Source organism: Candidatus Melainabacteria bacterium, assembly GCA_003963305.1.
Classification (GTDB): Bacteria; Cyanobacteriota; Vampirovibrionia; order Obscuribacterales; family Obscuribacteraceae; genus PALSA-1081.
The window spans coordinates 1-57,671 of the sequence record RXJR01000017.1; the positions used below are offsets into that span (position 1 = coordinate 1).

Below are 57,671 nucleotides of genomic sequence, written 5' to 3' on the forward strand. Positions count from 1 at the left end.
AGGCTGTGTCTGTGGTTGTTGCATCTGGGATGCATCCATAGGCTGTGTCTGTGGTTGTTGCATCTGGGATGCATCCATAGGCTGTGTCTGCGGCTGCTGCATCTGGGACGCATCCATAGGTTGGGTCTGCGGTTGCTGCATCTGGGATGCATCCATAGATTGCTGAGTCTGTGCGCCTGGTCCTTGTGGCAACACTTCGGACATGGTGGTGAGAAAATTCTGGTTGTTGAGCAAATCTGGATTCTGGGTCGAGGCTTGCATCAATCCAAGAATTCCCTCAGCGGGATTTGATTGAGCCACTGACAGCGCCTGGTTGGCGATGGCATTTGCATCGGTCGCTCCAGCCGCACTCATCGGCGTCTGCACAGCGGTGGTATCGCTCATAGTGCCGTAGGCGGGAGAATCGCTCGGCGGCGAGAATTGACTTGAATCTCCTCCGTTGTTTGTCGTTGCTGCGGGTTGATTTTCTACAATCTGCAATTGTTGCAAGAACGCCTGGCTCTGTACCGACTGCGGATTTTGCTGGGCTGCATCGAGCAAAGTCATGATGCCGCCGTATTGGTCACCCTGTTGGAGTTTCGCAAGCCCTTGCGATGCCAGATCTGAGCCGCCTCCAGGAATACTGGAGTCAGCCGCTCGCCCTGGAGCACCGGGATAGGAGGCTGCGAAAAGATTGTCGTTAACGTTTGGATTTTGGACTCCAGCTTGACCCATTGTGGGGTCGCCGGTCTGCGAGATCTCAGTGCTGGAGTAAGGGCTTGGCATTTGATTATTCCTCAAGGCGCAAAGAATCGGACGCACAGGATCTTGCAACGCTCTGGCGACGTCGTTTGTTTGTAGACTTCACTATCCGAGCGGGAGAGCGCTTCGGAGTTCGTCGGTATGGATTGGGCGGTCGAGGAAGATGTTAGTCCCGTGGTCTCACGTAAACAATACGGGAATTACGTAGTCTAACCTTAAATTGGCGACCAGCTCGCTCACTGCAGAGTCTTCTGCTCTGGACTCGTGAAACTGAGTGGGCCTGGTCATGTACTACCAGCATGGGTCTCAAACGCAAATTATCTTCAACTCAATGCCCTGATTGTCATTTCAGTTCAGGAAGGGGATAAAATCACAGCGTCAGCAACATACATAGGAAGAAGGTCATGGGCAATCCTGCCTTGAAGGTCCTGGTAGTCCGTACAGTTCATGAATACCGTTCGTGGCGAGATAAAGTCGGGGCGGCGACGGTCGGCTTTGTTCCAACGATGGGCGCTCTCCATGAAGGGCATATGGCGTTGGTGGAGGCGGCCAGGAAAACCTGCGACCATGTTGTTGTGTCGATTTTCGTCAATCCATTGCAGTTTGGTCCCAATGAAGATTACGGCAAATACCCGCGCGTATTTGAACAGGACCTGAAGCTCTGCGAGAAGTTTGGTGTCTCAGCCGTGTTTCATCCCAGCGTGGATGTGATGTATCCAAACGGTCAGATCGGAATCACGACCGTTCAGCCACCAGCTCAATTGATTGCGGGTCTTTGTGGCGCTTTTCGCCCGGGGCATTTTGTCGGAGTGGCTACGGTGGTCAATAATTTGTTGAACATCGTTCGTCCTGACTGTGCTTTTTTTGGTGAGAAGGACTATCAGCAATTGCAAGTCATCAAACATATGGTCGCCGATTTGAATATGCAAGTGCAGATTGTCGGTGTTCCGATTGTCCGCGAAAATGATGGACTGGCCTTGAGTTCGCGAAATGTGTATCTTTCGCAAGAGCAGCGCGAACTGGCTCCTCAAATTTATAGCGCTTTGACTGCTACCAAAAATTTGATTCGAAATGGCTCGACCGTTGAAGATGCTGTATCGCATGGCAAAGCAATTTTAACTGCCCTGAACGGCGTCGCGGTGCAGTATTTTGAGTGTTGTGATCCGCAGACGCTGCAACCGGTCACTGATCCGGCGGCACCATGCATAGTGCTTGTAGCCGCCAAATATGGTGACGTAAGATTGATCGACAACCTCGTCATTAACCCCTGACGGGCTAGATTTCGATTCGAGGGCGATTGCGCATCGTCGTCGGTGGTGTCGAGGTGGCAGTAATTATCGGCACAGCGACGACTGCTTTGACGAGCTTGCGTCAAGAAGAATTGTCGACGTCGACTGCGCTCTGTGACGTGCGTCGTCGTCGACAACGAGTGTTCAAAAGATCAGATTCGTTTTCAATTCACGCCCGATTCGGGCTAATCTGGAGTTGCTTTCTGTCTGCATAAGGTCTCTGATTGTTGGAGCGCCGACAGCGGCTTCGTGCAAGAATGAGCTGGCGAAATTGCCGCTTTCAATGCGTTTCAGCGCGTTTTCGAGATTTGATTCGGTACGACTATCAATTAACTCAGGTCCGGTAATTGCAGAGCCGTATTGTGCAGTGGTAGAAATTGCGCGACGCATCCCGTCAATGCCCTGGTCGAAGAGCAAATCGGCGATTAGCTTTACTTCTTTCAGGCACGATATGTAGGCTAGTTCCGGCTGATAACCAGCCTGTACAAGTGTGTTGAAGCTGGCTTTGATCAGCGCCGGTAAACCGCCGCAGAGCACTGCTTGTTCGCAAAAAAGGTCGGTTACCGTTTCTTCTGCGAAAGTTGTTTTGATGGCTCCGGCGCGAGTACATCCGATCGCTCGGGCAAATGCCAGACAGCGCGGCCAAGCCTGTCCGGACGCATCCTGGTGAACTGCGACAAGTGCGGGCAAACCCTTACCGGCTTCGAAGAGCGACCTCAACTGTCGCCCTGGTCCAGTAGGAGCCACGAGCAGTACATCAACATTTTCCGGCAAGTCTATAGTCTTGTGGTGCACAGAAAAGCCGTGCGCGAAAACGAAGACTTTATCAGCACTCAGGTGAGGTTTGATACTTCTGTTATATACGGCTGGAACATGCTCGTCTGGTAACAACAAGACGAGAACGTCACACTCTGCTGTTGCCGACTCGATATCGATTGGGTCAAATCCGTCTGCGCTCGCCCTGGAAAATGCATCGCCGTTTTTCCTTGCGCCTACCCGAACGTTTAACCCGCTATCTCGTAGATTGAGCGCCTGTGCGCGTCCCTGGTTTCCGTAACCAATGACGGCAAAGGACATTTTTTTCAACGTGTCAAGCTCAATATCTGTGTCGTAATAAATTTTGGCCATTAAATGCTCCATTTGGATATGGTTTGAGAAGGCTGGCGTCAAGTTTTTTGATATAGATTTCGAATTATATGTCTAATGCAACAATTATGTTGAACCCTGTTTAGTTCTGTGGATCTGCATGACAGCTTCGTTTCACGCGATCGAAATAAAAACATTAAAGCATTTGGAATTACCTTCATTACAAATCAGGTTAAACCTGATCGATTGGTATTGTGTTCGGATCGCATCATGTCTATTCTGATGGGGTGTTGTTCAGGTGTGGGTAACCGAAGGATATCTAGGAACTTTTGCCTGATGTGGTGCTGCCATATGCGGTGCCTTTTAATTCCGGGGGACTAACATGGTGGTTTCGGCCCAGTCTCAATCTACGACTTATTCTGCATTTCAGTCTATCGCTCAACTAAATTTTCAAACTGGACAATTGTGCATCATCGGTGATGGCGCTATCAGTCTTGCCGCTGGATGTATATTGTCCGGTGGAACGCAGGAGCTGCGAATTTGGGCTCCTAAACAAAAATCGGGACAGAACAAGCAGTTGCCAACTGAGTTCGAGGTCAGAGCCCGAGGCGCTCATTCAGTCGGAATACGCCAGAAGACATCGTTTTCGGTAACCAGTGATGATTGCAAGACCGCCATGGGAAGTGCGGAGGCTATCGTGATTGCCTCTCCTGCCACTGAATATGGTGTATTGGCGAAGACGCTGGCACCCTTCTTGAAGATTGGACAGACGATATACCTCGTCAATGCCCCCGTTGCAGGCGGGCTGGAATTTTCCAATCGAATCAAAGCAATAAATGAAGACTTGCAATTGAACGTCATTGAGCTCGGTGGGTTGTTCGATCAGGCAAGAATCGTAGACAACGTCCTGCTTATTACGGGTCAACGCGACAAAATCAGTATGTGTGGAAATTCCCGCAATGAGACCCGTCGTGGACTGGAAATCGCTAACAATCTTTCTCGCGAATTGGTTCCATGTTCGAATGTTTTCGAGCGCGGGTTTAGCGAAGTTGAGCGGTTGATCAGACCGGCTTTGTTGCTGTTTGCCGTGCTAGGTGCCCGCGGCAGAGAGCTGGACTGTATTTCTAACAGCATTAATCCGGCTCTTACTTCTGTGGTGGCGTCCATGGAGACTGAGCTGCAGACGCTGGCGAGAGCCTTTAAATGCATCGTTCACAATTTCTTCGATACGCTTAATGACTTCAGTGGCGCAGAAGACGCTGATTGCCTCGACCAGGCGCTCATCAGTGTCGCTCGCAGTTTGCTTGTGCAGAGTTTGTCTCCGCAAACAAGCAGTGACTCAATCCCTGTGGACGTTGCCATTGACATCCTCAAGCGGGATGTATGCGAGACGCTCGTGCTGATCTCCGAACTTGGGCGCTTGTCAAGAACTCCTGTGCCTGTGATAAATAGCGTCATTCAGCTAGCTTCGACAGTTTCAAAAACCGATTTGGAAAAGCAGGGTCGCTCCTTGAGCGACCTCGGGTTGCTTGGTTTCGACTTCCATGAAATCGGTGAACTGATTAACGCCTGATCACGTTTTTGCCTGAAACTACGGCTGGTTCACAGTTTTGCGTGGGTGTCGATTGCGCTAGCTAGCGGTACTTTCTTTCTTACACGTCCTGATGGCTGATGATACCTTGTTTTTGGCATGTCAAGCGGCGCTATTTTGGGTCTGGACACCGTAAGTGGTGCCAAATCCGGTTGTCATGATAATTGCATATTTAACCACCTTGTCATTAGTCTTAAGTGTTTTCTTTAGTTCGCTTATCCAGGCTTTTTTACTTTTCTCTTTTAGTTCGCCCTGACTGCTAACAGCAATTTTCCGTAAGTCCTCACAGATTCTTGTGGTGACACGTAGCTTAGTACGTTTTTCCGACTATCGATCGTGCTGTCACGGTCGCAAACACCCAGTGACTGCATGTGGTGGGACTTCCTGAGAGGGACGACCACATGTTGGACGCAGGCTACCCCGAAAGCAACTGCCCATGTTCAAGTTTCCGCACTTGGATGTTACGGCGCAGCTTGGCATTACGCCCATCTGCCTGGTTTCCGACTCGGAAATCTGGACCCACCTCGTAACTCCAACAGTGAAAGGTCTGCTTGGCCCCATCGTTTCGCAGGCCGCGCCAGAGGTTCTTGAGACTGTTCAAGGTAAATTCTCTGGCGACGAAGTTTCAAATCTCAACGACCACCGACTCTACGGTGGTAAAACCGGGTTCGTGCGTCACCCGTACATCTACAGCATGTACAAGACGCTCAACGGTGCTTTCATCGTCAAGCGCGACGGCGTCAAGTTCGAGGCGTTCTGCTGGTACGGCGATATCGACCGCTCCCCTGAGCTCATACTCAAGGCGGCGTTGCGCGATCGTCGGTACGATGGAACTCCACGTGCCAATGACACTGCTCTCGTCGACTTCCCATACGACGACCCGAAGCACAATGCTCCTCTGCACTCTGAGCTGAAGTCTGTCGAGTTGTCCATCTACGGTTTCATGCCGGGGTCTCGCATCGTCGACGCCACGGGTGAGCCGGAGTTCGACCGCTTCTTCGCCAGCCCCTTCAGCTTCGCGGACAGACCAGAGCTTTTTCTGAAGTACTTCAACCGAGCTTGGAACACGAAACGGGCACCCGGCCAACACGCTGCACCCATCAGGGATGTGGCGAGTCATGCCCTGCCCGGCTTCGAGCGCATCGCCCGAGCCCATGGATACGACGTGATCGAGATGGCGGCCAGCCACTACCACGTCGCGAAATGGGCGCAATCTGGTGGCTACGTGTTCTCGAGCTCGGAACAGGCGCGTGAGTTTGCGTCAATGACCGAGGGGCTGGCAGCCATTCGCGCTGCTGGTCATCCGCTCACGCGTTCACAGCAATCGTGGGCCTGCGTCGCCCAGAACCTGCCCGCTGAGCACATCCCCGCTGCGCTCAACATGCATGGACCACTCTGGATGCAGGACAACCTCGGTCAGAAGTGTCTCTGGGTGCATAAGCCCCTGAGCGAAGCTGCTCATCGACTGCTGTCTGCCCGCATTTAATACGACGTTCGGTCTAAGCGCAACGAAACAATGCGCGTCGGCATTGCCGATACCGATTCGGGTTCAGCCGGTTGACACCAATAGCGGTGCTAACCGGCTGTGCCTATCCGCCGAATTTGAGGACAACCCTTATGAGGAAATTCACCTTTCAACGGCTCGACGTGCTCGAGTCTCTCGGCATCACGCCGCTTACTTTAGTCACAGATGAGCAAATCTGGACTGAACTTTTCACCCCGATGACGAGGGCTCTGCTCGGCGACATTCTGGACTTCACCCGAGGTATCAGAGAGACCGTCGAAGGAGACTTTCCGGGTGACCAGGTCTCGAACTTGAACAACCACCTGCTGTATGGCGGGCAGAGCGGATTCGTCCGCTTTCCCTACCACTCGACGGTGTATCGAACCACCAACGGTGCCTTCGTCGTCAAACGCGATGGTGTCAAGGTCAAGGCCTTCGGCTGGTTTGGCGATTACAAGAACGGCAACGCCGAGCTGATCTTCATGTGCGCCTTGCGTGATCGTCGCTTCGACGGCACGAAACGCGCCAACGACACGGCTCTGCTCGATTTCGAGTTCGACGACCCCACGTACAACAGCCGCCTTGCCATCGATGGAAAGCCCATCGACGCCTCGGCTTGCGAACTCTCCGCTTACTGCTTCATGCCTGGTTCTCGCATCGTCGATGCGACTGGCGACGCCGAATTTGACCAGTTCGTCGAGAAGCCGTTCACCTTCCTGGATCGACCGGAGCTGTTCTTGAAACTGTTCTGGCGCGCCTGGAACACCAAGCGCTCGCCCGGGCAGAATGCGGTGCCGATTCCGGACGTCAGCAAGCTTCTGCTGCCGGCATTTGCTCGCATCGCCAGGAAGCTCGGTTATGACTTCATTCAGAACGCGCCCAGTCACTACCACGTGGCGTTGTGGACGCGGAAGTACGGCTATGACTATGTCGACCCTGCACAGGCGAAGGTCATGGCTGAACTGGCTGCCGGCATCAAGCGCCTCAAAGCAAATGGTGTCAAGCTGACTCGTTCGCAGGAGTCGTGGGTATGTGTCTTGCAAAGTCTTCGCGAGGACCTCATTCCCGAGGAACTCAAAATGCATGGTCCGAAGTGGCCGCAAGACAACATCACTCAGGAAAACCTGTGGATGTACCAGCCTCTGCACGATGGTGCGAAGCAGCTGTTTCCGAAGAAGTAATTCGGCTCAAGCACTTCCATGAGCTGGAGTGAAGGCAAGGTGACGGGCTCTGCCCCGATCCTTGTTTTCATTCATTTTGTTACTAGAGCATATAGCAGGCATTGCATGTGGTGGCTTGGTCGGGAGTGAATTTTGTCGCCTCAAGCAAAGAATTGCGACGTGTATCTTTCCTGATTAAGCGCCGTCATTGTTTGTCCGATGTATTTGCCCGGAATGTCCAGGTGCCGCACATTGGTCGATGCGAACACGATAGAGCGTTGCGCCATGGCTGCACCGTGTCTTCCCACTTGATCGCCACCGCTGTAGTCGGCTACATAGTTGTTTGTCGGCAACCCTCTGGACCTCAGCAGTGACGCGACGAAATTAGCCTGTGCGCGGCTGTTTGATGCAGTTGAGCTGTTGGAGAAGTTATAGAATTGTTTTCGTCCTGCGCTCAGATCGGCTATGTTGTTTTGCAACCATTGATCGAAGCCATGCCTGTCATATAGCGAGTCGAGAAGAGTAATGCTGCGTACTTTGTTGGACAAAGCAGGGTTTCGGTAGATTTCTTTTTCGGTTGGTGAATACCCTGCCGAGTGGGCAATTATGTCTACTCTATCGATGTTTGAAAGGGATGCGCCCTGTAGAGCAGGAGTCTTTTGCAGCGTTTCCTGGACCATAGCGGCAAATTTGTTTTGTTGCCCGAGAGTGCCGGAATTGCCGCTCCTAGACCCCGGATTGGTCTGCCATTCCGGTAACATGAGCACTGTATTTGGTTCCGCGTGTGACATCATCTCTCGGATTTGGTTTTTACTCAAGGCACTGGTGACTGTGCTGCCAAATCCATGGTTGTAAACCGCAAGATGAATCGGTTTCGACGGATCGAAATCGCTTCTGACGTACACCAGCGCATCCGCGCCTGCATGATTGCCGACTCTGTTATCCAGTCGCAGTTCTTTGAAGGTGCCATCGGTGACGGTCTGAGAGCCGCGGTCTGGTCGTCCGATACGACTATCGAATCTTTCGGTGCCGGGTCGATCGAGTGGACCCAGGCTCTGGTCATAAGACCTCGGCTGTTGATAGCGTTGATCCTGGCTCTGGTCATAAGACCTCGGCTGTTGATAGCGTTGATCCTGGCTCTGGTCATAAGACCTCGGCTGTTGATAGCGTTGATCCTGGCTCTGGTCATAAGGTCCTGGCTGTCGATAGCGTGGATCCTGGTAACGAATGGACTCCTGAGTGGGACCACTGTAAGCAACGTCCTGAGTTGCACCTCTGTAAGGAGCCAAATCCTTGTTCTGTCCACGGTAAGGACTTATTTCCTGGTTCGGTCCATATGAAGCTTGATCGGATGCTTGTCCCTGGTTCCAATTTCCGGAATCTCTATAAATCGGCGGTGGAACATAAGGCACCGCATCCGGTCGATAAGTGGGGTCTGGGTATTGCCTTGGCGCAGGTGACGTGAAGTTGTCGCCCGACGGGCTAATGCCATTTTGATTTAATTGCGGCGCTCTTCTAGGCGGATAAGGGTCTCCGAATTGGAGCTGATCGCCTCCTGGTGCAGTTGCGCGCTGCTGAGTACGAAGATGCGCGGCCTCTGTCGTGTGTCTCTCCTGCCCGGAGCCGACCCGATGTTGGGGTGTCGGGGGGTAATGGACCGGCGGTACTTCCAGGCTGTGGCTTTGCGAGTCGGGGTGCTTACCACGCCCGGACACCTGGTGTTCGTTCTTTCGCTCGCTGTGCTCCTTTTGTTCCTTATGCTCTTTCGAATCTTTATGTTCTCTATGGTCCTTTTCGTCCTTGTGGCCTTTTTGACCCTTTTTGTGCTCAAGATGCACCTGATTATGGTCATCGACGCGCAGATGAAGGTTCGGTAGATAACCGTCTTTATGCAGTTTTTGCTCGACTTTGTGCACATCATGACCGAATTTGTCGTGATGAACGACGCCCTGATGCGAGTCTAGCTTCTGAAGCTTATGCAGTTCGTCGTGAATGACAGAGCGAGTTCGTTCGCCATGATGGAGGCGAGCCTCGATCTCGTGAGCGATGCGCGTGGCATTATCGTCGTGTCGTCGGTCTGCAGTCAATGTAGTAATCCTTGTGACATCATCTTATGGAGACAAAGTTACCAGTATGTTACGGGGCTACGCGCTCGGGCGCAGGTTGCCCAGCGGCGTTTCGGTATCCAGTACGTCGAAGTCATGAAACTTTCTCTTTTCGTGGGGTTTGTCAGTCCTTATGGCTGTTTCTTTGCGGATGCTGCCGTCCGTGTGTTGCGTAAAGAAGCCCTTACCTGTATCGACTGTGTAGCTGCCATCAGCATTGTGTTTGGCGATGATCCGCCCTGATGGGTCTTCGACGTTACCGTTCAGCTTGCCTACATTTGGTGGCAGTATGTGCACGGCCATGTTGTTTTTGAAGGTGATTCGCATGCAGTTGCCGATATCAACTGGTTTTCCGCCGTCAGTTGTAGAGATAATGACGCCGTTTCCGTAGTCGACAGTCGTCGTTTGGGCGCCATCTTTTTCGACTGAATGTTTTCGGACAACTCCCGCATCCTGCAGATCACGATTGCTGGCAACTTTTCCGGTGCGTTCTTGGCTCGATGAATCGGCGATTTCCACTGCCGGCAAAATGCCACGCTTCAAGAGCAGGCTATCGCACAAGTCGGGCTGCGTTTGCGGAAAACCTTTGATGTCGGCAAACAGATCAAGAAATTTGTGGTGGCTTGAATGGTGCGCATCTGCTGATTTCATTTCTTCGACGTGATGATGTTTGCTCATTTTTCAATAACTCCACGTTAATGCTGCCCTCTTGAGAGGGGCTCTAGTTGTGCTGTATGCCATGATTTGGTGTGGGTATTTATCTGCCCGATGCTTAGACTTTAGAGAGATGCTGTATCAAAGTTGTTTACGCGGTCTCAGTTGATGCGAACATCTTGGCCCTGTGGGGTGAATGCCCAGGCGACGCCGTTTGATGCATGAAATTCGAGCACGCCCTGATTTACTTTGAAATCACCTTCCCAGACCGTCTTGCTGTCTCTATTGATCCAGGACACTTTTCCGTCTTTCATCTGTCGCTCCCAGTGTCCGAGTCTTCCATCGATCTGGTCGAGTTGCCCCGCACTGTCGTAGTGGAACTTTCTGGCATGACCGTCACCAGCAGGTGCTTCAGTTAGTCGACCATCTTTGTCGAATGAGAATTTGCCTGATGCATCTTTGTAGCTATAGGAGCCGTCATTATTGACTTTTAGATCAGTTACTTCTCTGGAGCCTTTGACTCCCTCTGTGGTGACAGTCCATTTGTCACCGAATTTCATGAAAAAATGACCGTGGTCATCTGAGACCGTGAAGACATCACCTTTCTCATCGAGCTGGCGGCGCATGTGTCCGTGGTTGACGTATACGGCCTTGCTGACTCGTTCGTCCTTCGGTTGTTCATTTAACTGCGCCAGCAGATGGTCGGTGCTGGGAAGTCCACAAATATCCCTGGCGTTTACCGTGTTGGCGCGGAAGACGTCCAGTGATTCTCGGCATGACATGTAATTTTGTAGTAAGTCGGGAGTGCGTGTTGATTGCATTTTGCCATCGTTAATTTCTATCCGACTGCTATTCATTTCACCCATGGATAAATCCTCCGAACGCCGCTTGTGTCTTGATGAAGCGAACCTTACACCTGTTCTGTATACAAGTTGTTTATGTCTCTGTCGGCTCTTGACTGGAAAATATGGAACGGGCTGAAAGCGAGACTAGGTGCCCTCTAGCGCTGCTGTCAGCCGTCCATTTCTGGCGAAACCAATTAAATTTGTGGGTTGGCAAGTCTCGTCAGTCGAGTGCATAACCGATGCAGCAAATCTAACCGGCTTTTGTATCAAAGTTGTTTATGCACTTTCTCGTGGAATCGTGAACCAGAAGGTGCTGCCGCCGCCGTCTGTGGGTCTGACACCGATGGCGCCACCATGCTGCTCGATGATGGCTCGGCAAATCGGCAGGCCCAGTCCCGTGCCTTTCACTTTTGTCTTTTGACCGCTGGCAGGTACCTGTTCGTATTTCTCAAAAACCTTTTTTTCGTATCCTTCAGGAATGCCTGCACCATGGTCGATGACCTGAACCTCTGTGAATTCAGGACTCTGTGCCACCTTGATTTCGACTGCGGTGCCTTTCGGTGAGAACTTGATTGCGTTTGACAGGAGATTTACTAATACCTGGATTAGTCTGTCCGAGTCTGCAAGAACCTTGACGGCTGATATCTCTGTGGCTTTCAAAGTAACTTCGTGATCTTCAGCAAAGCCACGCACCGCCTCGATTGAATTCTCTACCACATCGGTAATTTTTACGTCCGCGTAGGTTATGCTCAGCTTGCCTGCTTCTAGCTTTTCCATATCGAGCAGATCGTTGATTAACATGATCAATCGAGAAGCGCTTGATTCTGCGCTCCGGACTCTTTTTTCGCCGCTTTCATTCAATTTGCCGTACAGTCCGTGTGAAATGAGAGTCAACGTTGCTTGCAGAGATGTTAGCGGCGTGCGCAGCTCGTGGCTTATCACGGCGAGGAACTCTTGTTTCAACTGCTCCAGTCTCTTTCTGTCTGAAATGTCGTGTGCAACACAGAAGAGAGTTTGTTCAGATTGATTCCAGCGTATTGACCAGAGCATGTGAGCTCGCTGTTCAGCGGGACCGACGACTAGATTTTCGATAATGATTGGTCCGGACGCCTCTTTGATTTGTGCAATCGTGTCGCGGAATTTTTGAACGTCTTCGCGGGCGATGATGTCTGCATAATGGCGTCCGATCAGGTCATCGGCTGCATACCCCCAGACTGTTAATGAAGCTGGATTGACGGCTCTAAATCTTCCATCTGAGCCGATCGAGCAAATTACATCAACGGCATTGTCCAGAATAGCGCGTTCTTTTCGCATCGCTTCGGCGAGATTGTCAGCCATGGCATGAAAAGCTTGATCCAATTTGCCCATTTCATCGTCGCCTTCCAGCGTGGCGAGCAGAGGTTGGTTCGAAGCAAGCAAAATTGTGTTTTGCATTAACTTTGTCATTCTGCTTGTTGTATTGCGCATAAAGAAGACCAGTAGTGCTCCTACGACGACAGCAGCAATCGCACCGGAGAGCAGAAACCACCTGATTCGGTTGATGCTTTGGGCTTGTTCTGCTTCAGTAACGGCATTTTTTGATGTTTCGCCGGCAACAAAATCGTGATGTTTATTTGTAAAATCGATGCCCGCCTTGTTGAACTCCTTATAGATAGCCGTTCCTTCGATAGCGCTGATATTTTCGTCGGCCTTCAATCGCCGTGCAAAATCTTTTAAAAGCGTTATCCCTTTTTCTGCTGAGTTTTGAACCAGTTCAAGAGAGGCCAGTTCATCGCGATCGTCTTTCAGCAGTTCTTTCAAGTCACGGAAATTTTCCTCACTATGTTCTAGATGTTGCTCAAATCGGCGCCTTGAGCCTTCGCTCTTTGTGTATTTAAAGAAAAGCAGTTGCGAACCGGCGTCGTAATAGTCTTTCAGCAGGGCATCCGCTTTTGAGATGATTGTTTTGGAGCGGTCGACTTCATGCGTTTTCTGTTCAGCTTGTATGAGCAGAATTGTCAATGAGCTCAAATAGAAAAGCATCAGCGCTATCGGCACGCCAACCAGGATCAGCCCCTGGTGCCAAAGCTTTAAATTGATCCGCATGACATGCTCCGCATTCCCGTCTTCATATGGTACTTGCTAATATGGCAGTCGATGGATCTGAAGAGACGCTTGTCTAATGGCAAAAATACTGATCGTTGAAGACGATAAACAACTCTCCGAGTTGATTGTTGACTGGTTGACCGGTGAAAAGTACACCCCTGAGCCGGTTTACGATGGCGACGAAGGATTGGAGCGTCTGAAATTTTACAAATATGATGCGATAGTTCTTGACTGGGAATTGCCTGGTATTTCTGGTCCGGAAATTTGCAATCAGTTTCGCAAAGGCGGCGGGCAAACGCCAATTCTCATGCTTACCGGTAAAAAGGAGATTGAGGATAAAACCACCGGTCTTGATGCGGGCGCTGATGATTATCTGACCAAGCCGTTTCATATGCAGGAATTGTCCGCGCGCTTGCGCGCATTGTTAAGGCGCGGCTCTGTTGATGTGAGTCGTACCGTTCTTACAGCTGGTCATGTTTCGCTTGATCCAGTGAGCAGGAAAGTTACCTCGCAAGGCAACGAAATCACTCTGCAACCACGCGAATATGCGCTGCTTGAATTTTTACTCAGACACCCAAATCAGCCGTTCAGTGCCGAGGCTATTATGGACCGAGTCTGGTCCTCCGAGTCCGATGCATCGCCGGATACTGTGCGTTTGCAAATCATGAGATTGCGGCACAAAATCGACATCGAAGGTAAGGAGTCGATGGTGCGCACAATCCACCGCGTCGGTTATATGTTGGTGCCGGGGTCTTGATTGAGAACCAGACAGGTGCTCTTCCTTCAGCCCTTGTTCAGTTCTTCGGTGACCAATCGGCGCACCAGGTTTCCATCTGCTACGCCTTTCATCTGAGGCATGATCAATTTCATAATTCCGCCTGGATTCCGCTCTTGTGGCTGCGCTTCAGCGATTACCTTGCGCACTGCTTCCAGCACATCTGCTTCGGATTTCTGGGCGGGAAGATAGGTCATCAAAATATCCCGCTCTTTGACTTCCTTTTCCATCAGCTCTGTGCGCCCGGCTTTGGTGTATTCGGCGATGGAATCATTTCGCTGTTTGACTTGCTTTTGAATGACAGCCAGCTCTTCTTCGTCGGTCAGTTCTTCTTTGCCGACTTCGGTACGCTTGTATGTGAAAGCTGACAGAGTGGCTCTTATGGTGTCCACTCGCACCTGGTCTCGTGCTTTCATTGCTTCTTTCAACTCTGCCGAAAGCTGCTCTTTGAATTTCATCTCTGTTCCTTTTTTCCTTTTCTCTTTCAGTTCTTTGTCTTTGGATCAGTCCATTGTATACCCTGCTAATCCGTCTCCAGATACGTCAGCGCTGCGCTTGTCAGGAGAGCAGCGCCGATGGGCAGGCAGTCTTCATCTATATCAAAATTTGGAGTATGTATCTTCCTTCTGTCGCCGGCGATTTCAGCACCCAGAAAGAAATAGCAGGAAGGTATCGCTGCTGAGAAAAAGCCGAAGTCATCGGCGCCCATTTGCAACTGTGCAGGCTTGACATTATTCTCACCGATCAACTTGGCAGCGCAGTCTTTCACCAGGTTCGTGATGGCCGGGTCGTTGATCACGGGCGGATTATCTTGAACGTAATTCAATGAATAACTGCCACCGAGTATAGTGGCAATCTCGCAGGCTTGACTCAGTTCGTATTTCAATTTCTCGTGTAAAGATGCGTCGAAATACCGGGCTGTACCGGTCAAAGTAACTTCTTCGGCGATAATGTTGTGGCGATAAGTTGTGCTTTTAATACCGCCCAGTGACATCACCGCAGGGTCGAGAGCAGACTTTTTTCGCGAAATAATGGTTTGAATTGCCTGGACAACTTGAGCTGATAAGACTATGGCGTCTATGCCATCTTGCGGGTAGGCACCGTGACTTTGACTGCCGCGAACGCGAATATCGAATGAATCGCACGCTGCTAGAAACTGACCCTCTTTTATCGATATTTCACCCATGGGAACATCTGGAAAAACGTGCAGAGCAAGCATTGCCTGGGCTCCTGCAAGTGCGTTTTCAGCGATCATCATCGCCGCACCTGACTTGCCCTCGTCATTGACCATCTCTTCTGCGGGTTGGAAAAGAAACCTGACCCGACCATTCTTGAAGGCACCCGACTGAAACGCCGATGCCACAAGGGAGGCAGCGCCGAGAGCGCAAGCCACATGAGCATCGTGACCGCAGGCATGCATCACTCCTTGATTTTGGGAGCCATACTCCAGTCCCGGCGTCTCTTCGATTGGAAGAGCATCTAAATCGGCTCGAATGATGATTGTCTTGTCGTTGCCGCTATCGCTGCCGATGTCCGCGATCAGTCCTGTACCGGCAATTCCTCGCGTAACTTTGAAGCTCAGTTTTGCTAAAGTGTCGCCGACAAGGGTGCTGGTCTGCTTTTCGCAAAAGCTCAGCTCGGGGTTGGAATGTATGGCACGTCGCCATCCGACTATGGTTGATTTGGCTAAACGGGCTTGCTGCAACAGATCTTGTTGGAAGGCGGCTTCAGTTGTTTTCAAAGTCTAATCCGTCAGGCGGTGGCAAGGGAATCGATAGGGATGCGCAAAAGTTCAGAGATGAACAGTTTTGCTTTATTGTAAATCCCTTCGCAGTGACTTTCTCGTGGACCCTCAACATTAAGAACACGAATGTTGTTATCGATAATCCAATCTACGATTTCATCGAAATTGGTATTGGGTTCGTTCAGGTCAACGAGCAAAAAGGGTTTATGGTAGTAATCACAGCAACTTTTTGTCTGATACGCACCGCCGATAATGGTTCCCCAGGCGATTACGAGGGTGCCGTCTGAATCTCTGGCGTTCCACTCGGTACGCTGGTCGTACTCGGCTACGAAGGTCTCGGTTAACGGATAAATTGCCGGAATAACGCCATCTTCGGCTTTTCGTGTTTTGGGACACCAGCCGCCGATATTCACGCCTGCCTCGATGGCTGCGTCAAGGGCCGCTCTTTCCACGCCTGTTTGTCCGCCTGCAATTAGTCGAGTGATCACGTCACTGCCTCACAAATTTCGGATTCTGACAGTTTACAAGTAATCCGTCTGGAGTAATGACCCTGTTGCTCGCTGTTTTGTTTCATGCAGTTGGATGTCGGTGGAACTGTAGAGCTGTAAGCCGGTTACTACTAGAGTATATAATATAAATTCTCAAAAATTTGAAAAGAGTGGAACTGGTACTGGAAGTGGTGTCTTCAGTGCCTTCTGAAAAGAGATGGAGATGCGGGGAGTTTTCCTCGCATCTCGCTTTTGGTGAGCCGAGATCATCGCTTGCCTTCGAGATCCTCGTAGCGAATGATGGCGACGACGAAGGCAAAGAATACGATCGCGCTGATGATGATGCCGCCGATCAAAGATGCCAGCATCGTCCAACCGAAGTACGCCGCGGCAATGCAGCTCAGAATCGCCCAGCCGCTTGTCGTATTGACGATGGTGCGGTTGTGGCGGTTGAAGAGACCGTAAATCAGTGCGGCAGCGGCGACCACTCCGAACATGTTCGCCAGAATGATTGGCATCAACCCATTCTTGCTGAGACAAGCGACGAGAATCGCGTCTGTCTGCAGAAAGCCAAGAAGGCAAGCGATGATGGTGACGATGCCGAAGAAGTTTTTCTGTGCCATTGAACCATCCCTGGTTAGGCGCTGAGTCTGGAGTACGGTCAACACACGAGCCGGGCGACTGACAAAATCTGTCGCCCGGCTGCGTGGGCCAGGATCAGAGCCCGTCGATGTGACGGCCGCGCTGATTCTCGGGGCTGTCCGGGTCGGACGAGCTGCGGCGATCGTCGGCTTCGCGGGGCTTGTTCCGCTCCTCGATCCAGCCTTGCAGGTCGTAGAAGACGAAGCTGAGGAAGAACCACAGCACGAATCCGACCAGCACAGATTGACCAGCGACAGCGACGACGTCACCGCCCTTGAAGGCAGTCGACAACACGCTGAAGCCGAAGTAGAAACACATGATCCAGAAGGTGAAGAGACCTCCGTAGACCACAGATTGACCAAAGCGTCCCATGATGTACCTCACAACATCGCTGCGCGATGTGTTTACACTGCCGGCGTTCCCATCTAGGCGAGCAGGATACTGACCGAATGCATCACTGTTCTGCCAAACCTGGCGGAACAATGGGCGGAAGTAGTGATGCGTTCAGTTTTTTGGTGTTCTTAAAGCTTTAGTGGACGAAGGAAAGATGTCTGCATCGTAAGCGTGCCGGCACCCAAGTGCAAGAGGGCACGGGCGCAGCTCTTGTAAACGTTGTTAACTGTTGACGGGGCGTACGCCAGGCACGTGAGGCGGAAACACCTCTAGCGCACTGTTGCGGGGCAGGTGTTCATGACGGGTCGCTTTACAATCCGCCGTGCCTGAGGCGCTACAGATCTAGCGCGGCTACGTCATTGCTGAGGTCGGGTGCGACATGAGGTTAGCGGTTCGGGGGCGCGTCGGAACTGTCAGTCAGCAGTGAAGCAGGGGATGGCTTTGTGGTCGGTTTAATTACCGGCCAGTCCTGGGCGTTGGCTCGATACCGACCGCCTGGGGATTGCTTACTGACCGGTCGCCCTGCGGGTGGGCTCATTCACCGCACAGCCCGGGGGGGCGCCACGGTTTTCCATGTTCAGAGAGTGCTCGGCATCAGATCCATACCAGATACTACTCGTGGTGGCGATATGCAATAGATATACCTGCCTGGTGACTCCGAATTTAGTGGCATCAATTTTTTTGCTTTTCAAGATCTAGGGAAATGGCCATGCACCACCTGTGGTTAATACCTCCTGAAAGTGTCATTAGTAGCTGCTTCAGGTGCAGTGTCTTATTTTATCGGTATATGGCTGGTACTATATGAGCCATCAACAAGATGGTATCGCCGGTGAAGATTTTTACTCATGGCGAATATATTGTGTTATCCTTCGGGATGTGTTGGAGGCGTCACTAGAAGGAGCATTTATGAGAAGAGCACCTCTTAACGCTATCGTCGCGGGTGTTCTGTCAATCGGACTTTTGTTGCCCGCCGTAGCTCAGACTTATAACGGCCAAAAGTTGGAAGGTCATGTGACCTACGTTCCGATTGGTACAACGCTTGATGCGTGTTTGACCAGTCCAATTGATAGTTCTATTGCGAAGCCAGGCGATTTATTCAACGCCAGGTTGAATGCCCCTCTGTATTTAGGCAGCGATTTAGTGTTGCCGCCGAATACGGCTTTGGAAGGCTCAGTTACCTCTGCTGATAAAAGTGGTCTGGCAGGAAGTAACGGTAAATTGACGATGCGGTTGACTGCTGCTATGACACCAGACGGCATTCGTTATCCTCTCTCTGCCCTGATCACGGCAAGTCAGCCCAGTGCTGATGTTGTGCATGAAGATAAGCAAGGCAATTTGAAAGGAAGAACGACTGGTTCAACAGTTAAGTCCGGAGTTCTGCGAACAGCTGTTTGGACGGGTGCAGGCACACTTCTTGGTGTTTGCTTCGCTCCAATCGTAGGTGGCGCAGTTGGTGCCGGTGCGATTGCTGGTGTCGCTACTGGTGGCGCCGTCGGTCTCGGCAGCAACCTCTGGCGAAAAGGTAAGGATGTAAAAATCCCAAGTGGAACTCGCATTCAGTTTGCTCTAGATCAACCGATGGCAGTGTCGGCAGGTTTAGCAGCTACTCCGCAAACGTTGCACTAACTGAGCGGGGAAGTTCGGAATCTCTCGGAGGCTCGGCACTGGTTGCCGGGCCCTTTCGTCATGACATCGAGGCGCCCGAATGGACACTCGTGGCGCCATGGGCGTAGGGGGCTGGATTAAATGTGCCTGGGTCCGTGGTATATCCACCATGGTGGTACTTCCCAGGGCGTCGGAATTTCGCTATGTTGTCATGACATGGCTTAGACCCGATTTTTAAAACCAGGCGGCATCTCTTGAGTTTCGACAAGTCTAATTTTCTGCTCAAGGGTGAAAGCGCATCGGGCTCCCAGTCTGCCCAGAACAGGCTGCAGGATGAGGCTACAGAACACACGATCGCTGGTTCGTTGATAGGCGCGGTTCGCGATGTCATCCCAGGCTTGCACGGAACCGCTCAGAGTAATGACCAGATCGCTCATATCGCGGCAGATACTGTTGCTTCGTTGCCGATGGTCAAGACAGTCACGGGTGGCGCTATCCGAGCCGTAATGCTCATAGACCCGACAAAGAGTGCTGAGTCCAATGCCGCTTACTTTAGCTTGAACTTTGTCGAAGGCGCCGCTCTCAACAAAGTGTCAAAGATGGCGATGCCTGACAGCGGCTTTTCACAGCTCCTGTCCTCAAAGCTGGGAACCGGCTTGACCTCGGAAGCCGCCACGCACTTGACGGTTGGTTTGGGTTTCGGTGCGATCAGGACCGGCTTTAATCCCGATTCCTGGAAGGACGGACAGGGTAATTTCAGCCTGGCAACAGGAGCTGAGAATCTGGTTAAGGGAAGCGCAACGGGCGCTCTGGTCAACTTACCGGCAGGCATGATTGGTTTCAGAGTCGCACGTGCATCCAGTTTGGCTCTCGAAAACAGTGCACTCTCACCGAGAATGGCGTCAGTCTTGAGCGGTGTCGGGTCTGGCTATGCAGCCGGCGGAGTCTTCGGCGGCGTTGATGCAGTGCTGGCTGGAAAGAGTTTCACCGATGTACTGAAAGGGGTTAATGAGGGCGGAATTATTGGTGCCGCGACCGGCGGTTTCATGGGTTCGTTCGACCCTGCACGTCTGGTCAATTCGACTGCTCCAAAGAACTTTGGCGGTACAGAAACTGTCAAAACCACTCCGTTCGAAGGACCGCTCGTGAGCCGGGAGTCGGCTGTCAATGCGAGCGCTGCAGCGGGACCCACTGAACTGGTGCGGCCCGTAACGGCCAAGCCCGAAGCGGTCAAGCCCGAAGCGGTCAAGCCTGAGGCGGTCAAGCCTGAGGCGGCCGCCGTCAATGGTGACCAACACCTGCAAGCGATCAAGTCAAAGAGTGATGCTGTTGAGCCGCGCGACGCCAATCCAAGAGACAAAATTGCTTATCCCGCCAACGACGAACATTTTGTTTTGGGCGAAGGTCAATACGAAGCGCTCACTATTAAACCGTTTGAGATTCCGCGTGTTGAGGATGTTCAACACCGATTGACTTCGTTTCAGGTCAAACCGGAGACTTATCGAACTTTTGACCCCGAGTCGAAAGGTCCCTGGAAAGATTCTACCGATTTTGCGAATTCAAGCTTGAAGACAGCACAGCAGGATTTTCGCATCTACAAAGTCGACGGCGGTAAGACTGAAATCGCTGTTCCAGAAAGCTATGCCAGGCAGCTTGATGAAGTGCGCGCTCTCCGCATCAAGGCTGAGAAGCCGTCGGTTCTGGATGACCTGCCGCCGGGTCACCATTTGTCCGTGCAGCAGATGGTGAAGGACAACAACACTGGCTTGTTCCGTTCATACTTCAATGCTGAAGAAACCCAGCAAGTTCTGCCTGTCATCTGGGCTCGTATCAAATTAGGCGAACATCCGCTCGGAAATCGTGCTTTGCCTGAAGATTTTGTTTCGTTGATGGACGAGTTGCCAACCACCAATAACATCAAGCGCCTCACGATTTGGGACTCCAGAAGTCCTTACGACAACTGGTTTGCGCAAGAACACAGCACGCCTAATTTCAAGGCTGCGGCTACCGCTACTGAGTCGGAAGGAAAAATGGATTTCTTCCAGACAGAGCGTGCTGACCGTGTTCACAGTCCATTCAGGGGAGTTGTGCGCGGTTCGATTTTCCACGAGCATGGTCACCTTGTGCCGCCGCGGGACAACCTGTATGACACTGCCTCACTGTTGGAAAAGGAAGGATTTTACCCGACGGCATATTCGAAGATGAATAACAGCGAACGCTGGGCCGAAGATCGCTCGAAAGCCTTTCTTCATCCTGATGTAGACAAGTTTCTGGAATTTGCTCAGGAAGCGCCTGTTCGTTCGGCTGTGATCGCGCATGAACTGCGGCAACAATTGGAGGCTGTGCCGCCAGAGCAGCAGAGCGTCTACGCGCAGCAAATGTGGGATCGTGTCAAATTCACTGAGCAACAGGTTCTGCCCTACGCTCGACAGGAGATGGTGGCGCAATTAGGTGCCAAAGACGTCGAAGTTCAGAGTGGTGCGATTCGGCTTCTGGAGCGCTTTGGAACCAAGAGCGATTCAGAAGCACTGATGCAGGCAGCAGCAACAGCCAAAGACCAAAATGTTCGCAGACGTGCTTTTGATGTGGCGATTCAGTTGCACAGTCGTGACCCGGTTGAGCAGTTTGAATACGTTTGGAAGCAAGGCGTTGAAAATCCCAAGGTAAGCGATCTGGCTGAAACGAGGTTGCGCTATTACGGACTGGTCGATGAGCGAGCCTCGTCCTATGCCAGGTTGTTGCACCATGTACGCAAGAATGATCTGGCGGGTCTGGCTATTCAGGTTACGCGAATGCAAACAAACGAAGGAGCGAATCTTGCCTATGATTTCGCCATGAACATGGGCCGGCACGTGCAGGGTTATCAGCGTGCCGTAGCTTTGAGCGCGCTTGAGGAAGTTCCTTCGCTGCGCTTGCGAGCTCTCAATACTCTTGCCAATCAACAGCCTGAATACATCGCTCCTGTAGTCAGGAAGTTCATCAATGATTCTGATCCCGAAGTAGCACAGTCTGCACGCGATGTTCTCAAAGGCGTTGAGTTGCGTTCCAACATTCAGGAAGTCAACGATGTTCTTGATCATGGAGGTGCGGTGAAACCGAATGTCGTGGAAGCCCTTGGTAATAGCGGTGATTCGAAAGCGATTCCAAGCTTGCTTCAAATCATGACTAGAGGACCCGAAAGCACTCGGGCTCTGGCTGTAGATGAACTAGCGAAGTTTGATCCGAACATCATCAGGTTTTACGCTCGCCTTGCCAGAAAGGATTTGACCATTGACCAGGCTAGGCGTCTGGATCTGATCACGAATTACAATTTCAAGCAACGCACCCAGTCGCATGCGTCGGAGTGATGACTTTGAAGAAGGGGTGAATCTCAGATTCGGATGTTCAGAAAATCGGCATGTTTCCGAGTCGAAGTGAATGATTCTCAAAACCGGCTGAAAATCAGGCGGGATGGAACATCTGGAAGAGTTTTTCCATGGAGAATTTCAGTCTGACGGGCCTGCCGTGTGGGCAGGTATCGTTGCGCGGAGTGGCGTCCCATTCGCAAAGCAACTGCACAAGATCGCGCTCGGACATAGGCATTCCATTCTTTATGGCTGATTGGCAAGCAATTGATTTGGTTGCTTCTAATTCCAGATCTGCACCATCGGCGATGGCAAGCTGCTGAGCAAGTTCTTGCACAACGCAGGCGTAGTCTTTGTGAGCCAGTTCCAGCGGAACTTGAGTGCACGTGACATGGTCCTCTGAACATTCGAAATCGAAGCCGAGTTTTCGAAGTATTTCGATGTTATTGCGCAGCGTGTTGCTTTGTTCCATTGACAGTTGCAGGGGCGTGGAAACAAGCAGTCTTTGAGCGCATTCGGTTGTGCGCCCGGCCACGGTTTGCTGTGCCAACAAACGCTCGTAGAGGGTTCTCTCATGTGCGATGTGCTGCTCTACTATTTCCATTCCTTCAGGAGTTTCGAGAATGATATAGGTGTTGTGAATATAAGCGGCAATGCGCCATCCATGCGGCAGAGAGTAGGTGTATTGAGTCGGCAGCTGACCCGATTCCGGACTGAGCTTCGCACCAGACGCTAAGCCATATTCAGAAGCGGATTCAGGGCTCTCATCATCCGTCCCTGGCCCGTGGTAGGCGCGCCCGTCCACAGGTGACGATGTTTCACCATCAACTGGTGTGTACAATCTGGTTGCATACTGCAATCGGTCCTTGAATCCTAATTGCCGAGTCGCTCTTGCGCCGATGCTTTCAGCGACCGTGCGTGCATCGCTTACTTCATGCATTATTGCGGATACGCTGTTTGCATGCTCATTTTGCGCAGTCTGAAGGCTGGCAGCCTGGTCTTCTGCTTGCTGCTCGTCGCCACTAAATGCAGTGCTCTGTAAATCTCTGGCCAGGCTTACTTGATAGTGAAACTCTTCTCTTTCACGCGCCACTTCCGCTTCGCGTGCTTCGCTCTTAGCCTGGCGCAAAGCTAACATGAGAGCACGCTGGATGGCGATATAGACTTCGTTGCCGTTGCTGTATTTGATTTCTTTCTTTGTCGGGTGGATGTTCACATCTAAGTTGGTGGGATTGACATCGACCACTACCACCGCAAATGGATGCCTGCCGCGCGGAATCAAGTCAGAGTAAGCATAATCGAGAGCTTTATAGGTAAGAGGGCAACGCACCGGTCTGTTGTTTACGATTGACAGAATGCCTTTTCTATCGCCACGGAAATGCAACGGTTTGGCTACGTAGCCGCGGATAGAAAGCCCCAGGTCGCGGTCACCAGCTTTCACTTCGCAAAGCTGCTCGCGTCCTGAAAACAGACCAGCCTCTTTTACAGCCAGTGACAGGTCGCCACTGCCGGTGGTTCTAAAGCTGGACTGTCCTTGATGGATAAGATTGATGGCAACCTGTGGATAAGCGATGGCCAGGCTTTGAACGATCTCGTGTATGTGTCCAAACTCGGTGCTGGCGCGTTTGAGAAAGCTGAGACGGGCCGGAACGTTGTAAAAAAGATCCTGCACTTCCATAACTGTGCCTGGTGCGCAGCCGGTTTGTGAAGTGGTGACTTTGCCGTCTGCTGCCTCGATCTTGCTGCCTTCGGCAGAATCGTGAGTGCGAGTCAGGCATGTGACACGAGCAACTGAGGCGATGCTAGGCAGCGCTTCGCCGCGAAATCCAAGTGAATTCAAGTTCCACAGGTCTTCGACGGTCTTCAACTTCGATGTAGCATGACGATGGAAAGCCAGAACCGCGTCTTCAATTTCCATGCCGCAACCGTTGTCTGCGATCCTTATGTCGCGGCAATCGGCGCTGATGCTAATCTCAATCTGTGTCGCGCCCGAATCGAGGGCGTTTTCCAGGAGTTCCTTAACCACTGATGAAGGCCTTTCGACAACTTCTCCAGCAGCTATTTGACTCGCTATATGGTCAGCTAGTACTAAAACTTTGGGCATAATTCCGCCTCGCCAGTTTCAACATGCTAGCACCGGCCCAGCCAGTTTTCCCTGTGACATTAGTAATGGTCGGTGCCGGCGCGATATACTCGAAGCAATTTATGAAGCCGGCATCTATAGAAAATGCATCCTTTCGGATATTGATTGTCGTAGCGATCGTGCTTGCAATCGGCTGCATTTTGCTGGGTTTTCAAATACACGCAGTAGATAATTATCTATTTATGCGGCTCGTTTCCCTGGTTTTCGAGCCCAGGCTCGACAGTCGCGCTGCCCCAAAATTGCTTGATATCCTCTTCGCGAGCTTTGAATGCGGTGCTGCCGTGGTAATTGGCAGCAAGCTCGCCTCAGTGCCAAGAACTTTCGCATTGCTGCAACTTTTCCTCATCTCTATGATGGCGCAGTGGTTATTGTTTTCGGCTTTCTCGATTGCCGGGCATCCTCTTTCATCGGCTGTCACGGTTATGCTTGGCGGACTACTTGGATTTGGTTTTAAGCGACTGAGTTGGAAAGATGAGCGGCTGACGAATCAATACTATGAGTTGAACTTGCGTAATCGTGAACTGCAGGAAGCCCGTCTGCTGCTGGTCAAGCAAGACGAAATCGAGCGTAGAGTTCTGGCGGCAGATTTGCACGATCAGGTATTGAATGATCTGAAGACATTGAAGCAGCTATTAGAGCGCCTCGAGCGGTCGGGTGGTGCGCTTGAAGGCGCGGAACTTGCGGAGACCTGCGGCGACGCGCATGAACTGTTGGAGCGCACCATGAGCGATGTGCGCGAGGTCATGGATAGCCTCTGTCCTTCAACGCTCGAACACCTCGGGTTGCCTGCCGCCATAGAGGACTGTTGTCGTAGAGGCGCTGACAAAGCAGGTTTTAAAATTCGCTTCAAAAATGAAGTTGACGAGACTATTTTGGAAAAACTCTCCGTTGTCGAAAAGTCCCTGCTGTACAGGCTTGTGCAGGAATCAATCACCAACATCTGCAAGCATGCCGAAGCGACTAAAGTGCGAGTCACTGTTTCGATGGAAAACAGCAGGTTACGCATCTCCATCGCCGATGATGGCAAAGGCATTAACGGTGCGGCTTTGCGTGATGATTCGCGGGGCATTAAGTATATGCGATTGAGAGCAGAATTAATCGGTGCGACGGTTGTCTGGCAAGCCGGCGAGGAAAGTAAAGGAACACTGGTCGAGATTCGCAAGGAAGTTGTCGAGCAAGATGGTGACGCGCATCCTCATCGTTGAAGACGTGGCAGCGCTAAGACAGCATGCTGGCGCTGTCGCCAGGGCACTGGCGCCGCAGGCAATTGAAATTGTCGAAGCTGTAAATGGTGTTGAGGGCTTGAACTTAGCACGCAGCATTGAACCTGATTTGATCATCATGGATATTTCCATGCCTGGATTGAATGGCATCAAGGCCGCAAAAGAGATCTGGGCTGAGTTTCCGAGCCGCAAAATTCTATTCTGGTCACAGTTTCATCGCGAGGCATATGTGCGCGAATTGGGCAAAATCGTCCCCGATGAGGCAATACACGGTTATGCCTTGAAAAGCGAGACCGATGAAAAGCTTAGCTACGCCATCTCTTCGGTCCTTTTGCATGATAATCCCTACATAGACCCGGTGGTACGCAACGTCCAGGCGCGCGTTATGTCGCGTCAAGATTCACTGACTGATGTTGAATACGAGACCCTCTTAGACATTGCTGTTGGCTTAACTGATAAGGCAATTGCGGCGCGGCGTCATATCAGTGTTCGAGGCGTGCAAAACCGCCTGTCGATGTTGCTGGAAAAGCTAGTCAAAGGCGAAGATGCGCATCTGCGTGAGAGCGCGGCAATGGAAGTTTTCAATCCCCGCACGCGTATTGTCTTTGAAGCGCTCAAGCGTGGTCTGCTCGACCCTGACGAGATTGCCAGGCTGGAAGGCGAACTTGCCGAGTGGCTGGAAGAAGAATACAACTACGAACCTGCTCCACGATAATAGTCTTTTCAAATCTTCGTTTCTTAATGCAGCTGCCGGTGCAGGTAGTGTAGGCTGAGCATTCCGCAGTTGGAGCTTGGTTTTGGACGATAGCACTACTCGCAAAAATCCGGTTCTCGATAATGGTATCACTCCTGGTACCATTCTTTCCGATCGCTACGAGATAGTCGAATTGGTTGGACAGGGTGGAATGGGCACTGTGTATAAAGCCCGCCATCTCTTGATCGGCAACTATGTTGCCATTAAGGTTATGCATCCGCATCTGCTCAGCGATGCTGCCAGCCAGGAGCGATTCAAGTCGGAAGCGAAAGCAGCGATGAGTTTGCGTCATGAGCGCCTGATGGCTGTTTCGGATTATGGTGTGACTCCGTCCGGGCAGCCTTTTATCGTCATGGAGTTCGTACAGGGAAAGGGGCTCGATGCGCTTCTTGATGAGCAGAAGTATCTCAGTCACGAGGAATTTTTCGAGATCTTTGCGCAAGTTTGTGATGGGCTTTCTCATGTGCATGAAAGAGGAATCGTTCATCGCGACATCAAGCCAAGCAACATCATGCTGACCAGAACCAACCACAATAAGTGGCTCGTGCAGATTGTCGATTTTGGAATCGCAAAAGTTCTCCCCACCGGAGAGGGGGCCGTGCAGCATCTTACGCAGACGGGCGAGATCTTTGGCAGCCCGCTTTACATGAGCCCTGAGCAATGTAAAGGAAAAGATGTTGATGCCCGGGCAGATATTTATTCGCTTGGTTGTGTGATGTTCGAGACCCTGACCGGAAGCCCACCTCATCAAGGTGAAAGCGCCATCGAAACTCTGATGTTGCACGTAAATGAGAGGGCCCCGAAGCTCAGCGATCGACGCGCTGATATCGGTGAAAGTGCGGAGTTGGAAAAGATTGTGGCAGGAGCGCTGTCCAATGCGCCCGAATCGCGTTACCAGACAATGAGTCATTTGAAAAATGATCTGCTGCAGCGGAAGTTCACCGGTCCGCTGGTTAAAGAGCTTCCCGTCAAAGAAGGCAAATCATCGGATTTAAACGCAATTGCGCCTGTCAGTCGACCACCGGCAACGGCAATGCAAACTTTCAAAAATACCTTTTTGAGTCCGCTGTTGATTATTGCAGCGGCTGCAGTGACTGTCTGGCTGGTCAATAATTTTGGCATAACACAACCGCGGGTAGTCATCACAGGTAATACCAGTGCGCAAAACTTGCGTGAGGCAGAGCTTGAATTCCAGTTGGCTAAGGATAAAATGGCGCAGGGCTTTATCGCTGAGGCTGCCGACTATTCCCAGAAAGCCCTTGATCTGCGGGCCAAGGAGGCACCCGCCACTCTCTTGCTGGCAGAGAGTATGAATCAGCGCGCCGACATCGCTCTTAGCGATGCAGAGCACGAAGCGCTGCTCCTAAAAGGGCATGAAACTGGTTCAGCCACCGACTCGCAGGCAGTAAATAGAAAGAAGCGTATAGCCGCCGATTATGCGAGCGCCGAGAGTCTCCTCAAAGATGCTGTAAAGATAGCTGACTCCAACACAAGTGGAGCAGATAAGGCGGTCGCACCGGTGCGTGTGCGCAGCACGCTGGTGACTGCCTATCTTGACCAGGGGAAGTATCAAGATGCAGAGACGACTTTGAACGAGATATCCCAGTTGTTTCTCGGGCATCAGCAGCCTGACAAAGCTGACCCTGACGCAGTTCAACGCACTTTTCATGAACTGTTCGACAGTCAGTACGAGAGACTCTTCTGGGGCACCAACCGAGAAATTGATGCTGCAAAAATTCGTCTTGCGCACCGCACCAATAAAGACTTGTATGACCCAACTGCGCCCATAGAAGATTCGGTCCATCCTTTTACGGGCGTTTGGTCATCAGGCAATTTTTCTCTTGATTTAAAGCAGGACGGACGCACTGTATCTGGCGAAAACGAAATCCGCAGTCTGGGCTTCGATAAAGATCAGGAGCATACAAGCGCTGTTTCAGGCTCGGTTGACGGTAACGTGGCGCATCTCACTTGCAGTTTAGTGAAGGGGCGGCAAATCAGTGCAGTGGCAGTGAGATTGGGCAATGTCCTGGTATTTCACCTTCTTCATTCGGACAGCGCTCCAGAAGAGGCGTACGTGCCGGAAAATGCAATTCTCAGTTCGGCTTCGTCCAAAACGGTTGAAGGCATGCCAACGACGCCGACCTCAGAGCCTGACAGTACGGAGAAAGACAATCCAACGCCATCTTCGGCTGTGGAGAGTTGATCGTGGCGAACTACCAGACGCTGGTTCTACAATTGAGTTCACTATAAGGAGCCTTATGAATTTTCGAACCAGGATGTTGCTTGTCGCGCTTTCGGCATCGTTGCTCAGTGCCGGATTGCCAAACATGGGATTGCCGGGTGTGGCTGCGCCGAGTAGTTCGGGTTCTGGTGCAGGCGGTGCGCCTTCCCACCCGGCTCCTGCAGGCAAGATTGATCCTCGATGCGTCGATATTTTGCAGAAGATGACCAACACTTATAAATCCTCCAGTACGCTAGAGACGAAAATACTTATCGACATGAAGCTCCTGGGCGGAGACGGCTCGAAGCAAGATCTGCCGGCTCAATACAATGTTTCAATAGCCAAACCCAATCGTTTTGCTATTGAGCTTGACTCCACGCGTGGTGGCAAGGTCGTATCAAACGGCAAGCGTATCGAGTATTATTACAAACCGGCAAATCGCTATATGTTGACTGCGCCTGAGTCTACGATGGAAGAGAATTTCGAAAGGCGCGAGTTTCGATTTATAACCGCAGGATTATTGTCTTTCGCTTTCACTCGTGAATTGATGGAAGTGAATCCTTACGCAGCAATTATGCAAGATGTGAAGGAGTTGCAGTACATCGGCGCAGATAAGACCGGTGGAGTGGACTGCGATCACTTGCGAATCACGCATGGCGACTTTGTGCGTGATATGTGGGTGACGAAATCAAAGGCGCCCATGCTGATCAAAGTTGAGCCAAATATGACGGCAGGCATCTCCGAGAGCGCCCGTAAGGCTGGTAATAAGATTTTTCTGTCGTTTGCATACAAAGATCAGATCCTCGGCAAGTCCATGAATGATGGACGATTTGAGGTGGCCCATCCAGCCGATGCGAAGTATGTGCGCGAGTTTTTTCATGAAGAAGGCGCCGAGCTGATCGGGAAAAAGGCTCCCGATGTGACTTTGCCTATGGCTGACGGAACTAAGATCAAACTCTCTAGTCTCAAAGACAGACTGGTCATCCTTGATTTCTGGGCGACCTGGTGCCCCCCTTGTGTCATGTCTCTGCCGATTTTTGCCAAAGCCAGTAAACCGTTCGAATCCAAAGGTGTTCTGTTCATAGCAGTCAACAAGGGTGAAGCCGCAAAGACTGCAAAAGATTATCTGCGCGCCAATCATATAAACGCTACTCTGGCATGTGATCAGGACGGTCGCGTTGGATCGGCGTTCAACGTGGAAGGAATTCCCTGCACTATTTTCATCGGCCGTGACGGCATCGTAAAAGGTGTGCACGTTGGTATTCAGCCAACCGGGTTGGCAGAAGGATTCACCGCTGATTTGAATAAATTTGTTGCAGGAAAAAGCTTGAAGAGGGAGCGATGAAACGTAGTCAAATTAATCGCGTCATTGGTAATGCCATTGATCTGTTCAATGAAAAAGACGTCAAATTGCCACCCTGGGCTTACTGGACGCAGAATAATTGGAAATCGGTCGGTCCTGAGGCTGACGAAATTCGCCGTCATGGTCTGGGCTGGGCAATAACAGATTTTGCCAGCACTGATTTCGACAATATCGGTTTGCTTTTGTTTATCGCTCGCAATGGACATATGCACGATCAGAAGCCTGTGACGACGAAGACTTATGCTGAAAAATACATGGTGGTTCAGCCAGGTCAGGTGACGCCATGGCACTTTCACTGGCAGAAGACCGAAGATCTGTTGAATCGCAGCGGCGGGCGCTTGCAAGTCGAGCTGGCCTGGGCCGGCGACGATGAGAAGTCGCTGTCGGGTCGTGAAGTGACAGTACAAGTCGACGGCATCGAACGAAAGATTTCTGCTGAGGGGATTATTCTTCTAAATCCCGGTGAGAGTGTCACTCTCAGCCCTCGCATGTGCCACAAATTTTCTGGTTATGTCAAAGATAAGCAGGTTCTGGCGGGCGAGATCAGCAGTTTGAACGATGATTCTGTCGACAATTGTTTTCTGGGCAAACCATACGCTCGCACTCCGATCGATGAAGATGAACCTGCGAAATACCTTTTGAATTCAGATTACGCTATGAAACCGCAGCAGTTGCCTTGAGGTCCTCGACAGCTTGCATGATCAAGCCGTTTAAGTCCTGCGCGCTGGTCGGAATCGATGCGATTCCCATTCTCACGTTGATCTGAGAGTTATCCCAGCCGAACTCCTCCTGGTGGTTTGTGATCAGCGACTTGATTCTGTTTGCCACCATCGTGCCCGCGCTGAGCTCCGTATGCGGCAACATCAGGGCATATAGCGTGCTTCCGAAGTGCCCGAAGAGGTCGATTTTTCTTTTAGCATTGGTGACGCGCTGCCCGATCTGTTTTATATGTGATACCGAAAGTGGTGACAGTCCGCGCGGTGTCCGCATCGTCAGATCAAAAACAGCCAGGGTAACAGGAAAGCTGCATGCTTTGTAGCGATAGTATTCCTGCTCTAGAAAGTACATTATCCACCACTGACTCATGATGCCGGTTTCCGGCTGTTGAAGCATTTCGTGGTACTGCCGTAAAGCATTGAAGTCGCGCGCAATGGGTGCGTTGAATGGTTCCCAATCAATGACTTCAACAGTTGCTACTGTTCCCAGTTCACCGAAGGGAAACGGGTCGTTCGCGTCGGAGGAACTTATATTGTTGAATGAAAAGTCGGGAAAGGCGGGCACTTTGTTGTCGTTGCTGCCGGATAAGTTGCGCACATGCAGCTGAATGAGAGCAACATCGTCTCCGAGGTAGCTCCAGGCGATAGTACCGTCCGGCATCGACAGAGACCAGTCTGGAGGTATGCCCTGGTCCGGCGGGCAAGCAACTGAGAGGATGAAATCGGATTTGCTGCCGCCCACATTCCAGCTCAGTTCAAATTTTTTGCCCAGCTCAGATTTTGCTGACTCCAGCGCCTGATAGAGATCATTCAACGATGGTGAACAATCTAGTTGGGCGATGCGAACCGTGTCGGTATCATTCGGGCCAAAATTTGTCTGAGGCGGCGTTTCGTCGCCTCGTTGTTCTTTGTTCGATTTTTTGGACATCTGTTATTTAGAAGGGGCAGGGGAGCAAATGCTTTTGCAGATATACCCGCTGGCGAACAAATCGCCATCCTCAATCTCATCTCCCATAAATTGTTGTGTGCACGACCTTTTTCTGCTCGATAGAGGGGAATGGTTCAAGCAGTTGTCTTGTAGAGGTGATTTTGTGTGTATCTCAGCCTGGCCGACTGACTTTAGCAGCACTATCACCGGCACCTGGGAAGTCAGCATCGATGAGCGAATTCATCATGTGCTCTGGTATCAAAACAGGGTTTCCGGACCGCTGGCTCGCGGTGGAGGCGAGGTAGCGCCCGGCGGGTTTGTCGCAGGCATGACCCACATTGCCGCACAGGTCTTCAATATTTTGGTTCGAAAGGCGCTGGCCGGGCATCCGCTTACTGATGACGTGCGTAACGTCATGACTGTGAATGGTATTACCGAAAGTCAGCTGCAATCTGCCGTCAATGAAAGGCTGACTGCATTGGGTCGCACAGAAGAGGTCCAGCCGCTGCCTTCAGAGACTCCCAGGCCGGCTCAAGGAAATTGCCTGATTATCCCATTGCTTGGTAGATGGTCGTCGATTCGGTTGCTTAACACCATGTCGGCGCCTTCAATGCTTCTCGATGTGCAGGAAGCGTTGCGCTTTCCGCCCATGCGTGACCTGGATGCTCCCCTGGCTGCTGCTGCGGGGTGGGGCGGCTCGGGCGGCATGGTGTTTTTGAAATTCGACATCTACGATATCGTCATTGCCGAAAATGCGCTCGACATTCCGTCTGTGCTGGGGCAAATCGACCCGGCTAAGCGACCGCGCGTCAACGACGATGTTTTTCGCTTCATGAGTGATTGGTATGGATGCCCGGTTGCTCTGTGCTGTTTCAGTGATTTTGAGCGCGGTGAGTCGAAACCGCTTGGATTTGCCTTTGAGCCGCTATATCCACAAACTCTGGTTGTCTACACTTTCGAAGGTCACGATGGAAAGTCGCCCGATCCATCTCGTATTGTGCGTCTTGATCATACGATTTTTGTGGGTAGTTACTTGACCCCAGCGCAGTACTGCGGTCACATACAATACACCGATGATATCGCGGCTGATTTGAAACCCTATTTGCTCGATCACGCAATGGGTTTGAGAGTTGAGCAGCCCATGGAAAACGGAGATTTTGTTTTTCAGACTAAAGCTGTACGGTCGGGACACTTCGAGGGTGTTCGAGGGCTGCCACCTAATGCTCCAGCGGGTGTTACGCGTCAGTGGCACAGCATTACCAGGCCGTTGGCATACGTCTGAGCAGAAAAATTTTTCTGGTGCAGCATTTTGCCATAAGTTCGCCAGATTTGGCGGCTATATTTAGAGCATGGAACTGCAAAACAAGTTCCGACAGAGTCCAGCCAAGATATCAGCTTAGAGTGGGGGCATGCTCATGCAATCACGTAGTCTGGGCGCGTACTTGCAGTCAATTCCAGGGGCTACTTGAATTTGACCGCACCTAAATCCAGGGTAAATTGCGGTTTCTGATACGCGACGAGTTTAAGCCAAAGCAAACAGCGAGTGTGTTGAGCACTCGCTGTTTTGCGTTTATATCGAAGTATTTGCTTGCAAGGATGGCGGGGTTGCCCGAGAGGCACTCGCGCATGTCGTGGCTTCTACTTGATCAATCCATCAGGAACACCGTCAGGATACTTCTCTTTGATTTCTTCTTCTATTTTGGAAATTCGATTGGTTGGATTCGGGTGCGTGCTGAAGAATTCCGGCGTTCTTGACTTGGCGACGTGATCGAGTGTGTGCATGACGCCTATCATTGCTCTGGGGTCGTAGCCCGCATCAGAAGCGAATTTCACACCGAGCTTGTCGGCTTCCAGTTCGTCATTTCTGCCGAATTTTAAGTTCACTACCTGCCCGATCAGAGCCGCTACAGCGGCAGTATTTCTTGATGATGGATCATTTGGATCGTAAGTCGCCATCACTGCCGCACCAGTCAAACCTTGAGTCAACTGCTCTTTTGCCAGTTGCTGTGCGGAATGCCTTGCCGCCACATGACCTATTTCATGCGCGAGAGTGGTGGCTAGTTCACCTTTTGTTTTCAGTTTTTTGTACAGAGCTTCTGTGATGAAAACCTGTCCGCCCGGCAAAGCGAAAGCGTTTACAGTGTTGTTATCGGCAAGAAGATGGAAATCGAATTTGTAAGGTGTTTTTCCAGCAGCAGTTTTTGCCACTATTTCACGACCGACGTCGCTCACATTTGCGCTTGCTTCTGCATCTCTGGAAAGCCCACCATACTCGCGTTCCATTGATGGGGTGGATTGCAGACCGAGAGCAATTTCTTGTCCTGGTGTCATGTCTAGATGTTGTTTCTTTTCAGTGATCGGGTTGTAACTTGTACTGGCCATATAGCTGAAAATCGAGAAAGCTGCGATGAGCAAAGCGATTATCAATCTGGGGCTGATGGATGGACCGCGCCTTCCGACATCTTGATTTGACATATTTCGTGTTACTACCCGTGTGTGTGACCTCGACTATATCGCTTTGCTGACGTGCACGCATGAGAATCTGTTGCCGGTGTTCCGAATATTTCCTGGATATTCTGCGAGCCGCTGAGAGCTCGCGCAATGGTGGCGCAGCATTTTATAAATTCTATAGAATTGGCTCTCTGAGACATTCTTCGTGAAGTAAAGTGGAGTGGATGTTAAGGATAGCGGCAGCCTCGCTAGGCAAATTAATGGGCAGGGATCAGGTTTCGCGCGATGTTATAACAAGTGAAGCCTATGTATACGTACTTATATTGAGATCACTTAGATCTCGTTGCTAGGCTCTCTGGGTCACCCCGTTTACCGACTACCTCAAGGCTCACATCTAGCACCAGCCTTTCTTTCTCTTCGCCAAATATTTTTTCTGCGCAACTAACTCAGTCGCAGATCACCGACCCGATGCTGAATTCAGAGGCTTCATGCGCTGAAATCGGCTTCAGGCGTTGGTCTTCGCTTCCACGCCCTTCGGGCATAAAGGAGACCTACCTTGACCAAACAAGAACAAAAGCGCGTTGCTCGCACAGGGCAGCCGCTGCTGAAACTTCACGTCCTCGGCGCCGCAGGTGCTGTGACGGGCTCGCTCAACCTCTTCGAGTACATCGAACGCGACCGCGTCACGCGCTTCCTCGTGGACGTTGGTCTGACCGTGGAAGATGAACGTGCTGACTTCATGAATCGGTTGCCGGTCGGCATCAAGCCTTCCGACATCGACTTCATCATCATCAGCCACGCCCACATCGACCACAGTGGTTATCTTCCGAAGCTTGTCAAGGACGGATTCAAAGGGCCGGCTTACCTGACGCCTGCGTCTTCGGATCTGCTCCAGTTCATGCTTCCGGATTCCGGTTTCTTGCAGGAAGAAGCGGTGAAGCGTGCCAATGCGCGCAACCGCAAGAACCTGCCCGCCACCGAGGGTGGTGCGAGCGATGGAGTCAAGGCTCGTGGCAACGTGCCGCAGCGGCAGCCGCTGTACACCCAGGAACACGCCAAGCAGTCGCTCCAGCACTTGCGGACCATCCCGTACAACGAGCGGCGCGAACTGGCTCCCAACGTCGCGGTCACGTTCACCGATGCCGGACACATCCTCGGCTCCGCCGTGGTCAATCTGGAAATCGGCAGTGGCTCAAGCAAACGCACGTTCTGCTTCAGCGGCAACATCGGTCGGTACGACATGCCTCTCCTGTCGGAGCTGGAGTCTGTGCGCTCGGCCGACTACGTCATGGTCGAATCGACCTACGGCAACAAGCTGCACAACCGTCGCGACCGCTTCCCGGTGCTCGCCGACATCATCAACCGTGCTCATGTGCGGGCCCTCGAGAAGCACCCGAAGTTCGGCTGCGGCGTGATCATGATTCCCGCTTTCGCTGTCGGCCGCGCTCAGGTGATCATGCATGACCTGCGCCAGCTCATGGCGGAAGGACGCATTCCGCAGATGCCGGTGTTCATCGACAGCCCCATGACCATCCGGTCCACTGAAGTGCACCGCAAGTACCGCGATGCCTACAACCCGTTGATGCGCGCGCTCTTCGACGCGGAGGTGGACCCGTTCACCACGCCCGAGCAGACCCTGTGCCACGACTGGAAGGAGTCTGTCGCACTGCTTGAGCCCCAGAGCAAGCCGATCATCATCATCGGCTCCAGCGGCATGGCTTCGGGTGGACGCATCGTGCAGCACCTGCAGCACCGCCTGCCGGCTCGTCAGAGCACGGTGGTGTTCGTCGGCTACCAGGGCACCGGCACGCTCGGCCAGACCCTCGTCGGCGGGCTGCGTGAAGGCAATCCTGACGCGCGGCCGACGTCCGTGCGCATCAGCGGCAAGGATGTTCGGGTGAACGCGGCGATCGAGTTCATGCCGGACTATTCCGCGCACGCTGACTACGGCGACACGATTCGCTGGCTGCGCGGCTTCCAGCGCCGCCCCCGCAGCATCTTCCTCGTGCACGGTGACACCGATGCGCTCGAGGGGCTGGAGGGGCACATCAAGAATTCGCTCGGTTGGAACGTTGTCGTTCCGAAGGCGAAGCAGGAGTTCGTGCTCTAAGGCGCGACGCGAGCTTCTGCGTGCCGCTGGAGCCTGACTCCAGTTGGTAGCCGGGTCGGACTGCAGTTAACTGCAGTCCGATATCGGTTTACCTGGCACAACATTCAGCGCCACGGCTTTCCTTAAGGAGCGAGCACTGAGCTCGACTCTTCGTACGTCAAACCTGAAGCGACTGAACGTCGCTTACCAAGGAGAACATTCATATGTGCAAGCAGAACATGGCTACCACGACCGGTGGCTCGGGGCAGCAGGCTCCGAACAGCAACTGCACCTGTCAGCGCGGTGCTGCTGGCGGGTGCTCGTCTCGCGGTCGTTTCAACCTCGCCGAGGTGGCTGAGCAGCCCCTGGGCATGGTGCATCACGTCGACCCGTCGCTGATCCAGGTCGGGCTCCCCGGCGGCAAGGGCGTCTTCGACCAGACCCATCGGGCCTGATCGGACGTCTTCCAACCGCGTCTAGTTGACGCATAACTCGTCTTTTCAGCCCACGCACAAGTAACTTTGTGCGTGGGTTCTCCTTTATCAGCGGAAGTCCGCACGCGGGAAGGGCTTTGCCTACATTTTGTTTTTGGCTATTGATACTATATGCTTGCGTATCTCTAAATGGTGAAGCCTCCAGGCGTGTCTCCTCAAAGGCTGCCCTGTCACCCTGGCTGTGATGAGGTGTAAGATATAGCGCTTTGTTTTGAAGTGCGAGATGACAGAAACACTTTTGGCAGCACAACAAACCGAACCTGAGAGTCAGGATCACGCGCTCGATGCCGTTCCCCTCTCTGAGCGACGCAGCCCCATTACTATGGGTTTGCTCTGGATCACAATGGTGACCGGGTTTCCATCGGTGCTGGTGGGATTCGAGTGGGTAAAGCAAGGGCTGGTCTTTCAGCAGGTGCTGGTTTGCCTGTTGCTGAGCAACCTGGTCTTGCTTTTGTATGCCGTGCCGGCTTGTTATCTTGGCTCTCAGACCGGATTTACCTATTCGCTTCTCAGCCGCAGCGTCTTTGGACAGTGGGGCTCGAGGCTGATCTCAGTCTGTCTGGTCATTCTGTCGATGGGTTGGTACGGGCTGACTGCTTACTTGATGGCAGACGCACTGAAAGGTCTGTTCCAGCTCGATTTGCCGGTTGCCCTGCTCTCAGCCGGTTTCGGCATCTTGATGGCGTTCAATAATTTCTTTGGATTTTCCGGCATCGCCAACTTCGCCGGCTATCTGGCCGCACCAGTGCTGGTGGCATGGGTGGGTTTCACTTTCTGTAAAGCCTCCCCGAACTTTACAGGAGCTATGCTGACCGAACAGCCTCATCAGACGTTTGGAGCCGCTCTTTCACTGATCTCGGCATTCGTTCTCGGCTATGGAGCCTGGGGTAATGAAGCGGATTTTTGGCGTTACGGTCGGGTCAAAAAGTCATACGTGGTTGTGCCGCTTGTCGTGTCGATTTTAATCGGGCAGGTGGTGTTTCCGATCACAGGTTGGATTCTTGCTCAAATGACTCACATCACCGAATTTGCACAGGCAACGGCATTCATGAACCGCTACTCTTTTGGCGGTTTGGCTCCGGTGGCAGCGCTTGTTTTGTTCGTCACCTACTTTGCACTGGCTGACTCATGTTTGTACGGCAGCATCAACGGCGTAGAGAACTTGTACGCGATTTCGCGCCGCAAGTTAGTGGCTACGCTGACCATTCTCGGTGCCCTTCTTGCAGCCTGGTTGAGCGGCTATCCCAGGGCATTTCAGGACGTCGCCTCGATGTCGTCGATTGTTTTACCCTGCGCTACAGTGATCATGCTTGCTGAAGCTTATGTCGTGCCGAAATTTAGCGACAGAGCAATTGATCTCTACCGTCTCTACGACTTCGCTGAGCTGCCTGTGGTGAACCGCGGTGCCGTTATTGCCTTCATGGCTGGATCAGCTGCGGGTATTGCGACTGCCGGAATGATTCCCTCGCTGGAATTCTTGCACATTGGCATAAGCGGTCTGCAAGCCTGGTTAGTCAGCTTCCTGCTTTACGTGTTCTTTCGCTATGTCGAATGCAGAATCAGGTAAAGACGCGAATCAGGGTTTGTAAGCCGTGTAAGCTTTAGCTTCTTCGCTGGGATGAGCTTCGGGACGCTCCAGAATCTCCAGATTCTGTTGTGCTGCTTCGTTGCCCTGTTCAGCGGCGCGATGAAACCATTTGGCCGCTTTGCGCTGACTGCGATTAACACCGCGACCGTAGAAATACAGTTCGCCGAGAGCGGTCTGGGCTTCGGCGTGACCCTGTTTTGCCGCCTTTTTGTACCAGGTGTAGGCGTGATGATAATTCACTTCCGCTTCTATGCCGTCAGCGAAGCACGCACCCAGGCGATATTGCCCTTCAGCGTTGCCTTGCTCGGCCGCTTTGTGCCACCAGAAAACAGCCTGTCGGGTGTTTTTCGGCACACCATGTCCGTCAAAGAACATTCCGGCAAGCAATAGCTGTGCCTGTGCCAGCCCGGCCGACGCGGCTTTATAGAATAATTCGGCTGCTGATTCGAGGTTCTGGTCGACGCCGATGCCGTCGCGGTACATAATTCCCAGGTTCAAATCAGCCAGAGCATAGCCCCGGCTGGAAGCTGCTTGCAGCCATTTGAAAGCCATCTCGTGGTCACTGATGCGCGATGAGCAGTCTCTATAAATGACCGCGATCAATGTCATGGCGTGCAGGTCGCCCTTGTTTGCATCAGGTAACAAGAGCTGCAGGGCTTTCTGATAGTCGTGATTCGAAATCGCCAGCATGGCGGAATAGTGCGCAGTGTCGCACGATTGCGCTTCTTCGCCCTGCAAGAACTGTGTCAGGAATCCGAGTAATGAATGAGCCATAAAACCCCCCTCGCTTGCACTCATCCTACCTTTTGCCTGCCAAGAAGGGGAATTGTTCAGGGTTTCTCAAGATTATTGTGAACGGCAATTGTTACTTAAATTTGCACTGAATGGCAAAAGCTGCATCAACAGCCGATTTCTATTGTGGACGAGACCTCATTTGTTGTGAAACAAGTTCGAAGAAGTGCTTGCCCCCAATTCCGTTCAAATGCACTGTGTCTGCGAATTCTAAGCGAGGAAATGTTTTTTGATCGTTGAAGTCGAGGAATTGTGCACCATGTTTAGTGGCGAGTCCTTTTACTCCTGTCAGGTACGCCTGGTAGGCTCCGGGTGGAAGCAATTTGAGATTGTCTTCTGTGAGCGGCATGTTGACGAGCGTTACGCTGATGCCATGCTTGTCTGCGAAGGAAAGAAATTTCTCGAAGTAAGCAAGCTGAGTTTCGAGCACTTTCGGTTTGAAAGGATGGTAGCGCATCATGTATTCGGCAGTGTTGTCCGCAAATACCTTACTGGGTGAGTAGGGCGTTACACGCCACTGATCGACACCATTGTCTTCCGGTAAGTTTTTCATGGCGTATGACAGCAGCGGTGATGGTGTGTGAACTGTCTCAGGGTCGATGTCTGGACGCACTTGCTTGATCGCTGATTTGGCGTAAGGCAGAGTGGTTGCGATAATATCGCCGCGCTTTCCGTAGAGGTAAAAGCCGCCGTCCGCAATGTTCTGAATGCGGTCCCACAAGATGCGTCGATTAGTCGAAAGCACGTCTGTCGATTCCGACACTTTGTTCATGTAACGCACGGTCTCGGAACTGTCCGGGTTGGTAAACGATGAATCGAGAAAATCCCGGGGAGCTATTCCCCAGACGATGTTTGAGGGGACTGGATTGCGCGTGAAAAGCGTAGTTGTAAGTGCGTATACATCGCTGGCCATTTGTCCGCCGATGGCCAGACTGGCTGTAGAAACAGGCTTGTTGAGGCGCTCTTTGAGCAAGCGTTCGAGGTAAAGGGCACGGTGGTGGGTGACAGCATCGAAAGGTCTGTTCAAGTAGGTCGAGTCGCCGTCATTCAAGGCCGCAAGCATGAGTGATGAACCGAAGATGACAATGTCGGCGCTCTTTTGTGCGCGCAAGTCTTGCACCGCCCACCATGCCCAACTGCGGTTCGGCGACTGGTACGGGTCCGGGTGATACAGGGCACGCGCAGCCAGGTCAGTCAACCCGATCACTGCAAATGCGAGCAATGCATAGCTGAGCCGGAGTTTGCTCCCGGTTCTTTTCTCTGGCTTTTCTGTTTTTCCATCTAACTCGCAGTGAGTTTTTTCAAGCAGGCTTGCCATCTCTTGTCATTTCGTAGAGAGCAACATAATACCCGGCTTGCGGCATTTCCGACTTGTCAAACGTCTCACATTTCTCTCACGAAGGTTGAGTTAGTTTAATGGAGTCCGAATTTCGCGTACGGCGCACCAACGGAGCTGCAACGGGCAGCCGGCGGATTTGGACAACGTGTAACAAGCAAGCTAACTGAGGAAAACAAATGGGAGAAGCAAGCAGAGTCGATATGGAAGGGCGGAGGGGCGAGGTCAGCCGCCAGCACGCCGACAAACATCAGGGTGCGCAATCAGAAATTCATGCCCAGATGGATGCCTTCCGCGCCACTCTCAAAAAGCAAGCTTCAACTGACCATGAGCTTGCCGCCCCAGATGCCAGGCATCAGGGCAAGCTTGATAGTCTGTACAAAAACATCAACAAATCGGTGGATAGCCTCACTGATCTCGAATTATTTGATGCCAAGAATATCGCTCATCAGGTCAACGAAGAAAGAAAAGCTCATCATGGGCATTCGGACACACTAGATGCTCTGAAGAAATATCAGGAAACTCATAAAACTGCGCATGACGTGGGCATGTATAACGCTGTTGTGCTGGGTGCAGCCGCTGAAATCGGCAGTCACGTCAATGAAAATATATATTTCCCCGCCAGTGGTGGCAAAGTCAAATCGAATGAACTGCCCAAACCGCCGTTCAACAATCCAAAAGACGCCGAAAAGTATTACCAGAGACATCCTGTGCCCAAGGGCTCGCCCGAACCTATCCTGTAGCCGCTACTTGAGCTGCTTCATCAGTTCGCCAAAAGTTTGTTGAGGATTCAACTCGATCGAATGCGAGTGGTTCGCGTGTTCTTGATCGTGGTTTGTGGCTTTATTGCTGCGTGCCAGGGCTTTGCGCATGTCTTTGGATAGACGAACGTCCTTGAGTTCTATTTTTATAACTCTTATCCCGAATTCTTTTGTCTGTCTATCAAGAATATTCTTCAGGTTGAAGTTGATACGCTTGCGATCGGTGACTAGATGGAGCAAATCGTTATTCCCGACTGCTGTTCGCAACGCCATCTCGGTCAATTCGGCGGCAGATTTTTTGACATTTTCAACGCGGGTGAGTGCTCTTTTGGCATCGACAATCTGATACATGCAAAGGGCTGAAACCTTGACTGACATTTTGTCTGAAGTAATTGCCTGGATGAGATTTGATGGCAATGTGACGATTCGAGTGTCGACAACTTCTGCTTTGTCGATTATGGGAAGCACCAACTGGATGCCGGGACCCCTCTCCAGTACTTGTTTCCCGCCTCTGAAAATAATCAGCCGGTTGTACTCTTTGACGACCTTGATGCCGGATAAAATCACCATTATTGTGAAAACAATAATTCCGCCAAGTATTTCAAACACAGATTTGTCCTCGGGCGATTTCCACCTATATTCTAGGCCCCCGATCGACTTTCGGACACAGGGAAAACCTTAGTCGATTTATGCGAATCGGATCAGTGTAATCCCTACTTATCAAATCGTCTAAGTCGGATAGGATGGTTAGGTGCACTAAGCTTGAGGCGCGATATGGTCGAACAGAACCGCGGAACTCTGACCCAGCCGAAGCAGGGCGAGCAGTCTCAGGGAAACGGGTCGCCAGGCAAACAGTCGCAGGGCAAGCAGTCCATTCATGCGCGCCGGTCAGAGAAGCGTGCGCACTTCCTGCATAAGTCGCTTTCTCGCCTCTTGCCGGCGCGTGCGGGCTCGAAGCACGGCATGATTTTTCTGTTTTTTGGGGTCGTGCTTCCCATCATCGCGGTCGGCTTTGAGCTCACTACCCATTTTTGCGCGCAACATTTTTTTGATCCGTTTCCTTCTTCCAGCCATGTCGTTCTCTTTCTCCTTATTCCGCTGAGTAATTTCCTTGCCTGGCTTGCCGGTCGCAGAGATTTGTCTGCGCATTATGGATTCATGTCTCTGATCAGCGGTATGGCCATGGGCATCGGCTGTCTCTACGCTTTGATGTTCTTGCCGCTGACGCCGCATTCTGCTTTCTACACTTTGTTTTTCGGTTTCGGACTGCTGGGATTGGCTCCCATCCTGGCTGTGCCGTGTACCTGGTTGAGCGGCAAGACCGTTTGCAAATTGGCTGAAAGTAAACGTACGTTCTTCGATGCGCACCAGGTTGAACACATCGGACATTTGATTGTTCTGTGTATGGTTGTTGCGGTTGAATTGCCTTCCACTCTGACACGCATGAACTTGAGCATGGCCGCCGATCCTGCTACGGAGCAACAGGGTATTCAGTGGTTGCGTCAATTTGGCAGCGAAGAAGTTATGCTGCGAGCTTGTTATGAAAGATCCGGACGGGCCACCGATATCCTCGGGTCTTTGTATGAGGCCGGACATCCCCTCAGTATCGACTCGGCGCGCTCAATCTTCTACAAGGTCACAGGCAAGCCTTTCAACTCAGTGCCCATACCCAGTGCGGCTCGAGCGACCATTCAACATGCCGGTTTGATAGATGATCCCAATGGTTTGAACGCTGACGTTAAGGACGAGTTCGATCTGGATAGCGATATTGCCGGCGAGAACGTCAGTGGTGTTGCTCGTGGACTGGCGGTTTCACAAACCAATATCACAGGAAAAGTAGATGCCGACGCGGCAGTTGCTGACATGGATTGGTCGGTGACGTTTACCAACTCTTCGCCTTATGACCGTGAGGCCAGAGCGAAGCTGGTGCTACCACCAAACGGCGTTGTCTCAAAGGCAACCGTAACCATAAACGGAGTTGAGCACGAAGCGACAATTCTGGTTCGCAGTCTGGCTCGTGCCATCTATAAACAGTCTGTGGCGGACCGGCGCAAAGACCCCCTGCTGGTGAGCACATGTGGAGTCAATCAGATTCTCATCCAGTGCTACCCTGTGCAACCTGGTGTTGAGACAGTTGTGCATCTCAAGATAGAGGCACCGCTTGTGATATCAGAGGATAAGAGTACCGGCACGCTTGTTCTGCCTGCTTTCGAAGAGCGTAACTTCCAATTTGATCGCCCTGTTAAGGTGTCGTTTGACTCGACTGCCGCTCTGGAACTTTCGCCCGCACAAATTTCCAGATTCGAGGGCACTGTTAACTTCAAGCGTAATGCTGCTGTTGAAAAGGTGGTGTCGAAAGCCGCTCAGATTGAAGCGCGTGCTTTCATTCCCAGATACAAGACTCCTGATCATCTGACCATTTTGATTGACGGATCTGCCGCTATGGCTCGCTACATGCCTGAACTCTCTACGGCTTTGAAATCTTTCCCTGCTTCCGTAAATGCTGAGGTTGTGCTGGTTGGGGATGAGGTGCAGGTGCTTGGAGCTAATTCACCCGGCGCTGGCTTTGGCACCGCTATTGGTGTGTTGGAAAAATACCACGCTGTTGGTGGACAATCTGATGATAATCAGCTTCTGAACCGATTAGGTACTACACCGGTTCTCTGGATTCACGGTGCTCAGCCGATCAACACTAACAATACGAAGCTGTTGAATGCGCTGCTTGCCAGACCGAGCGAAACTCCCTGGTTGTACGACTTTCAGACGGTCAGTGGACCGAATGAGCTACTCAATGGACTGGAGCCCAGTCGAAATTTTGTCAGTGTGCCTCGAACAGGAAAGGTACAAGATGACTTGAATCGACTGTTCCATTCATGGACAAAAACCGCGCCGGCTGCTGATGCTATGCGTTTTGTCGAGTGGAAGCCTGATGTCAAGCAAAGTGCAGGAGAAGACTCCAGCACTGCAGACAAAATTTCTGGCGCAGATGAGGCACATGGTATCGAATTCAAAAACGGTGATGTTGCTGGGCTAAAAGAACTCTACGGATACGAGAGATTGCTGCGAAGCTACGAGTCTTCAGACAAGACACCGGCTCTCATGTTGGCGCAGCGATATCATCTCGTCAGCCCGGTCTCGAGCGCTGTAGTACTCGAGTACGTTCCGCAATCGCATCCTTCTCCATTAGAAGAAGGAAAGACAAAAGCCGATGCTGGCAAGCTTGGTCTATCGTCGCCTGTGGATCTGCTTACAAAGACTAAAAAGGCGTTTGATGCCGGTAATGATAGAGCGGAACGGCGCATTGTTGATAATTTGGAGCCGGTTTATGAAAAATCCTCTGGTGCTTCCGGAGCGAGAGACGAGGCTCAACCGGCGGATGGTTTTGCCTCTGGTGGCGCTAAAGATCAGCAGGGTCAAGACGCATCGGTGAATGCTCCGGTGTTGCAAGGCAGTACCAATGGTACAGTTAGTTCTATTGAAGAATCGAATCGTGTCGATGGTGACCGCAACGATGATTTCAAAGCGCGTCAAAAGAATGAGGAACTGGCTCCACAAAAGGAAGCAATTTCACAGGACAAGGGACTCCACTTTGAGCCTGCCGCCACTGCTCCCACAGACCCCGCGGCTCCGTACTCTGCTTTGAAGCCATCTGCTGAGCCAGACATGGCGCCGCAATCTGCCCCACCTCCGCAGGTGCTGGCGCCCGCGACCCCAGCCCGCCAGGGCTTCGAAATGAAGCAGTTGTTTGCGCCGCAAGAATCTCAGCTCGAACGGGAGCAGAGCTTGAGTTCGCCGGGGTCAACTGGGCTCCAATTTTTAAATCCACAGCAACAGGACATGATCAAGTCTGCAGTAGGCATTTTTGTGCTCACCTTTTTGTGGATTTATGCCTTCTTCAAATTATTGAGAGCGATCCTTCGTTCGCGTTCGAACTGAGCAATTTAACTCGAACTCCTACCCCGAACGGATCCAGGCTCTGACTTTGATTTGGAACCTGACCAGGGTCGTGGTCCCACTCTATTCCAAGCCCGAGCCCGAGCCGATTGTGAATAATTTTGCCTGAATGACTTGACAGTGTACCGAACGTTCGGTACAGTAATTGCATGAACGAAATTCACGAGGTGAACACAATGGATACAGTAGGTACGATTGATGCGGCTCAGAAGACGAACAAAGTTGATGTCCGCTATCGAACAGTGAATGTTGAAGGACAGGAAATTTTTTATCGCGAAGCCGGGCGCAAAGGCGCTCCCATCGTGCTTTTATTGCATGGCTTCCCGACGTCGTCGCACATGTTCAGAAATCTGATACCAGTTCTGGCTCAGAATTATCATGTTGTGGCGCCCGATTATCCAGGCTTCGGTTTCAGTTCGATGCCACTGGTGACAGAGTTTGAGTACACTTTCGATAATCTGGCTCGGATTGTTTATGAATTCACCAAGAAGCTGCAACTGGAAAAATTCTCGCTCTACGTGATGGATTATGGTGCTCCCGTAGGCTACCGTATAGCCTCTCAGCATCCAGAGCAGATACAAACTTTGATTGTTCAGAACGGAAATGCCTATGAAGAAGGGCTCGACAATGATTTCTGGAAACCTATCAAGTTGTACTGGAAAGACAGGCTGAATACCGATTTAGCACCACTGAAAGGTCTGGTTGAACTGAGCGCGACAAAATGGCAATATCACACGGGAGTGCGAAACATCGAAGCTATAAGCCCTGACGCCTGGGTTCACGATCAGGCCGGTCTGGACAGACCCGGTAATCAAGAAATACAGCTGCAACTTTTTTACAGCTACGGTTCCAATCCTCAGCATTATCCTGCATGGCAGCAGTACTTTCGGGAGCATCAACCGCCAATGCTTATAGTCTGGGGAAAGAACGATCAGATATTCCCTGCAGCTGGTGCCGAACCTTACAAGAAAGATTTGAAGAATCTGGAATTTCATTTGCTCGATACAGGACATTTTGCGCTCGAGGAAGATGGAGCTTTGATAGGTGCTCTGATCAATCGATTTCTTGCCAAGAACGTTAAATGAAGAGCTCGATGTAGTCATGTCGAATGATGTCGATGACGTCAGATCCGTTCTCTCTATGGATCACCCGCTGATGCGGGTGATCTTTGGAATTCGGTGCCTGCACAATCATCGCAATTGCGTTGACTGCTGAGCTAATGTTCGCTACGCTCCCATCGAAAGGAGTTGACCAATGGAACGAACCGAACTGATTCCCGAATTGCTTGAACTTTTTCGTCAGCATGGCTACGAAGGTGTGTCGATTTCCACAGTGGCAAAAGCTACAGGGCTTGGAAAGTCGAGCCTTTATCATCATTTCCCAGACGGAAAGGAGCAGATGGCGACAGAAGTTCTCTTGCATATTGATGCAGCCGTGCGGGAGCACTTCATTGGTCCGCTCCGGGGCGAAGGGGCGCCGCGAGAGAAGCTGGCGCGTATGTCAAACAATGTCGAAGCTTTTTACGATGGTGGACGCAAGAACTGTGTTGTTGATGGGCTGACTCTAGGTGAAGCAAGCAACTTATTTCAGCGCTCGGTGGCTGCGTGCGTTGAGTCTTGGATTGATGCGATGGCGGCGGTGGCAGTGGAAGCGGGCGTCAGTAAAAAGTTAGCTAGAGAGCGCGGCGAAAGCGCTGTGATCGCGATCGAAGGCAGTCTTGTGCTTTCTCGCGCGCTCAAAAACAGTCAGATTTTCAAACGCGAGGTGAAGAATTTGCCTCGTCTTGTCCTTGAAGGTTTGACGCCGGGCGGCTGAGCATGCTGATTTTGCAGCCTTTTGGAAAAATGGTGATTGGGTCAAAAATCTCTTCGAGATTCAAAAATAATGCAAAAAGGAGCTGTCTGAAAGCCTCTTGACAGCATTGACTGTTAGCTTGAGATGACACTCGGAGGGCTCTCAGTAGTGCATAAAATGCAGATTTGTTTGTGCCCACTACGTAGTTCTCCCATGGAGCTACTAGCATGAACCATATATCATGTTGGTCTTCAGTGTCTGTCGTTCCCCAACGCAAGCAACTTAGTAGGTGTACTCATGACCCATGGGCATGGCCATAGGCGCGCATCTAGTCACGGAGACTCTTCCGTAGGCGCGCATCACACAAGCGATCATAGTTCTCCAATCGTGTCGGAATCGGCCAGAGCTTTAAGCGGGCCCGGTGAACAGTCTGACCACAAGATGGTGCGATCTTCCCATCCCACCGACCATGTCGTGATCACGCCGCTTGGTACCAAGAGCAAGGTCTCGGATCGTCCCGGGCTGGATATTCCTCCATTCAATATTGGATTGTTTGCGAGAGATGCTGTAGACGCCAAGCCTGCGCAACAGACAGGTGACGGCGCTCAACAGTCGACTAATGGTGGCAGACCAGGTAGCGACGTTTCTCCACGAACTTCTGATGCCGCGCAGCAAACACCAGGTCAGGCAGCTGGCCGTGAAGCCAAGATCAATGGTGCCACATCCATTGACGAGCTGGCCAGACGCACCGGCAATGATGCCATTTTTGTGGATAAACGATCTGAAGCCAACGACCGTGTGCAAGCCGCTGAGGCTCTCAAACCAGGCGAGACACCGAAGATTTCGGTGGTGTACGAAAATCGTACGCCTGATGCTGATCCACCGCCACCGAAGCCTGATTTCATTATCAAGAAAGATGGCACGATTGAGATGCTGCACAATCCTGAACAGAACGCCGACAAGAACATTGTTGTTCAGGTTGAGCGCGATCCAGGTCAAACCGGTGACCCCACTCCCGAACAAAAGGAAAGTCTGGCAGGACTCGTACCTTACCTTGCCGATCGCGTCGCCAACAGCCCCGCGTACAAGGCTGTTAGTCCTGATGGCTCGGTCGCAATTGAAGACAACCAGAATCTGGTTGACGACAAAGTTGAAGCCGGCATAGACAACAACATCAGCAAACCTCCCATTCCTGACGTAAATCAGCCGCCTGCTCCCGATGTTCCACAGGCTGCAGGTGATGCCTCGACCCGCATGAATCGTGTCGGCGGCAGTGGTGGCGGTCGTGACTCCTTCTCATCCAATGGCGACGGAGCAATGTCTTCCCGTGATGGCCAGGCGCCGCCACGAGATATTACTCCTCCCGTACAGGCAGTCGAAGATACGATTTCTGCTCTTGCCGGCGTCAAAGATAAAGCGCATCCTTACGACAACGTTGCCACCAGAAGTGATGGCAGCTACGGCGTCGGTCGCTATTCGATGAACATGTTCAACATCGGACCCTGGCTCGCAGACTTGCTGGGTGTCGATCTCGGTGATCCGCCTGACCCGGCAAAGTTAGCTGCTTTTCTGGCTGATTTGAAAGCGCATCCTGAAAAGTTGAAGGGCGCGATGAACAAACTCGCCCAGGAAGGCAAGGTCTCCAAAGACTTCGCCAGTAAGTTCGATGCCGGTAAGTTCGCTGACTTCCTCGGTAAGTTGGATGGTCAGCATGGTCCTATTTCTGCGCAGGACGTACACAACAACTTGCCTAAAGATTTGCAGGAAACAATAGCTAAAGATCGAATCGAGCACTACGCTAAAGGTCTTGGTATTGATACGAGCAAAGACCTCGGTGAGAAGGATGCCGGAAAATTGGCTCTGGCTATGTTCCTCGGGCGCACTCCTACGCAAGCTGACCTCTCCAATCCTTCGTACGAGAAATATCAAGATGCCGCCAACAATCTGTACAAACTGGCTCTGGCCGGGCAGTTCGGTTCGGATCGTATAGACATTTCGGAAGCGAACGGTCGCGTCGTGGCAGCGGCGGCGAGTAATGTCGGTGAGCAGCTATGGGCTCAGACTCCATGGGCTAACTCTGTGGAAGGTGGCAACCTTGGTTGCGCAGCTTCAGTTTCGCGAGTATTACAAGAATCGGGTGTTCTCCGTTCTGGTGAAGGCTCGGCTGGAGTGGTCGATCTGGCAGGAATTTTGCAACGCAAGGGATACCAGAAGATTCAGATCACCAGCATGTCTCAGTATCGCACCGGCGATATCGTTTATGGCGCCACAGGTGGTGGCGGCGGCGGCAACGCTCATATCGGTATCATCGGTGAAATCAGGGGTGGTCAGGTCTGGCAGTACGACAACAGCTCGAGCAAAACTACCTGGCAACATCGCACCGTGCAAGCCGGAGGCTCATTCATTCCTGGCGGCAGATTCGGCAGCAATCTCTATGTGCTGCGTGCTCCTGGATCGGACAACGCGCAGAATAACTAAAACGATACTGGGCACAAAAAGAACTCTGGTCGTGATAGTCTAGAGCCCCGCATCCCAGTCCGACCAATACGGTCGCTTCCACTAACCAATGCAAATAAGACTCGGAAACAAGCAAGACGAACCGATGGTGCGCGAGCTGTTGATGAAGGTCATGCACGAAGTAAAGTTGGAGCGCTATTTCGAGCAGGCTCGCCCGCCGCTCATGAACATGGAGCGCGAATATATTGGAAACGACGGTACCTATCTGGTTGCCGAAGATGATCGCAAAATCGTTGGTGTGGCAGCAGCGAAAAAGAAAAGCGATACGCTGTGTGAAGTTGCTCTCTTGTGTGTGACTTCCGAATGGAGGCGCATGGGGCTCGGCAAGCAGATGCTTGAGCAAGTAGTCAGATTTGCCAGAGGCATGGATTATGACGCCCTGCAAGTAGATGCTGCAGTGGTGGGCACTGAAGCGGCCGGCTTCTTGATGCACACGGGTTTCAGGTTGATGGATGCCGAAGAAAGCTCTGATCGCCGGGTGTGGCGGATGACTCTGTTGTAAAAACTCTAAAATCAAGCAATTTCTTTTTGATAAATAGCTCAGTCAGAATATTCGTGGTTACTCAATATGTGCGAAAATTTGTTTTGCAAATAGAGTTCCCATCAAGATCGTTAACATGAGTGTTGAATATAAACATTGTTTGGCTATAGCAGATTTGAGTTGGCTGCCCAGGGATGAGGCTGATTTTCAGTCTTTGGAGAAAAGGCTCGACAAGGTTCTCACGGACCATAAGCTTGTGGAAGCCTGTGTTGAGAAACGGACTGGTCAATCTCGCCAGATTAGACTTACACCCGAAGGTGAGATTGGAGACTGGAAAGAAGGAAAACAGGCAATTCGTCATCCGGTGCATGTGAGCTTGCATGAAGAGCGCCGCTATGACTGGAAACCCGAAGAGAGTCAAGAAGAAATTCAGTGGATTTGTTTGCAGCTTGGACCCAATTTCAAAGTCTATGACGATCCTTACGGTCAGATTGAACGTGTTAAGGAGAAGGGTTTTCATTGCGCAAAGTGCAGTGCCGAAGTGGAAGAGAAATCAGATCCCTGGTTTCCCCAAATGCTCGATGGATTTGCCATCTGTCAGGCGACCTGCAATTGTGGTGGCGAGGTTTTACCAGCCACAATAACTTTAAAATCTAAGACGTCTGATCCGGCACCGAATTTAGCTATATGGAAAGCTTGTCTGGTTCTGGATTTTGGCGGTTGCGAAACCGAGGCGGTTCTTTCTCAAGGTAAGCTCAAAAGCCAGGAACTTCGGAAGGACCTGGAAGCCGCTTTTGGGCAAAGTCTCGTTGAATTTGGCGCCTGGTATTAGAAATCAGGGGCTCTGATTCAGCTCTTTGATTTCCAGGTTCTCGCCATCGCCTTTGAACATAGCAAATGACGTGAATCCTTGATGAACCAGTGCGTCAAGCTGTTTACGCATATCTTTTTTGCGTGGTTGCACTGAAACGATCAAGCCCCGGTTTCGCATGCGACTGGCTGTCGAAAACACTTTCGGCAGGTCGTCTTGATCGGGATTGCAAATGAGAGCGATTTTTTCGGCCGCGTGTGGTGGCTTGAAGCCTCTGTCGGTCAAGACTGTAATGATGCGCTCGAAGCCAATTGAAAAGCCGCATGCAGGCACGTCGCGACCTGAAAATTTGCCCACCATCTTGTCGTACCTGCCGCCGCCAGCAATCGAGTAGGTATAGCCAGGGCAGGCAATTTCAAAGATCTGTCCTGTGTAATAACCCATGCCGCGCACAAGGGTTGGGTCGAATTTGATGTCGTATGACCCTTGCCCCTGAGCCGTTATTCCTCTGATCACGTTGGCGAGGGGATCCAGCGCCTCATGCGACCGCAGTGATTCCGGCAGCGCATTTCTCGCTTCGTCGAAATCTTTTGTGCTCTGCAGGGTGTTTACTACAGTCATCAATTTTTCAATGGCGGCCGGTGCGTGACCAGCTTTCTGCAATTCGCCACGAACGCCGTCCTCGCCTATCTTGTCGAGTTTGTCCAGAGTGATAAAGACATTGTCGACGCGTGTGGAGTCGAAGCCGCAGTATTCCGAAAGTGCTGACAGGATGCGACGATCGTTGATGCGAATGGTGAAATTTTTGAATCCCAATTCTTTCAGTGCTTCGGCTGTAGCTTGCAGAAGTTCCATTTCGGCAAGCTCGTTTTTGATGCCGAAAATGTCGATATCGCATTGAGTGAATTGTCTGAAACGACCGGCTTGTGGGCTTTCTGCGCGCCACACTGAGCCGATTTGAATTGCTTTGAGAGGGTTTGGCAGGGTCGATTGGTTGTGAGCATAAAAGCGCACAAGCGGAACGGTCAGGTCGAAGCGCAATCCCAGATCTGCAAGTGACTCGCGTTTTGGTTCTCCGCCTGCCAGTTCTCGCTCCAGTTTATCGCCGCGCTTCAAGACTTCGAAAATGAGGCTCAGGTTTTCGCCGCCTTCGCCCCGGCGCAACAGGTTTATATTCTCCAGTGCTGGAGTCTCGATGCGGGTGAAGCCGAAACTTTCGTAGGTTTTGAGGATCACTCCGGTTGCCCAATCGCGAATGGCTGCGTCTGCCGGGAGAAAGTCGCGCATACCGCGCGGGGGCGCTGAACTCTCGATTGTGGACATGGAAACCTCTCCTCTGAAATGACGGAGGTCAATAATCTCAAAACCTGTCCGTTTAAGCTATGGGCTGACACTTCCTTGTTGCCAATGTTCACGAGATTTATGGACGACTGGCTTTTAACGGCATGCAGCTGAACCCTGCTGTTGTGGTATCGTATATGGTGCCAATTTGGACAAATTTTTTTTAGTGAAATGACAAAAAGAAGAAAGAGCGATGGTGGCCTGCGCCACCATCGCCCCTACCCGTTCAATCCCGGGACACCGAAAGTGGTGCGCCCGGGTCATCAATGCGGGTCAGTTGCTTCAGTTGATCCGGTACTTGATGCGGTACGAGACCGTCGCCTTGCCGTTGGCGGGGACGGAGACGCGCATGGTGCCGGCGGTGTTGTTGGAGTCGACGAATTCCGGGCGCTTGATGAACTCGGCCTTGTCGGGGAAGGCTTCGCTCACCAGCACTTCGACGTCGGTGCCCTTGTAGTTGAAGATGGTGACCTCGCGCTCTTCCTCGCGGAAGAGAGGCTTGACCACCTTCTTCTTCTTGCCGCCCTCGGGCTCCGCTGCCACGACGGCCGGGCGCATCGACATCGCCGCCATCCTGGGACCGGTCTCGACGTCCGCGTCCGTGTCGACCGGCAGTCCGCCCTCGGGCGTGACGACCTGCTCGGGCTCGGGGTCCGGCTGGTCCTGATGCAGGAACGTGAGCCGGCGAGTCGCCTTGACGTCGGCGCTCGGCTTGCGCAGTTCGAGCTTGAACGGCTCGCCCTTGGCGCGCGCTTCCACGACCGCGGCATCGACCTTCTGCTCGGCGCCCGAGCTGTCGTAGACGAAGAACGCCACCTCGCCCGCCGGCATGTCCTTGCCGAGGTTGCTGGCCTCATCGTTCTTCACCCGCAGGCGCACGGAGACAGGCAGCTTGGCGCTGTCTTCCTCGACCACGCCCTGGTTGTAGGCGTAGTAGTTGGCGGGCAGGAAGAGCTCGACCTGCACCGGCACGCCTTCGGCGAGGAAGAGGTTGCAGTTCTTGGTGGCCGTGGCGCCGATGCTGAGCGCATCGGGCAGCACGTACATCTTCTGCTCGCCGACCGTCTCGACGCCAGCGTCGTCTGCCATGACCGACTCGAGAGCGGCGCCGCCACGAGCCGACATGGCCATCGGTGCTGCCGCTGCCATGCGCACGCCGCCCTTGGGGAAGTTGCGCCGGCCCGAGCCGAAGTTGTTGCCCGTGAACAGCTTGAACTCGCCGTCGTCGATCTGCAGACCGCTCTGGTTGGTGATGTCGACGACGCATTCGAAGCGAGTCAGGGTGCTCGTCGCCTGGTCGAAGAAGGCGTTGTAGCGCGCCGCCCAGTTGATGCCGTCCGCTTCGTAGAGGAAGCGCACCTGGTACTTGCCGGGCTCGTTCACCGACGGTTCGAAGACGAGAGAAGGCGTGTTGGCGAGCCCTTCGGGCACGCCATCGCTGAGCTCGAACTTGGGCGTGAGCGGCACCACGACGATGCTGCCTTCCTGCTCGAGCACGACCTGGTTGCCGAGCACATAGCGAAGGATGCCGGTGGTGCGCACCGGACCCTGCTGCGTCTGCTCGATCAGAGTCACCTTGGAGTCGACCGCCTTCTGCAGGATGGCGGCGCCGCTCATGTTGGCGGGCTCGTAGCTGGACGAGCCGATGTTGAGCACACCCGGACCGGAGGCGCCCAGCACGACGAGACTGTTCTCGACGAATGCGGTCGGCAGCCCATCGAGCTGCACCGAGTTCTTGCCCTTGATGAGCGCCAGTTCGCGGCTTTCGCGGATGACGGCCTGCCCGCCCTGATAGACGGTGAGCTTCAGCTGCCTTGAGGCGGCCGACTTGCGCAGAGAGCGCTTGCGATTGTTCGTAGCCATTTCGTTTGATCCTCATCGCTTTGTTGCTGCTTTGCCTGGCTGCGACTGACTGTCGACCCGGCGGTGCGGCAACGAAATCTAGTCAGCTTGCGCTGACGGGTCATTAGCCTTGCGGGTGGGCAACGTGTCCACCCGCTATTTGAACTGAGCCTGAGCAGGCTTCGAGAGCCTGCTAATAAGACATTACGCTCTGCCGGTGGCGTAGCGTTTCTCCTCCGGCGGCAGCGCTTCCGCTGACATCGGAGGCTGGGTGTCGGGCCACAGAACCTCGGCGGCGGTGAGGAACTGTTCGGCCCGGTCGAGGAACTCCTCGGCGCGTTCGAGCAGCACATCGGGCAGGAAGTCTTCCGGTCCGACTTCGAACTCGAGCACGTACATGCCGTCACGCGTCGGAATCTGCTCGACGAGTCGCTCGGCATCGCGAAGGAAGCAGACCTGCGGCTTGGCCGTGTGACCGAGCAACAAGTCGCGGCTTGGGGTGCGGACACCGGTGTCTGACGGAGCGATGCCTTCATCGTCAGGCACCCTGATGATGGCGTCCATCTCCATCGGGGCGATGATGTAGGTCAAACGCTCCGTCGCACCCGCTTCGGCCGCCGGCTGTTGACCGCCGATTAGGTTCTTGCTGCCCGAGGTGCTCGCCGCATGGTCGTCGCCCGAGAGCCGCATCAGGGCCTTGAGCACGAGCGAATCGACATCGGGGAACGGGAAGGTGTCCTTACCGACCCCGGGAACAACGACCATCTTGCCGCGCCGGTTGACGTGAGCAAGCGGGTCGTGAAGGCGCACGCGCACAGCCGGTCCCGGGTTGGGAGCGGTGATGGCGATGTTCTCGGCAGTGTCCATGATGGCGGCTGCCACACAGCACTGCTGGCCACTCAGAACGAGGAGACCGGCGACTTCGCGCGAGACCTCGTTGGGTTGGGGGGCTTTCAACGGTCCGACGGCGTTGACGAGCCTGTCATATCGCCGCAAGAAGGCTTGCAGGCGCCGATGAAAGATGTCTGGCGTATTCATACAATTTCTCCTTGGTCGGTCCTTGATTGGAACGACAATTACGAGAATTCAGCTGCGCGAGGCGGATGCTTCACACAGCTAAACAGGCATATTTCACGCATCGCAACGACCCAGCGCTCTTCAGACACACCTGCGTTCGTCCCAGCTCAACCCCCGATCTCGAAGAGACCAGAAAATATCGTGTTGGGAAAAGCACAAGCTTTGACTGTGTTTTGCTGAAAGAGCCTGAATAACGAAACGAACGTGAATACGCTCAATCTAAGAAATCACAGGACTTTGCTCACACTTGCCAACCTCGATTGTGTGGTGTGTTGAAGCATATCTGCGGCGTATGGGATGGTTGCACTAGCTGCATTCCCTGAAAAGCCGGGCTATCCGCAAAGTGTTGCAAAGACTTCCTCCGCGGAGTTTGTTTAGTCTTGTTATGCGGTGCATATGGTGGTATCCATAGTGGTCGCCTGCTTATTAATACATGCTTAAATTAGCTCCTGGAGCCATCTTGACGCTAGCGCGGGTGTCAGAAGTTCTGTTAAATACTATATGGATGAATAGATGCGGGTCCAAAAAAATCTGGTCAGCATGGTGAACGCTTCATGTGCGTTTCATATCCATGCTGCCAGATCTCTTGTCGGTTGCGTTTCCAAATTGCGTCCCTTGCATCTAGTTAAGCGCACTTGTCGAGTAGTGGAATGCCCAGCACCAGTCTGTTTCCAGACGTGCGCCGTTCGAGCACCTGCTGGCGGAGTCCGTCGCAGAAGCTCTTGAGGGCAATTGAGGTAGCCAGCGAGCCGGCAGATTCGCACAGATTGAGCTTGCCTGTCCGCAATGCGAGCACGACAAATTCCTTCTGCAGACCGTCGATAGCGCCGGCTTCGAACAAGCGGTCGTTACCGGCGCCACCACCTGTGATGGCGATGCAGGGAACGTTCAGCCTGGTGAGAAACGCGACGAACTTGACGCCGTCGTTGACCGGTCCGCACAAGCCGCCATCGCACAGGGCGATGTCGAATTGGGTCGGGTCGATTTCGATGAGGCGGGAGACGTCACCGTCGAAAGCGTCGCCCATGGGGTCAGCTGACGGATTGGCGCGGATGCCGACGATGCGACCGTTTTCCAGTCGTTGAGCGCCGACGATCCAGGTGTAAACATGACCGCGCTTTGCCAGCTCCTGTTGAATGGGAATGGCGAATGCGGCAGAGTCTTCGATAAGGAGTACGTTCATGACGCAGCCTCCTGAACGGGATGTTTTAGACAACGCAAATGCCCGTAATGTCATTTGTGCTGCCCGAAGCGAGTGGCAGACGGGTTATTCCGTCTGTTGTCGTTTCGAGTCGAGTGGAGATGGAAGCAAACGACCCGAGCCTTTCGGATTTGCCCGGGTCGTTTGCTTGCCGGAGAAGGTCAGTCGGTGAACAGGACCGGCTGCTGGTGGATGGAGTCGAAGCCGTCGTCGCTGTTCCCGACGTAGTTGGCTTCGTGCTTGTCGCCGTTGAAGTCGGACTGCAGGAGCAGCTCGATGCGCGCCGATGCGCCGACCTTGCTGGCCACGTACTGCACGGCCGATTCGATGGTGGCGGCAGTGTCGGTGGTCGGGCAGGTCTCGCTGAAGCTCGGCGGCGTGGCGGCGAAGAGGTCGATGTCGTTGGTGTGGATGTAGAACCCGTCGACCGGCGTGCCGTTGGACGGAATGCTGGTGCGGTCGATCATGATCCAGACGAAATTGTTGCTGCCGCGGTCGCCGGTGAAGCGAACGCGCGAGCTGCGAACGTCGGGCTGATGCGCCTTGTTCACGATCGCCTCGAGAGCGCTGCGAACGGCATCTTCCACTTGCGGCGATGCAAATGCGGTCATATAACCTCCTTGGTACTACTTCGGGTGCAGTCAAATACGAAAACCGGGACCCGATTGCCTGGTTCTCGTGAGTGAACATCCTGATAAGACCTTTGAGAATCTGCAGCCTTGCTTTTGGACGACCTTCTCTACACCTGTGCAGGCGAGAAAATAGTGTCAAGAAAGTAGTGAGGCTTTAGTTCTTCTGTAGGCTCTTATCAGATGTATCGGAAATGGACTTTCACCCTAACTCCGGAGTAAGAACGGTCGCAACCAGGCACTCATCTCTGAGCCGCCGGCAAGAGCAACAGTCTCTGTTGGAGGAGGTTCGCCTGCTTGCGGCACAGGTACGGATTATCGGCATATTTATGGGGGTGCCAGTAGGCACTATCAGCCACCCGCTGCTCAGCTATTGCGGGAATATAAAGCAAAGATTAAAAGCTAGCGCGTCGGCGCGAGCTTGGCTGCCGCGATTTAGCGCGACCTGGCGCGGGTCTTCTCATTCGTTCATGAAGCCGGAGCCGCAGGTTCTGTGGGCTGAGTCGGTTTCTGTTTGGCATCTTTACCGGTGGCGAATTTTTTCACCTGGGCAGGCATACGGTTAACTATTTTGCTTGAGAGAATCATGTTTTCTCTGGCCGCTTCCAGCATGTCACCTTTCTCGTCCAGAGCATTCAGCAAGTAGCTGTGCAAATCGACATCATCATCGTTGATTGCTTCTGCCTTTCTGTATTCAGCAATGCAATCGTCGAGTCGCCCCCCTTCTCTGAGCATGTCAGCCAGTAAGATATGGTTGTTGTACTCCTGCTCGGTGGCTGGTTTGCCTTCTTCCAGGCGTCCTGGCCTGAGATGTAATAGTGTCAAAAGTGGTGGCAATTTGGGCACGAATTTGAATCGGTTGAACAATTTTGCAGCGTTAAGCGCCTTATCGCGCTCATTGCCCACGTAATAGCGAGAGCCTAGCTTGGCTTGTGCAACCGCATATTCGTTTTGAAAAATGACGTTGACGTCGTTTAGATCATTCACCTGAGCAATAATTTTCTCGTAGCACTGTCTGGCAGCTGTTTCATTGTTGAGTTTGCTTTCCAGATCGCCGAGACGACGCAACAATGCCAGCGATTTAGGCGAGTTTGCTAAGCCCTGTTTGTACACT

The 57,671-nt window shown here is 52.4% G+C and carries 47 protein-coding genes (1 of these 47 running past the window's edge); 23 read left to right on the forward strand and 24 right to left on the reverse strand.

Annotated elements, in window-relative coordinates; genetic code table 11:
- Window positions 1-765: hypothetical protein (locus tag EKK48_16760; GenBank protein ID RTL40103.1), on the reverse strand; the 765-nt coding region annotated here is incomplete at its 3' end.
- A 380-nt stretch (window positions 766-1,145) separates the two neighbouring features.
- Here EKK48_16760 and EKK48_16765 point away from each other — a divergent pair.
- Window positions 1,146-2,012, forward strand: a complete 867-nt coding sequence (locus EKK48_16765) for a pantoate--beta-alanine ligase (GenBank protein RTL40104.1) — start codon at window positions 1,146-1,148, stop codon at window positions 2,010-2,012.
- 162 nt (window positions 2,013-2,174) lie between these two features.
- On the opposite strand, the gene ilvC is transcribed toward EKK48_16765, so the two are convergent.
- Window positions 2,175-3,170 (reverse strand): ketol-acid reductoisomerase, encoded by a 996-nt coding sequence (ilvC, locus tag EKK48_16770; GenBank protein ID RTL40105.1) that lies wholly within the window; start codon window positions 3,168-3,170, stop codon window positions 2,175-2,177.
- 328 nt (window positions 3,171-3,498) lie between these two features.
- On the opposite strand from ilvC, the gene EKK48_16775 reads away from it, so the two are divergent.
- From EKK48_16775 to EKK48_16785, 3 genes are all read left to right on the forward strand, one after another.
- A complete protein-coding gene (locus EKK48_16775; GenBank protein RTL40106.1) occupies window positions 3,499-4,689 on the forward strand; it encodes a hypothetical protein in 1,191 nt (396 codons plus the stop codon).
- Between the two features lie 472 nt (window positions 4,690-5,161).
- Window positions 5,162-6,193, forward strand: a complete 1,032-nt coding sequence (locus tag EKK48_16780) for a hypothetical protein (GenBank protein RTL40107.1) — start codon at window positions 5,162-5,164, stop codon at window positions 6,191-6,193.
- 131 nt (window positions 6,194-6,324) lie between these two features.
- Complete coding sequence (locus EKK48_16785; GenBank protein RTL40108.1) at window positions 6,325-7,392, forward strand: hypothetical protein; 1,068 nt, start codon at window positions 6,325-6,327, stop codon at window positions 7,390-7,392.
- 140 nt (window positions 7,393-7,532) lie between these two features.
- Here the strand turns inward: EKK48_16785 and EKK48_16790 are convergent, their stop codons facing one another.
- From EKK48_16790 to EKK48_16805, 4 genes are all read right to left on the reverse strand, one after another.
- Entirely contained in the window at window positions 7,533-9,458 is a 1,926-nt protein-coding gene (locus tag EKK48_16790) for a hypothetical protein (protein ID RTL40109.1), read from the reverse strand.
- Between the two features lie 57 nt (window positions 9,459-9,515).
- On the reverse strand, window positions 9,516-10,154 hold the full coding sequence (locus tag EKK48_16795; GenBank protein ID RTL40110.1) for a hypothetical protein: 639 nt from the start codon (window positions 10,152-10,154) through the stop codon (window positions 9,516-9,518).
- A 137-nt stretch (window positions 10,155-10,291) separates the two neighbouring features.
- Entirely contained in the window at window positions 10,292-10,996 is a 705-nt protein-coding gene (locus EKK48_16800) for a hypothetical protein (protein RTL40111.1), read from the reverse strand.
- Between the two features lie 255 nt (window positions 10,997-11,251).
- Entirely contained in the window at window positions 11,252-13,060 is a 1,809-nt protein-coding gene (locus tag EKK48_16805; GenBank protein ID RTL40112.1) for a PAS domain S-box protein, read from the reverse strand.
- Between the two features lie 76 nt (window positions 13,061-13,136).
- Between EKK48_16805 and EKK48_16810 the strand changes: the two genes are divergently transcribed.
- The gene (locus EKK48_16810) at window positions 13,137-13,817 is read left to right on the forward strand and encodes a response regulator transcription factor (GenBank protein RTL40113.1); all 681 of its coding nucleotides are present in this window, start codon (window positions 13,137-13,139) and stop codon (window positions 13,815-13,817) included.
- Between the two features lie 26 nt (window positions 13,818-13,843).
- Here the strand turns inward: EKK48_16810 and EKK48_16815 are convergent, their stop codons facing one another.
- The 5 genes from EKK48_16815 to EKK48_16835 form a co-directional block, all read right to left on the reverse strand.
- Window positions 13,844-14,293, reverse strand: coding sequence for a GatB/YqeY domain-containing protein (locus EKK48_16815; GenBank protein ID RTL40114.1), 450 nt, complete (start codon window positions 14,291-14,293; stop codon window positions 13,844-13,846).
- A gap of 65 nt (window positions 14,294-14,358) precedes the next feature.
- Complete coding sequence (locus EKK48_16820) at window positions 14,359-15,576, reverse strand: amidohydrolase (GenBank protein ID RTL40115.1); 1,218 nt, start codon at window positions 15,574-15,576, stop codon at window positions 14,359-14,361.
- An 11-nt stretch (window positions 15,577-15,587) separates the two neighbouring features.
- Window positions 15,588-16,067, reverse strand: a complete 480-nt coding sequence (locus tag EKK48_16825) for a molybdenum cofactor carrier (GenBank protein RTL40116.1) — start codon at window positions 16,065-16,067, stop codon at window positions 15,588-15,590.
- A 266-nt stretch (window positions 16,068-16,333) separates the two neighbouring features.
- The gene (locus EKK48_16830) at window positions 16,334-16,690 is read right to left on the reverse strand and encodes a hypothetical protein (protein ID RTL40117.1); all 357 of its coding nucleotides are present in this window, start codon (window positions 16,688-16,690) and stop codon (window positions 16,334-16,336) included.
- Between the two features lie 94 nt (window positions 16,691-16,784).
- Entirely contained in the window at window positions 16,785-17,081 is a 297-nt protein-coding gene (locus EKK48_16835) for a hypothetical protein (protein RTL40118.1), read from the reverse strand.
- Window positions 17,082-18,008: 927 nt separating this feature from the next.
- On the opposite strand from EKK48_16835, the gene EKK48_16840 reads away from it, so the two are divergent.
- Window positions 18,009-18,728, forward strand: a complete 720-nt coding sequence (locus tag EKK48_16840) for a hypothetical protein (protein RTL40119.1) — start codon at window positions 18,009-18,011, stop codon at window positions 18,726-18,728.
- Window positions 18,729-18,961: 233 nt separating this feature from the next.
- Window positions 18,962-22,054, forward strand: a complete 3,093-nt coding sequence (locus tag EKK48_16845; protein ID RTL40120.1) for a HEAT repeat domain-containing protein — start codon at window positions 18,962-18,964, stop codon at window positions 22,052-22,054.
- Between the two features lie 94 nt (window positions 22,055-22,148).
- Here EKK48_16845 and mutL read toward each other — a convergent pair whose 3' ends face one another.
- A complete protein-coding gene (gene mutL, locus EKK48_16850) occupies window positions 22,149-24,155 on the reverse strand; it encodes a DNA mismatch repair endonuclease MutL (protein ID RTL40121.1) in 2,007 nt (668 codons plus the stop codon).
- Between the two features lie 23 nt (window positions 24,156-24,178).
- Between mutL and EKK48_16855 the strand changes: the two genes are divergently transcribed.
- From EKK48_16855 to EKK48_16875, 5 genes are all read left to right on the forward strand, one after another.
- A complete protein-coding gene (locus EKK48_16855) occupies window positions 24,179-25,399 on the forward strand; it encodes a hypothetical protein (GenBank protein RTL40122.1) in 1,221 nt (406 codons plus the stop codon).
- A complete protein-coding gene (locus EKK48_16860) occupies window positions 25,374-26,132 on the forward strand; it encodes a response regulator transcription factor (protein RTL40123.1) in 759 nt (252 codons plus the stop codon). Before EKK48_16855 ends, EKK48_16860 begins: the two co-directional genes overlap by 26 nt.
- An 82-nt stretch (window positions 26,133-26,214) precedes the next feature.
- Window positions 26,215-28,374 carry a serine/threonine protein kinase gene (locus EKK48_16865; GenBank protein RTL40124.1) on the forward strand — a complete coding sequence of 720 codons (2,160 nt, stop codon included), beginning with the start codon at window positions 26,215-26,217 and terminating at the stop codon, window positions 28,372-28,374.
- Complete coding sequence (locus tag EKK48_16870; GenBank protein ID RTL40125.1) at window positions 28,193-29,737, forward strand: redoxin domain-containing protein; 1,545 nt, start codon at window positions 28,193-28,195, stop codon at window positions 29,735-29,737. The genes EKK48_16865 and EKK48_16870 overlap by 182 nt, the downstream gene beginning before the upstream one ends.
- Entirely contained in the window at window positions 29,734-30,435 is a 702-nt protein-coding gene (locus EKK48_16875) for a D-lyxose/D-mannose family sugar isomerase (GenBank protein ID RTL40126.1), read from the forward strand. Before EKK48_16870 ends, EKK48_16875 begins: the two co-directional genes overlap by 4 nt.
- Here EKK48_16875 and EKK48_16880 read toward each other — a convergent pair.
- The gene (locus EKK48_16880) at window positions 30,410-31,399 is read right to left on the reverse strand and encodes a diguanylate cyclase (GenBank protein ID RTL40127.1); all 990 of its coding nucleotides are present in this window, start codon (window positions 31,397-31,399) and stop codon (window positions 30,410-30,412) included. The two genes, EKK48_16875 and EKK48_16880, sit on opposite strands and share 26 nt — an antisense overlap.
- Before the next feature lie 163 nt (window positions 31,400-31,562).
- On the opposite strand from EKK48_16880, the gene EKK48_16885 reads away from it, so the two are divergent.
- The gene (locus EKK48_16885) at window positions 31,563-32,681 is read left to right on the forward strand and encodes a hypothetical protein (protein ID RTL40128.1); all 1,119 of its coding nucleotides are present in this window, start codon (window positions 31,563-31,565) and stop codon (window positions 32,679-32,681) included.
- 356 nt (window positions 32,682-33,037) lie between these two features.
- On the opposite strand, the gene EKK48_16890 is transcribed toward EKK48_16885, so the two are convergent.
- Window positions 33,038-33,874, reverse strand: a complete 837-nt coding sequence (locus EKK48_16890; protein ID RTL40129.1) for a M48 family peptidase — start codon at window positions 33,872-33,874, stop codon at window positions 33,038-33,040.
- Window positions 33,875-34,406: 532 nt separating this feature from the next.
- Here EKK48_16890 and EKK48_16895 point away from each other — a divergent pair.
- The gene (locus EKK48_16895; GenBank protein ID RTL40130.1) at window positions 34,407-35,960 is read left to right on the forward strand and encodes an MBL fold metallo-hydrolase; all 1,554 of its coding nucleotides are present in this window, start codon (window positions 34,407-34,409) and stop codon (window positions 35,958-35,960) included.
- A gap of 122 nt (window positions 35,961-36,082) precedes the next feature.
- Here EKK48_16895 and EKK48_16900 read toward each other — a convergent pair whose 3' ends face one another.
- The gene (locus EKK48_16900; GenBank protein ID RTL40131.1) at window positions 36,083-36,385 is read right to left on the reverse strand and encodes a hypothetical protein; all 303 of its coding nucleotides are present in this window, start codon (window positions 36,383-36,385) and stop codon (window positions 36,083-36,085) included.
- 271 nt (window positions 36,386-36,656) lie between these two features.
- Between EKK48_16900 and EKK48_16905 the strand changes: the two genes are divergently transcribed.
- Window positions 36,657-38,000, forward strand: a complete 1,344-nt coding sequence (locus tag EKK48_16905) for a hypothetical protein (GenBank protein ID RTL40132.1) — start codon at window positions 36,657-36,659, stop codon at window positions 37,998-38,000.
- 9 nt (window positions 38,001-38,009) lie between these two features.
- Here the strand turns inward: EKK48_16905 and EKK48_16910 are convergent, their stop codons facing one another.
- Complete coding sequence (locus EKK48_16910) at window positions 38,010-38,819, reverse strand: sel1 repeat family protein (protein RTL40133.1); 810 nt, start codon at window positions 38,817-38,819, stop codon at window positions 38,010-38,012.
- Window positions 38,820-38,934: 115 nt separating this feature from the next.
- Window positions 38,935-40,131: a hypothetical protein gene (locus EKK48_16915; GenBank protein RTL40134.1), complete on the reverse strand. Its 1,197-nt coding sequence runs from the start codon at window positions 40,129-40,131 to the stop codon at window positions 38,935-38,937.
- A 197-nt stretch (window positions 40,132-40,328) separates the two neighbouring features.
- Here EKK48_16915 and EKK48_16920 point away from each other — a divergent pair, with 197 nt between their 5' ends.
- On the forward strand, window positions 40,329-40,892 hold the full coding sequence (locus tag EKK48_16920) for a hypothetical protein (protein RTL40135.1): 564 nt from the start codon (window positions 40,329-40,331) through the stop codon (window positions 40,890-40,892).
- Window positions 40,893-40,895: 3 nt separating this feature from the next.
- Here the strand turns inward: EKK48_16920 and EKK48_16925 are convergent, their stop codons facing one another.
- The gene (locus tag EKK48_16925) at window positions 40,896-41,519 is read right to left on the reverse strand and encodes a hypothetical protein (protein RTL40136.1); all 624 of its coding nucleotides are present in this window, start codon (window positions 41,517-41,519) and stop codon (window positions 40,896-40,898) included.
- 165 nt (window positions 41,520-41,684) lie between these two features.
- Here EKK48_16925 and EKK48_16930 point away from each other — a divergent pair, with 165 nt between their 5' ends.
- The 6 genes from EKK48_16930 to EKK48_16955 all read left to right on the forward strand — a co-directional run bounded on the left by EKK48_16930 (window position 41,685) and on the right by EKK48_16955 (window position 50,488).
- A complete protein-coding gene (locus EKK48_16930) occupies window positions 41,685-44,846 on the forward strand; it encodes a hypothetical protein (GenBank protein RTL40137.1) in 3,162 nt (1,053 codons plus the stop codon).
- Window positions 44,847-45,013: 167 nt separating this feature from the next.
- A complete protein-coding gene (locus EKK48_16935; GenBank protein RTL40138.1) occupies window positions 45,014-45,949 on the forward strand; it encodes an alpha/beta hydrolase in 936 nt (311 codons plus the stop codon).
- A 169-nt stretch (window positions 45,950-46,118) separates the two neighbouring features.
- On the forward strand, window positions 46,119-46,679 hold the full coding sequence (locus EKK48_16940) for a TetR/AcrR family transcriptional regulator (GenBank protein ID RTL40139.1): 561 nt from the start codon (window positions 46,119-46,121) through the stop codon (window positions 46,677-46,679).
- A gap of 420 nt (window positions 46,680-47,099) precedes the next feature.
- Window positions 47,100-49,136, forward strand: a complete 2,037-nt coding sequence (locus EKK48_16945; GenBank protein RTL40140.1) for a hypothetical protein — start codon at window positions 47,100-47,102, stop codon at window positions 49,134-49,136.
- Between the two features lie 88 nt (window positions 49,137-49,224).
- A complete protein-coding gene (locus tag EKK48_16950; GenBank protein ID RTL40141.1) occupies window positions 49,225-49,677 on the forward strand; it encodes an N-acetyltransferase in 453 nt (150 codons plus the stop codon).
- Between the two features lie 115 nt (window positions 49,678-49,792).
- A complete protein-coding gene (locus tag EKK48_16955) occupies window positions 49,793-50,488 on the forward strand; it encodes a hypothetical protein (protein RTL40142.1) in 696 nt (231 codons plus the stop codon).
- A 3-nt stretch (window positions 50,489-50,491) separates the two neighbouring features.
- Here the strand turns inward: EKK48_16955 and hisS are convergent, their stop codons facing one another.
- The 4 genes from hisS to EKK48_16975 all read right to left on the reverse strand — a co-directional run bounded on the left by hisS (window position 50,492) and on the right by EKK48_16975 (window position 55,910).
- Entirely contained in the window at window positions 50,492-51,790 is a 1,299-nt protein-coding gene (gene hisS / locus EKK48_16960; GenBank protein RTL40143.1) for a histidine--tRNA ligase, read from the reverse strand.
- A 300-nt stretch (window positions 51,791-52,090) separates the two neighbouring features.
- Window positions 52,091-53,671, reverse strand: coding sequence for a hypothetical protein (locus EKK48_16965; protein RTL40144.1), 1,581 nt, complete (start codon window positions 53,669-53,671; stop codon window positions 52,091-52,093).
- Between the two features lie 183 nt (window positions 53,672-53,854).
- On the reverse strand, window positions 53,855-54,688 hold the full coding sequence (locus EKK48_16970) for a hypothetical protein (GenBank protein ID RTL40145.1): 834 nt from the start codon (window positions 54,686-54,688) through the stop codon (window positions 53,855-53,857).
- 664 nt (window positions 54,689-55,352) lie between these two features.
- A complete protein-coding gene (locus tag EKK48_16975; GenBank protein ID RTL40146.1) occupies window positions 55,353-55,910 on the reverse strand; it encodes a response regulator in 558 nt (185 codons plus the stop codon).
- Between EKK48_16975 and EKK48_16980 the strand changes: the two genes are divergently transcribed.
- Entirely contained in the window at window positions 55,909-56,100 is a 192-nt protein-coding gene (locus EKK48_16980; protein RTL40147.1) for a hypothetical protein, read from the forward strand. The genes EKK48_16975 and EKK48_16980 overlap by 2 nt on opposite strands.
- Here the strand turns inward: EKK48_16980 and EKK48_16985 are convergent.
- Entirely contained in the window at window positions 56,090-56,539 is a 450-nt protein-coding gene (locus EKK48_16985; GenBank protein RTL40148.1) for a hypothetical protein, read from the reverse strand. The genes EKK48_16980 and EKK48_16985 overlap by 11 nt on opposite strands.
- Window positions 56,540-57,025: 486 nt before the next feature.
- A protein-coding gene (locus EKK48_16990; GenBank protein RTL40149.1) for a tetratricopeptide repeat protein crosses the window boundary here: on the reverse strand, window positions 57,026-57,671 show its end. It continues 1,124 nt past the right edge of the window; only the last 646 of its 1,770 coding nucleotides appear in the window; the start codon falls outside the window, past its right edge; it ends in the stop codon at window positions 57,026-57,028.

What these genes read in the sequence shown, in the direction of transcription:
- EKK48_16890 (RTL40129.1), bottom strand. Translation starts at nt 33,874, where the DNA reads ATGTCAAATCAAGATGTCGGAAGGCGCGGTCCATCCATCAGCCCCAGA.
- EKK48_16830 (RTL40117.1), bottom strand. Translation starts at nt 16,690, where the DNA reads ATGGCACAGAAAAACTTCTTCGGCATCGTCACCATCATCGCTTGCCTT.
- EKK48_16975 (RTL40146.1), bottom strand. Translation starts at nt 55,910, where the DNA reads ATGAACGTACTCCTTATCGAAGACTCTGCCGCATTCGCCATTCCCATT.
- EKK48_16915 (RTL40134.1), bottom strand. Translation starts at nt 40,131, where the DNA reads ATGGCAAGCCTGCTTGAAAAAACTCACTGCGAGTTAGATGGAAAAACA.
- EKK48_16810 (RTL40113.1), top strand. Translation starts at nt 13,137, where the DNA reads ATGGCAAAAATACTGATCGTTGAAGACGATAAACAACTCTCCGAGTTG.
- EKK48_16980 (RTL40147.1), top strand. Translation starts at nt 55,909, where the DNA reads ATGACGCAGCCTCCTGAACGGGATGTTTTAGACAACGCAAATGCCCGT.
- EKK48_16970 (RTL40145.1), bottom strand. Translation starts at nt 54,688, where the DNA reads ATGAATACGCCAGACATCTTTCATCGGCGCCTGCAAGCCTTCTTGCGG.
- EKK48_16935 (RTL40138.1), top strand. Translation starts at nt 45,014, where the DNA reads ATGAACGAAATTCACGAGGTGAACACAATGGATACAGTAGGTACGATT.
- EKK48_16945 (RTL40140.1), top strand. Translation starts at nt 47,100, where the DNA reads ATGGTGCGATCTTCCCATCCCACCGACCATGTCGTGATCACGCCGCTT.
- EKK48_16965 (RTL40144.1), bottom strand. Translation starts at nt 53,671, where the DNA reads ATGGCTACGAACAATCGCAAGCGCTCTCTGCGCAAGTCGGCCGCCTCA.
- EKK48_16795 (RTL40110.1), bottom strand. Translation starts at nt 10,154, where the DNA reads ATGAGCAAACATCATCACGTCGAAGAAATGAAATCAGCAGATGCGCAC.
- EKK48_16815 (RTL40114.1), bottom strand. Translation starts at nt 14,293, where the DNA reads ATGAAATTCAAAGAGCAGCTTTCGGCAGAGTTGAAAGAAGCAATGAAA.
- EKK48_16930 (RTL40137.1), top strand. Translation starts at nt 41,685, where the DNA reads ATGGTCGAACAGAACCGCGGAACTCTGACCCAGCCGAAGCAGGGCGAG.
- EKK48_16950 (RTL40141.1), top strand. Translation starts at nt 49,225, where the DNA reads ATGCAAATAAGACTCGGAAACAAGCAAGACGAACCGATGGTGCGCGAG.
- EKK48_16765 (RTL40104.1), top strand. Translation starts at nt 1,146, where the DNA reads ATGGGCAATCCTGCCTTGAAGGTCCTGGTAGTCCGTACAGTTCATGAA.
- EKK48_16905 (RTL40132.1), top strand. Translation starts at nt 36,657, where the DNA reads ATGACAGAAACACTTTTGGCAGCACAACAAACCGAACCTGAGAGTCAG.
- ilvC (RTL40105.1), bottom strand. Translation starts at nt 3,170, where the DNA reads ATGGAGCATTTAATGGCCAAAATTTATTACGACACAGATATTGAGCTT.
- EKK48_16800 (RTL40111.1), bottom strand. Translation starts at nt 10,996, where the DNA reads ATGGGTGAAATGAATAGCAGTCGGATAGAAATTAACGATGGCAAAATG.
- EKK48_16985 (RTL40148.1), bottom strand. Translation starts at nt 56,539, where the DNA reads ATGACCGCATTTGCATCGCCGCAAGTGGAAGATGCCGTTCGCAGCGCT.
- hisS (RTL40143.1), bottom strand. Translation starts at nt 51,790, where the DNA reads ATGTCCACAATCGAGAGTTCAGCGCCCCCGCGCGGTATGCGCGACTTT.
- EKK48_16940 (RTL40139.1), top strand. Translation starts at nt 46,119, where the DNA reads ATGGAACGAACCGAACTGATTCCCGAATTGCTTGAACTTTTTCGTCAG.
- EKK48_16840 (RTL40119.1), top strand. Translation starts at nt 18,009, where the DNA reads ATGAGAAGAGCACCTCTTAACGCTATCGTCGCGGGTGTTCTGTCAATC.
- EKK48_16775 (RTL40106.1), top strand. Translation starts at nt 3,499, where the DNA reads ATGGTGGTTTCGGCCCAGTCTCAATCTACGACTTATTCTGCATTTCAG.
- mutL (RTL40121.1), bottom strand. Translation starts at nt 24,155, where the DNA reads ATGCCCAAAGTTTTAGTACTAGCTGACCATATAGCGAGTCAAATAGCT.
- EKK48_16805 (RTL40112.1), bottom strand. Translation starts at nt 13,060, where the DNA reads ATGCGGATCAATTTAAAGCTTTGGCACCAGGGGCTGATCCTGGTTGGC.
- EKK48_16910 (RTL40133.1), bottom strand. Translation starts at nt 38,819, where the DNA reads ATGAGTGCAAGCGAGGGGGGTTTTATGGCTCATTCATTACTCGGATTC.
- EKK48_16920 (RTL40135.1), top strand. Translation starts at nt 40,329, where the DNA reads ATGGGAGAAGCAAGCAGAGTCGATATGGAAGGGCGGAGGGGCGAGGTC.
- EKK48_16855 (RTL40122.1), top strand. Translation starts at nt 24,179, where the DNA reads ATGCTAGCACCGGCCCAGCCAGTTTTCCCTGTGACATTAGTAATGGTC.
- EKK48_16900 (RTL40131.1), bottom strand. Translation starts at nt 36,385, where the DNA reads ATGGGTCTGGTCGAAGACGCCCTTGCCGCCGGGGAGCCCGACCTGGAT.
- EKK48_16785 (RTL40108.1), top strand. Translation starts at nt 6,325, where the DNA reads ATGAGGAAATTCACCTTTCAACGGCTCGACGTGCTCGAGTCTCTCGGC.
- EKK48_16955 (RTL40142.1), top strand. Translation starts at nt 49,793, where the DNA reads ATGAGTGTTGAATATAAACATTGTTTGGCTATAGCAGATTTGAGTTGG.
- EKK48_16860 (RTL40123.1), top strand. Translation starts at nt 25,374, where the DNA reads ATGGTGACGCGCATCCTCATCGTTGAAGACGTGGCAGCGCTAAGACAG.
- EKK48_16870 (RTL40125.1), top strand. Translation starts at nt 28,193, where the DNA reads ATGTCCTGGTATTTCACCTTCTTCATTCGGACAGCGCTCCAGAAGAGG.
- EKK48_16875 (RTL40126.1), top strand. Translation starts at nt 29,734, where the DNA reads ATGAAACGTAGTCAAATTAATCGCGTCATTGGTAATGCCATTGATCTG.
- EKK48_16835 (RTL40118.1), bottom strand. Translation starts at nt 17,081, where the DNA reads ATGGGACGCTTTGGTCAATCTGTGGTCTACGGAGGTCTCTTCACCTTC.
- EKK48_16880 (RTL40127.1), bottom strand. Translation starts at nt 31,399, where the DNA reads ATGTCCAAAAAATCGAACAAAGAACAACGAGGCGACGAAACGCCGCCT.